This window comes from Paenibacillus nuruki (assembly GCF_001721045.1).
Taxonomy (GTDB): Bacteria; Bacillota; Bacilli; order Paenibacillales; family Paenibacillaceae; genus Saccharibacillus; species Saccharibacillus nuruki.
In genome coordinates this window covers 115343-173013 of sequence record NZ_MDER01000035.1, presented here as the reverse complement: position 1 = coordinate 173013, position 57671 = coordinate 115343, and the positions used below count along the sequence as shown (strand labels likewise).

Below are 57671 nucleotides of genomic sequence, written 5' to 3'. Positions count from 1 at the left end.
GTATGTTGCTGAATCGGGAGAGTAGTGGAGAACGCTGGCGCAAACGACGGGATGGTAAAGAAAAAGTAACCGGTGAATTGCGATATTTAACCGATATGACCGCAGAAGGCATGTTATATGGACGTGTTCTACGCAGTATTCATCCGCATGCACGTATTTTGTCATTGGATGTGTCTGAAGCCGAAGCCTATGAAGGCGTTATCGCAGTGATTACTCATCAGGATGTTCCCGGACTGAATCGATTTGGTATAGCTACCCCTGATCAACCTGCTTTATGTGAAGATACGGTTCGTTATATTGGAGATGCAATCGCAGCTGTAGCCGCAACGTCATTAGAGATTGCTGAACATGCGCTGTCTTTGATCCATGTAGAATATGAAGTGTTAGAGACGATTACCGATCCGACTAGAGCACTGGAAGAATCAGCTCCAAGACTTCATCCCCAAGGCAATGTTCTTCATCGTACGCAAGTGAAGCGTGGAAGTACAGATACAGCTTTAGCGGATTGTGCGTATGTGGTGCATCAAGTCTACAGTACACCCAGACAAATGCATGCGTATATGGAAACAGAAGGCGGTTTATTTGTCCCTGAAAGCGATGGTCGTCTGACGGTCTATGCTCCAACGCAACATGGTTATAAAGATCGGATGCAAATTGCGCGTATTCTAGGTTGGGATGAAGAACGTATTCGTGTGATATCCAGTCCAATTGGGGGTTCATTTGGCGGTAAAGATGAATTAAATGTACAGCCGTATGGTTCATTATTAGCATTGAAAAGTGGTCGTCCGATCAAAATGCATAATTCACGTCAGGAATCGGTTCGGGCTGGACTCAAGCGTCATCCAATGAAGATTGAAATGAAAACAGGCATGGACGAACAAGGTCGCCTTATCGCTCATTATGTTCGTATTGTGGCAGATACAGGAGCATATGCGACACTGGGAGCACCTGTGCTTAATTTTGCAACAGAACACTCTATGGGGCCTTACCGTATGGAGCATGTGGATGTAGAAGGCGTATCGGTCTATACCAACAACGGACTATCTGGTGAATTTCGTGGATTTGGTGGCAATCAGGCGATATTTGCAATGGAAGGGCAAATGGATCGATTGGCTGAAATGATCCATATGGACCCGTGGGAATTCCGAATGATGAATCGTCGTCTACAACATGATCCTGGGCCATTAGAACAACGTATTTTACAGACCAATGGTCTTGAACAAGTGATGCAAGCATTGGCTGAATCCAAGCTATGGCAACGTAAGTTACAGTTAGCTAGCTCAGCAGATTCTGAATGGCATGATAACGTTGAAGTGATGAGTGGACTAAGTGAAGAGTCATCCACGTTCCAGCCTCCATGGATTAAGCGTGGGATAGGGGCGGCACTGGCTATGCATGGTGCAGGCTTAGGATATGGGATTGATGACCCCGCTGGCGGACGTCTTGCACTCAATGAACAAGGCAAGATTGAAGTTTCATTTAGCTATGAAGAATTCGGACAAGGATTAATTGCTACATTAGAGATGATGTTGATGGATCTCTTCCAGTGTGAACCTGATGATCTTAGTATCGTTATAGGAGATACGGATCGTGTACCTCATAGCGGCTCAAGTACAGCTTCCCGTTCGACGACGATGGCATGGATGGCTTTGCAACGACTGAAGACTCCTTTTCTTCAAACGATCTTAAAAATAGCTACGCAAATCACAGGTGTACCGTCGGAGCAGTTAACCACAGGGGTTAAAGGGATACGATTATTGACCGATGACCCGATTCTTTTAGAAGAATCTGAACCTGTTATCACGTATCTTGAAATTGCAGAATATATGAGTCAAGCCGGTCAACAAGAACAATTGATTTTTGATACCGAATTCGCTTATCCAACTACGCCTGATGCTGTAGTCGGTGGACATTATTTATATACGTATGCCGCTGTTGCCGCCGAAGTGGAAGTTAATACATTAACAGGACATGTGAAATTGTTAGCGAATTATCATACGGTTGCCGCCGGACCGGTCATTAATCCGATGGGATTTTTGGGACAAATTGAAGGCGGTAGTGTGATGGCATTAGGATTCACACTTACTGAAGATGCAGTGATGGATCAAGGGCATTATTTGACTAAAAATATGGATACGTATCTGATTCCTACAATCAAAGATATGCATACCTCTCTTGAAGTAGAAGCGATCGAAGATTTGCCAGAAGGAGACACCTTTGGTCCACGAGGAATAGGCGAGATAGGTTCAGTGGCGCTTGCACCAGCGATTACAGCTGCGATTCGGGATGCTGTCGGTGTATGGGTTCCTCATTTACCTGTTGCTCGTGAATTACTGATTCAACCAATCGAAACATGGCAAGAAGAAGGAGTGAGTCCACGATGAAAACAACAAATACAACCTGGCAAGCGACTGTGAATAGAGAACATCGTGAACTGCAAATCGATCCTTCGCGTCGTTTATTAGATATCATCCGTGGTGACCTCGATCTGACTGGAACCAAAGTCTCTTGTGAAATCGGTCGCTGTGGTGCTTGTATGGTCTTGATTGATGGAGAACCTGTTAATTCGTGTCTGACGATGGCTTATCAATGTGCAGGCAAAGAGATTACGACTATTGAAGGATTACATGGTGAACACGAAGATCAATTACATCCGATTCAGGAAGCTTTTTTAGAAGAAGGTGGATTTCAATGTGGATATTGTACACCCGGTATGATTATTTCAACCAAAGCTTTATTGGATCAGAATCCTCTTCCTAACGATCATGAGATCAAAGAAGGACTATGTGGTAATTTATGTCGATGCACTGGATACGGAGGAATTATGCGAGCTGTCCAAAGTGCCGCTACCAAATGCCAGCAACAAGATACCCAACTGCCGACTCAACAACAAATTATTCGTTAACGCTAACCATATCAACAATGATACTGACCCACTTCCTATCCTATAGAAGATCAATCCTTTTCTTGAAGCAGATCACTGCGAACAGGAAAAGGATTTTTGGTGTATACCCTTATATCTTTTACCCATACAAAGATAGGATATAGAAGCTACCTAGCTATTTATAAGGTAAGAATTACAAGAATCAGTGCTGTTTAAGTAAACGTATTCCTGAACTTTTGCAATCCGTTAAAATTTGGATTGGTAAGGACACCTGAATTGTTATATTATTAACAAACAGGTAAAAGGTTAGAGGTTAGCTTTCATCGAAAATAAGATGCAATAGGCTGATAAGATTGCTGAATAGTATACAGACAACGTAATAGATGAAGCATGGTCGTGTTGCATTTCTATTGCTCACATATTTTGGCTTGAAAAAAGTCAGTGTCTGCACCTAGAGTTCTCAACGATATGGACTCAATCAGCTTCTCCATTACCCGCATTATAAAAGGCAGCAAGGAGGGGAACCCTTGGAAAGCGAATATATAGATTCCATGGAACAACTGGCAGATCATTATTTTCCATCTGGAAATTGGCATATGGTTGAAGGTAAAGGCGGTATGAATAATACCACGATGTTTATCGATCACGCGTCTAGTCGTTATGTGCTAAGACGTTATGAGACACACAACGAACCTGAGAAAGTTCGTTATGAGCATGAAGTATTATCTGCACTTCCTGCTGTTTTGGTTGGGCTAAATACACCAAAGCCTGTCAAAGATACCAAAGGGCAGACAATCTATGTTACACAACCAGTCAATGAAGATGATTCTCGTAGCGCTGGCAGAATAGCAGCGTTATTTCATTATATGGATGGGCGTACACCTCAACTTAGAACAACAGAAGAGATTTTCCACTTTGGACAGGTCACCGGTCAATTATCAGCGGCATTGGCACAGATTGATATTGATCTGCATCCGGTGTATCCGCCTTATTATCGTTTAGGTCAATCGTATCCTTTGTGCAGTCCGGGTCGATTGGAAGCGTTCTGCGCTCATCCACCAGAAGATTTTAACAGTATTGCAGATATTCTTTATCGGATTGGAGAACGCCTTGGAGAGCAGTTGATGCGGATTACACGTCTGGTATCATTACCACATCAATTAATTCATGGGGATCTAAATGCATCGAATATGCTTGAATCCGCTGATGGAGAGATTACCGCTATATTGGATTTTGAATTTGTTACACGTGATCTACGGGCTATGGAGCCAGCGGTATGCTTATCAGATATGTTGCAGACTGTAGAGTGGAATGGAGCAGACGAAAAGCAATGTACTGCTTTTTTACAAGGATATGCTACTCATGTTCAGTTATCAGATCAGGAGACTGAAGTGATCCCGTTGCTTATTTTATTACGTCGTATTGATGTATTTATGCACTTTTTAAGCCGGTATTTCGAAGGGATCGATGATGCTGATGTGGTGATTGCTCAAGCCAAGCGTCTTGATGCTGGACTACAATGGTATGAAAAAAGTGGACCGCTTTTACAATTATTATGTCGTCGTATATTTAAGTAATGCATTGAGACTGGATGACTACTTCGTCCAAAGTGAACATAGAAATAACGAATGTTGAGAATACTCTCGATGTTCGTTATTTTTTTATAGCCAATGACTACAGAATAGGTCCCGATCGTAGTTGAAATAAAAAAAGGATCATAATAAATATATTTTAGTTGACTATTTTTATAGATTTGATGCTACAATAGGAAACAAATAAGAGTCATATTTTGTAAAATGTTAACGTGAACAATATTGATGCAATCATTTAATCGAAAACATAATCATCATATATAAATCAGGATGGAGGCGTATCATGTCGATCGGAAAATATATTGCACCTTTGCGGTTAGAAATGAATAGTCAGGATGAGCGTCGTAAGATCGAAACTATTCGCCAGCTTCCGATTAAAATATTGCAGATAGGCGGAGGTAACTTTTTAAGAGGATTTTTTGATTGGATGATCTATGAAAGTATTAATCAAGGGAAATACCATGGCAGTATTGCGCTCACTCCGCCTACACCGAATGGAGCTATCAAATTAAAACAATTAGCAGAGCAAGATGGGCTGTATACATTGATTACACGGGGATTGCAACAGGGAGAAGTGATTGAAGAAAAGTCTATTATTCCTGTGTTCAAAACGTTTATCGACCCTTATACTGAATGGGAACAATTTCTACAATTAGCAGAATTGGAGTCTTTGGATATCATTATCTCGAATACGACAGAAGCAGGATTAGCCTATGAACCGATCCACTATACAGAAGGAGAACCGTTACTTAATTATCCTGCACGATTAACCGTATTTTTGTATCGCAGATTTCAACATTTTGCAGGGAGTTTGGAACACGGGTTGTTAATTTTACCTTGCGAATTAATAGAACATAATGGTGATCTACTCAAGCAATATGTACTTCGTTATGCGACAGAATTTGGATTGGGTGCTGATTTTGTGACATGGATCGAGCAGTCCCAGCGTTTTCTCAACAATCTGGTGGATCGAATTGTACCCGGTATGCCACCTGAAGAAGAATATCAACGTCTGGCGAATCAATATGGTTACGAAGATCCATTTATCAATACAGCAGAACCTTATCATCTATGGGCGATTCAAGGGGAGCCAGAATTGGACAAGCGTTTACCATTGGCACAGATTGGACTGAATGTGCACTGGGTGAAAGACCTTCAACCTTTTCAAGAACGTAAAGTACGTATTCTTAACGGAGCACATACTTTAATGACTCCTGTAGGATTATGGTATAGCAAAGTCACTGTGCGTGATGTGATGGAAGATACAAAGCTTAGCGATTGGGTGATGTCTACGATCACTAAAGAAGTGATTCCAGCATTAACATTAGATGAAAAAGAACTACATGCTTATGCAACAGCAACATTCGAGCGTTTCCGTAATCCGTATCTGGAACATCGTCTGCAAGATATTGCACTCAACAGTCTAAGCAAATTTAAGACTCGAATCTTACCAACATTGAAAGCGTATTCAGAAAAATATAACCAGTTGCCTGCTGAGATCGTGTACTCCTTTGCAGCTTTGATTTTATTGTATCGGACACAATCAGTGGAAGATGGACAACGGTATCAGACGAAGATTCCATCAGGCACACTGATTACTATAAAAGATAATGAACGCTATCTACAGCGCCTTGCAGAACACTGGCAACAACCACAATTAGCAAATGTTGTTACGTCTATTCTGGCAGATCAACAGATCTGGGATGAAGATTTGACTGAAATTGAAGGATTAGCGAAAGCCATCGTATCGAATATCCAGTTATTGGAGGAAGCACAGCTATGAATACTATAATCAAAGATTGCATCACTATCCAAAAGCAAGATGATGTCGTGATTGCGCTTCGAGATGTGTCTCCCGGTGAACTCATTATGCTGGAAAATGGAACCATCCTGTCTGTTAGCGATCCTGTTCCACGTGGTCACAAAATAGCAGTACATGAGATTGCTCCTGATCAAGATGTGATGAAATACGGATTTTCAATCGGCAAAGCCAAAGAGCGAATTCAGCCGGGACAATGGATTCATACGCATAATCTACGTACAGGTCTATCAGGAACATTAGATTATCGTTATGAACCTACACCGACATGGATGCCTACAATTGTTCCTGAACATTTACAGACATTTGAAGGATATGTACGTGAGAATGGCGAAGTCGGTATTCGTAATGAAATCTGGATTATTAATACTGTAGGTTGTATTAACAAAGTCTGTGAAGCGCTCGCTCGTATTGCTCATGCAGATATGCAAGGACGGGTTGAAGGGGTCTATCATTTTCCGCATCCATTTGGTTGTTCCCAATTAGGTGATGATCTGGAATACACGAAGCAATTATTAGCTTCACTTGTACTTCATCCCAATGCAGCGGGTGTGCTAGTTATCGGACTAGGTTGTGAAAATAATCAGATTGAACAATTTGCCGAAGCAATCCCATCAGAATATGCGCACAAAGTCCGTTATCTCAAAGCACAAGAAGAAGATGACGAGATGGAAGTAGGATTAAATTTACTGGAAGAACTGGTTATGCAGGCAGAGCAAGTACAGCGCAAACCAGTTCCTTTATCCAAATTAAAAATAGGCTTAAAATGTGGTGGCTCAGATGGTCTATCAGGCATTACAGCTAATCCGTTAGTCGGTTCTATTGCAGATCTTATTGTCTCTGCTGGAGGAACAGCAATCCTAACAGAAGTACCGGAGATGTTTGGTGCAGAGACAATATTGATGAATCGTGCGCAGACACCGCAAGTGTTTGACGAACTGGTTGAATTGATCAACGGTTTTAAGCAATACTTTGTGAATCATGGGCAAAATATTTATGAGAATCCGTCGCCGGGAAACAAAGCAGGAGGCATCACTACACTGGAAGAAAAGTCTCTGGGTTGTACGCAAAAAGGTGGACATTCTCAAGTCATGGATGTACTCAGATACGGTATGCGTGTACAACAATCTGGACTAAATATTATCGAAGCACCCGGTAATGATCTGGTATCTGTCACAGCCCTATCTGCGGCAGGGGCACACATTGTGTTATTTACGACAGGAAGAGGAACGCCATTTGGTGGACCTGTACCTACACTCAAAATCGCTACACAATCAGATCTGGCTTATCGAAAAAAACATTGGATTGATTATAATGCAGGGCAACTATTAGAAGGTAAAACGATGGAAGAAGTATCTCTAGATCTATTAACATCGATTGTAGATATTGCTTCAGGACGGCAACAAACGAACAGTGAAAAACATGGTTTCCGCGAAATAGCTATTTTTAAAGATGGCGTTATTTTATAAGCAAATGACGGTTTAAATATAGATATAGCCTAGAAATACGAACGAAAAAAAGCGATACGTAAATGTAATTAAATACATTTTACGTATCGCTTCATTCGTGGTAAAATAAGGATGTTAATCGATTATCATGTCATATATTACCAATTGAGATTAATATTACACTGAAATGGATTTAACTGCTATAGGAAGCACTAAGAATAACAGAACCACGCGCAGGAATTTCGATAGAAGAACCTGTGTGATGAGGATCTAGCAAATTAGTCGTTTGTAGATCGTGTAGTTCTACTGTAGCAGCTTCCGCATTATGGTTGAGCAAGAAAATGAATTGTTCGCCGTTTTTAACACGTCGCCCAGCTTCAACACCTGCTGGAGTATCAAGCACAGGTTGAATGCCTTTGTGATCGGCAATAAATTTCATGAGACCGTCAATAAAAGCTTCTTCTCCATCAGAAGCGATATACCATGCTTCACCTTTACCATACGTATTACGGGTAAGTACAGGCATTCCTTTGTAAAAGTCATCACCATAGTGGGCAAGAACTTCGGCACCTTCGGTATGAAGCAGATCGCAGAGCATGCCGCATTCATAATCGCCGTTAAGATCACCTAAAGGAGTATCCATTACGATTTGGTTACGCATCGTAGGAAGCAGAGCATCTGTTTCTTCTACCCAGATACCAAGCAACTTACGTAGTTCGCCAGGATAACCACCCAGAGCAACCAAATCAGTCTCGCCTACAATGCCGCTAAAGAATGTCGTGACAAATGTGCCACCATTTTGCGTAAATTGTTCTAATTTATCAGCTAGACCTGGTTTGACCATATAAAGAACAGGCGCGATAACTAATTCGTAGGCGCTAAGATCAGAATCTACACCCACTACATCGACCTGAACATTACGATCATAAAAGGCTTTGTAGTATTTATGTATCTGATCTACATATTTGAGCGCAATCGTAGGACCGCTTGATTTTTCGATGGCCCACCAGTTGTCCCAATCAAACAGTATAGCAACTTTGGATTCAATACGCGAATCAAGTAATGTGTCACCCAAAGTCTGTAATTCGCTTCCAAGTGCTGCGGTTTCACGGAATACACGTGTATTGGAATGTCCAACATGTTCAATGACAGCACCATGGAATTTCTCACATGCGCCTGCTGAACGACGAAGTTGGAAAAACATAATCGTATCTGCACCATGAGCGACAGCTTGGTAACTCCATAAGCGCATCACACCCGGGCGTTTAAGTGAATTGTAAGCTTGCCAGTTCTGTTGACTAGGTGTCTGTTCCATCAGCATAAATGGATCACCATTTTTGATACCGCGCATCAGATCATGAGCTAAAGCGGTATAACTAACCGGTGTGTCCAATCCTGGATAGTTATCCCATGAGATAATGTCCATCTGTTTCGCCCATTTAAAATAATCTAAAGGTTTGAAAAAGCCCATAAGGTTCGTAGTAATTAATGCTTCTGGAACAATAGTTTTAATCGCATCATATTCCAATTGATAACACTCTAGCATGCTGTCCGAGTTGAAACGGGAATAGTCAAGAGACATACCTTGGAAGTTCGTATTATCGTCTCCCCATTCTTCGCTCAAATTACTTGGCAGCACAATTTCATCCCAGTCATAAAAAGTATGACCCCAGAATGAAGTGTTCCATGCGGTATTCAGTGCATCTAATGTCTCATAGCGCTTTTTGAGCCATACACGGAAAGCACGTTCACAATTGTCACAATAACAATCGCCACCGTATTCGTTAGAGACATGCCATACTACAATTGCAGGATGATCTTTATAACGTTCGGCAAGTCGACTAGCAATTTCTGTGGAGTATTTACGATACGTCGGGCTATTAGGGCAAGAGTTATGACGACCGCCGAATTTACGCTTACGACCATCTTTATCCGTACGAAGAACATCAGGATATTTTTTCGCCATCCATGCCGGATGTGCAGCAGTACTGGTTGCAAGACAAGTATAGATACCGCTTTCATAAAGGCTATCGATCAATTGGTCTAACCATTCAAATTGATAATGAACTTCATCGGGCTGATTACGTGCCCAAGAGAATACATTGACTGTAGCAATATCGATTCCAGCTTGTTTGAATAGTTGTAGATCTTCTTGGTGTGTCTGTTGATCCCATTGTTCAGGATTATAATCGCCACCGTAAAAAATTTTGGGAAGTTTACTGCTAATCATGACTGTCACTCCTTGTATAAGAATAACTCTATAGTAAAGCAACTCGTTCCCTTATAGAATATAATAAAATGTGCTTAGTGTATAATAATATGGAGATTGGAAGTGAAAAATATGTATGTAACTATACCGGATCGTCGCTTTTTTACAGAGCTTAGAGACTTGCAGTTACCTATTCATATGGAGAGTATCGGGTACAACGCCGATCAGGAATCTATTGATCGTCCAGATGGCTATCCTTGTTATCATTGGATTCAAGCTGTTAATGGAGAAGGCGAACTTTATTTTGGTGGAACCAGCTATACAGTCAAAGCAGGATCAGGTGTATTATTGGCACCCAGAGATGCTCATGGGTATCGTCCGATCAGCGGGGTATGGGAGACCGCGTATTTAACATTTGGAGGACCTCAGTCTCTCGCTATCGTATCGACGCTTGGATTATCACATTCGGCTTATTATGAATGGGATCGTGGATGTGAATTAGAGACATTTACCAGTGGACTACTGGGTCAGATTCGTAGTGATCGTGACTTATCAGGGCTAGATACCAGCTCGGATCTATACCGCTTTTTAACATTGCTCAAAAAGCATGGTCGTGTGAATAATCTGCCTTCGTTATCCCATACAGTAGAACGATTGAAGCCACTGATGTCCTTTATGGAATCCCATTATGACGATCCTAATATTGGTCTTGAAGATATGGCAGATCAAGTCGGTGTAAGTGCGAGACATTTGAATACTTTATTCCGCCAGACATTTGGAATGACGGCGTATGCTTATTTTATTTTACTTCGTATTCGTAAAGCCAAAGAATTGATGACACTGTATCCTCGCATGACGATTAAAGAAGTAGCAGGTCAAGTTGGATTTAGAGATTCCAGTCATTTTGTAGCTACATTCCGTCGATTAGAAGATGTTACACCGGAACAATTCCGTAATTTGTATTGAATAATACATTAGATTATCAATGAATCATGAAGCGGATAGGTCCGATCTGCTTCAATTATTGAGTTGATTTTATTAAGCGCTTACAATATATTGATAACCAGTGATAGTTTAGAAAGGGGATCAAAATGTGAGTGTAGAAAAGATATGGATCGATGGAAAAGAAGATACAGCTACCACAGAAGAAAGAGCTTATTTAGTACCATTTATTGTAGAGCATTCGGATAAAGTGGTCATTGTATTGCCCGGCGGAGGATATGAACATCGGGCAGACCATGAAGGTGCGCCTGTTGCAGAGTGGCTCAATCAAAATGGTATTTCTGCTTTTGTACTTCATTATCGTTTATCACCCAAACAGCAACGTATTCCATTAGAAGATGGTCAACGTGCTATTTGTTATGTACGCGCACATGCCGCGCATTATGGCATTCATCCGTCCAAAATCGCGATATTAGGATTTTCCGCAGGGGGTCATTTAGCAGCGATGACAGGTACTGTGTACGAAGAACAATCGGTGACGGTAGCAGGAGTTACTCAATCGATTAGTTCGAGACCGGATGCTATGATTTTGTGCTATCCGGTTATTACGATGGAGCACTATGGACATGAGGGTTCTCGATTATCTTTATTGGGAGCAGAAGCATCTCCTGAACAGATTCGTGCTCATAGTGCAGAGCAATGTGTTACAGCACAGACACCGCCTGCTTTTATCTGGCATAATACAGATGATGATGTTGTACCCGTCCAAAATAGCTTGCAGATAGCAATGGCTTTAGAGCAACATCATGTTCCATTTGAATTACATATTTATGAGAGCGGTGGACATGGACAGGGACTTGCTTTGGAGCACCCAGTTATGGGAAACTGGACCAAGCAATGTATGATTTGGCTTCATCGTCAAGGATGGTAATCACTGTACTTGTAGATGACCCTATTTTTGTCAGTCTAGAGGAGATGGATAGAGATGAAAATTGAAAAAAATAGCACCTTATTGATGATTGGTGACTCGGTTACTGATTGTGGACGTGGACGACCTGTAGGACAATACTGGGAGATCGGTGACGGTTATGTTTCTTTAGTCGATTCTCTTTTGCAAACGGTCTATCCTGATTATAATATTCGTGTACTCAATACAGGTACAAGTGGAGATCAGGTCAAACATCTCAAAGCTCGCTGGGAAGAAGATGTGTTCAAACACAATCCAGATTGGGTATCTATTATGATCGGGATCAATGATGTATGGCGGCAGTTCAGCCATCCACTTGAAACGGATTGGCATGTATACTTAGAAGAATATGAACAGACATTGCGTGAACTGGTACAGCAGACATTGCCTAAAGTCAAAGGGTTAATCTTAATGACACCTTATTACTTATCAACGACTACTGAAGATCCTATGCGTGCGACGATGGATATTTACGGAGAAGCTGTGAAACGTATTGCACAAGAAACAGGGGCGATCGTTGTAGATACTCAAGCGGCTTTTGACGCATTGTCTGCTTATGTGTATCCAGCTTCATTATCGAATGGATGGGATCATGTTCATCCGAATCAAAATGGACATTTAGTGCTTGCTCGTTCATTTTTGCAAGCTGTTCAATATGATTGGAGCCGTTCTACACCATAATTGAAAAGCAAGGAGGGTTACGTATCAAAACATATACAGCAAATATCGTTATCGATGCCAAAGCCAAATTAGGTGAAGGACCCAGCTGGGATCAACAATCTCAATGCTTACTCTGGGTGGATATTGAAGGTTATCAATTGCATATGTATTATCCTTCTACCCATGAAGATCGTACTATAGATATTGGAGAGCATGTTAGCGCAGTAGTTCCGTATCTAGAAAATGAAGTGATTGTCGCACTAATCAGTGGGCTATATCGCTTAAACCTGACCACAGGCGAGAAATTCATAATTCACGACCCTGAAGAAGGCAGACCGGGTAACCGATTCAATGATGGTAAATGCGATCCAGCAGGGCGTTTCCTTGCAGGAACAATGAGTTTGAATGGAGAATCCGAGCAAGGTGCTTTTTATAGCTTAAATACCGAAGGTAATGTTTCTTTGCTAATAGATGAAGTTTCTACATCGAATGGATTAGCATGGAGCGCAGATCATAGTACGTTGTATTATATTGATACGCCAACACTTGAAATTGTGTCTTTTGATTATGATATCAATGAAGGTACCATTTCGAATAAACAAGTCGTTGCTACGGTAGACGAAAGTGAAGGATATCCGGATGGAATGACGATCGATGCAGAAGGTATGTTGTGGGTCGCTCGCTGGGGAGGCCAACGTGTCTCACGTATTGATCCAACCAGTGGCAAAGTGATTGCAGAAGTCTCCTTGCCTGTTAACTGTGTCACGTCTTGTACTTTTGGTGGTGAGCATTTGGATGAGCTTTATATCACAACAGCGCAAGATGATGATAGTGCAGATCAACCGTTAGCAGGTGGTTTGTTTATGGTTAAGCCAGGAGTGAAAGGGATGCCAACCGCTTACTTTAATCAAGGGAAGCGTGCAGTAAATCTTGAGCAATCTGTGACTTCAAAAGAATAGAAGATATCTTATACAATAGAGCACAAATATAACGTAAAACAGAGCAAAAAGCTTCAATCGGTCTAGATTGAAGCTTTTTGCTCTGTTCCCAAGTCTGCTGATAACAGACAAGGCTACATATTCGGCATCATAAAAGATAAGAAAAGTGATCTTATACAGAATTACGCGCGAATATCTAGTGATCCTCCCAAATTCGGGTGAGGTGCTTGTTTAAGCATTTCTGCCATTTGTTGACCTTGTTGCTCAGCCATGTCTTTAGATAACGAAAGTACTTTGATACCAACAGCTTGCGAAAGCGAACTTTGGCTCATTGCCGTGGATAATGAAGCGATATCCATGATAGGACCTCCTTTCGTTGCCTGTATTGGAAATGAAGGCATACCTAATCTATATCGGACAATCCCTATAAAATATAAATCCAAACAAAATAAAATTAATCTTATTTTCAGCTAATCATCAGATTAATTTCATATCAAGCGTTTAATATACAGACATACCCCTTTTGAAATAAATATAGATATAGACCCTGTCGATAATCGATGGGGTTATTTTTTTGTGATTTTATGTTAGGTATTTGTTAACTTTATGTAAAATGTAATCGCAGATAAAGACAATGATTAAATATTACTCACAATTTATGTTTGTTAAATTTACATAAACCTATTTTAAAAATCACAAATTGCAGTTAAAATAATCTCATATCCTATATTATTTAAATAAAAAATGGAAGGAAGTTGATGTATGAAAAAGATTTTGTTTACAGCTATGACGTTTATGATGTTAGTAACGGTGTCATTTTTAGTGCAAGGTGAGGGCAAAATACATAATACGATATATGCAGCAGCAGCCTATGATTACACACTTACTTTTCCAACCAGTCGTTACCCTGAGACAGCCGATCATATCAAAGACGCAATTGCAGATGGACATTCTGAAGTCTGTACGATTGATCGGGATGGCGCAGATCAAAGACGTGAAGATTCATTAAAAGGAGTACCTACCAAATCCGGTTATGATCGTGATGAGTGGCCGATGGCGATGTGTCTTGAAGGCGGTACAGGAGCTGATATCCGTTATGTCACACCTTCAGACAACCGCGGAGCAGGATCATGGGTGGGTAACCAATTGACTAAATATCCGGATGGAACCAAAGTGAAATTTATATTGCAATAATGAACTTTATAGCTCGTAGTTCAATCGATTTTAAAATACAGAAGGTCCCTACATTCCCTGTAGGGGCTTTTTGATATATACATCATATATCTATATCTAGCATGCTAATCTAAGCTGAGGATACATTCCTTTTGAACCATAGACATGATATGATACGATAGCTTTGTACATCGTAGAACTGACATATGAAGCCAAATAGATGGTGATACGAAATATCATAAAGACAGGTGAACACAAGATGAGAGTCATATCAGGCAGTGCCAAAGGGCGTCCATTAAAAGCTGTACCCGGTAATGGAACACGTCCGACAACAGATAAAGTAAAAGAATCGATTTTTAGTATTATTGGACCTTATTTTGATGGTGGAAAAGTATTAGATCTTTTTGCAGGTACAGGCGGTCTGGGGATCGAAGCACTCAGTCGTGGTATCCAGCAAGGGGTATTTATAGATTTGGAACATAAAAGTATAGAAGTGATTCGTGGTAATCTACAGGTGGCTGGCTTGACCGAACAAGCTGAAGTGTACCGTAATGAAGCAGGACGTGCATTGAAAGTATTAGCCAAACGTGAAGCCTTATTTGATCTTGTATTTCTTGATCCTCCTTACAAAATGAAAAATGGGATCGAACTGATGAACGAAATGCATGAACGAGGATTGTTAGCTCCAGTAGCAACGATTGTTCTAGAGTATGAATCAGGACATGATTATCCAGAAGAACTAGAACATTTCGTGTGTATTCGTCATGTGGTTTATGGAGAAACAGCGATTAATGTATACGAATATGAACCACAACAACAGGGAGGACAATCATCCAATGAGTGAACATGGAACCAAATCACATCTAGCGGTTTATCCAGGGAGCTTTGACCCTGTAACGATGGGGCATATGGATATTATTCATCGTGCGGCCAAGCAGTTCGATCATCTGGTGGTAGCTGTTTTGAATAATATGAGCAAAAAGCCCCTATTTAGCGTGGAAGAACGGGTTGAATTGTTAAAAGAAGTCACCGCAGACTTGCCAAATGTAACCATTGAAAGTTTTCGCGATCTGTTAGCGAATTACATACGTGAACGCCAAGCGCAGGTGATTGTGCGTGGTATTCGTTCAGTGACTGATTTTGAGTATGAATTACAAATGGCTTCGATCAATCGTGAACTGAATCCAGATGCAGAGACTATTTTTATGATGACCAATCCGAAATATTCTTATTTAAGCTCGAGCGTGGTTAAAGAAATCGCTCGTTTTAATGGCAACGTATCTGAATTTGTACCGCCTATTATAGAAAAACATTTAAAACAAAAGTTCAGTGAAGGTCCGGATAGCGAGTAGTTAGATCGCAAATATGGAATTGAGGACATAAGCGTGGGATAATAAGAGTAGCCGCCAAGTGAGGCTGTAAAAGAATCAAAGGAGAGAAAAACATGCCTGGCCGATTATTAAAATCCCCGATGAGCCGCAAACAATCTTTTTTGTATATTATTTGTGTTGTTATTCTGGTCTATGTACTGGTATATATGCCAACTCCTTATATGATCAATGGACCTGGTAGTGCCGATGAATTGAAGCCAATTGTAAGTGTGGCTGGTGGCCAGAAGGATGAAAAAGGAACATTTATGCTAACCACCATATCGGTCACTTACGCCAATACAGCAATGTTGATCGCTTCTTTATTTGATTCCAATGAAGAAATTGTTCGCAAAACGATTCAAAGTAATCGTGCTGAATATGAAGCAGAACAATTGTATTATATGAGCAGTTCACAATCGTATGCGATCGCTGCTGCTTACAAAAAAGCAGGTATTCCTTACGGCGTGGAACCTCAGTATGTATTTGTGGTTAGTGTACCGGATGCTCGTACTTCTATTCATGCCGGGGACAAATTTATTTCTATAGATCAGCAACCGATTACATCGTTTAAACAACTGGAACAAGTATTACAAAGCAAAAAAAATGGCGATCAAGTGCAAGTGGTGCTTGAACGTACAGGTACTCAGATTACTCTGCCTGTAAGCTTAACTCAATTTAAAGATAGCAACGGACAAGAACGTGTCGGATTTGGCGTATCGATCGGTGAAGTCCAAAAAATCGCGCCTAAAGATGCGGATCATGAAGTTCATTTTGCCAATACTAATATTGGTGGGCCTTCGGCTGGATTGATGTTTACATTAGAAATCTATAATCAATTAACGTCAGGAGACTTAACCCGAGGACATCGTATTGCAGGTACAGGAACGATTAATCCTCAAGGTCAAGTTGGAGAAATTGGTGGTGTTCAGCACAAAGTGGTCGCAGCTCAGCAAGCAGGAGCAACTATTTTCTTAGTGCCTAAAGGCAATTATGCCGATGCCAAAGCACAATTAGCCAAAATGAAATCTTCGATGCAACTGATCTCGGTAAGTACGTTAGATGATGCACTTAACGCATTGAATACATTATCAACTTCGTAATGGTTTTGTTTATTTTGAAATCATTATATTCTAATCGGAGAGCGTCTATAATCCGAATATAAAGTAGAAGATTGCTGTACAGCAAAACAAGAAGCTTGAATAGCAGAAGCACGAATATCTAGCTCCATATGAACATGATCGGTATCTGTCGGTTTGGTAATCACCGGTAGAGAAGCGGTCTTTTTCATTTGTCGTAATAATTCTCTGCCTGTGTCTGTAAAGCCAAGTACACGAATATAACCGGGACCTTGTTCCAACTGTTCGATGTTCAATACCGACTTCGTATGACCTAATAATAGATGTGCAATAAGCCGTTGTAGACGTGTATAAGTATAACGTTTGGTTTTGAGTGCTGTCATCAGATCAGTAATACTGTAATTTTGTAAAGTAGGTAATATTTTTTTGAAACGATATTCCAACCCTTCACTCATATCATAATACTGTGCAAGTTGTTGTGGTGAATGCGTGGTAATCTGCTGAAATAAAGATTGCCATAATTGATCAAGCTTTACAGGGCCACGACCTGCGGCTATTTCGCGCTCAATAATAGACATCGTACTTGCGGGCAGATACGGTGTTGCTTGCTGAACATCGCTAAATAGAAGCCTGCGTACTGCTGTAGCGCTTGCAATCTGTTCATGAGTCGGTTGAAGATCATGATATTGCGATTGTTCTCGCTGGATTGTCTCCGGCAGTATAGAACTATTTAACCGATTCAGCGCAATCATATATTGAAGTCCAAGTGTATTATTAGGTTGATCTAACAAAGATGTGGCTTGATCTGGTATACTATAGAGACTGGCTACTGCTTGACCAAGGGCCGCAGGGTAGCTTATCCCTTCTTTAAGATGATTCTGGATAAGTAGACGCAGTTCAGGTGATTCGTTCGTTAGCAGGTCTGCTAACGCTTTTAATGGGGACAGAGAACCAGACTCACTACCGAACACTAATGAATCTACAAGACCCGTCGCTTCAAGAAGTGAAACTGCGCCATAAGCGAACCACTCAGCAGGTTGTACAGTATAAGCAGAAGGTAACTCGATAACCAGATCACATCCAGCATGTAGTGCCATTTCAGTACGTGCCCATTTGCTAAAAATAGCCGGTTCGCCACGTTGTGTGAAGCCACCACTCATCACAGCAACGATAGCATCACATTCTGTTTTTTCGCGTGTCCGTTGTAAATGAAGTAGATGTCCATAGTGAAGTGGATTATATTCGACGATTATTCCTGCGACTTTCATAGATAGGCTCCTTTTTAAAACTCAAGCATTGATATTGAATATAGGTATCAGTATAAACGAAAATAGGTGTTAACCAAAATACCTTAACAAATATTCATTGACAAAGCTTGCGTATAATCGGTATAATAATTTTTGTTTGTTTGGAGTGATAATGATGCAATTTCAATTTAGAAAATTGGCGCAAAGCGATCAACCGATAGAGTTTCATGACACGCTTGACATGAGTTCCATTTTAAAGGAACATAGCGATGTTCTGTCTTATACACCTCTCCAAGTAGATGTGAAAGCGGCGCAAAGAGTCAATGAAGTGGTTGATGTACAAGGAACACTGAAACTTGACTTACAGATGGCGTGTGTACGTTGTCTGAAGCCTGTGGATTTGAACTTACAGTTCGAGATTCAGGAAGAATTCAAGCATGGTGAAGAACCAGAAGATGTAGCTGAAGATAATGATACACTGTATGTGAATACAGATACTGTTGATTTAGCTCCATATATGGAACAAGCTGCTGTACTTGAACTTCCGCCTGGAGTATTATGCAGTGAAGACTGCAAAGGTCTTTGCCCGACATGCGGAGTCAACCTGAACGAGCAGGATTGCGGTTGTGACAACACACCTATCGATCCGAGAATGGCAGGACTCAAAGATTTCTTTAAGTGATTTAATGATCATGTAATATGTTCATTGGATAAGATTGATTAGATGAAGGAGGTGGGAACAATGGCAGTACCTCAACGGAGAACTTCCAAAACACGTCGTGACAAACGTCGTACACATTTTAAATTGGCAGTACCTGGTTTGGTGAAATGCGAGCAATGCGGAGAAATGAAATTGGCTCACCGCGTTTGCAAAGTATGCGGAACATACAAATCAAGAGAGATTATCAAACAATAGTCTTTCACAAAGGTAGTACTTCATCATTTGGTGAAGTACTATTTTTTTGTATATTTATAATTTGGTATATCAAACACAATGTTCACAGAAAAATCGTGTTTAGCGGATAACCTAGACCAGACACTTTCTTTTTAGTTCAATATGCTTTATACTACATTCTTAGTACCAGGTTCTAAAAATGAACGGCAACATGAAATTAAACTAAAACCGAATAGGTTTACATATATTTTTGAATACAGTAGTACCCGGATAGAACTTTTCAAGTTGTATCTTTAATTTTAAAATCTGTGTGCGATTTGCGTAACACGAAGGAGGTGCGTAGCCATCGAACGTTTGCCCAAACGGCAGCGCCAACAACGGCTCGTGAAGATTATCGAAGAGAATCCGTTTGTGACTGATCAAGAATTAACCAGACAATTAAAAGTCAGTATTCAGACGATTCGTCTAGATCGAATGGAACTTGGAATACCGGAGTTGCGTGAGCGAATGAAATTGATGGCTGAGCGCTCCTACGATCAGGTAAAATCACTTCCTCTAGATGAAGTGATCGGAGATGTTGTTGATCTGCAACTCGACAAAAGTGGAATCTCTATTTTTGAGATTCGTGAAGAACATATATTTTCTCGTACACAGATTGCACGTGGACATCACATTTTTGCACAGGCGAATTCATTAGCGGTCGCTGTGATCAATGATGCGATTGCTTTGACAGCATCGGCAGATATCAGATTTGTCCGCTCGGTTCATCTGGGTGAGAAGTGTATTGCCAAAGCATATGTGCAGTCTAATCCTGCACGTAAAGGAAAAGCCAAAGTAGAAGTACTGACGTATGTTGGTGAAGAAATGGTATTCCAAGGAAACTTTACAATCTATCGTTCAGATGGTGAAGAACAGCATGAAGGAGGAGTAGATCATGATAATCGCCATTGATGCGATGGGCGGAGATCACGCTCCAGACAGCAATGTATTAGGTGGACTCGAAGCCGCTAAAGAATGGAAAGATACCGAGATCATTTTAGTTGGAGACGAGACTCGTATTCGAGCACTACTGACAGAGATTCCATCCAACTTAAAAATAGTACACACGACTGAAATTATTGAAGCAGAAGATGAGCCGGTCAAAGCTGTTCGTCGTAAAAAAGACGCTTCAATGGTTGTAGCAGGTCGCATGGTTAAAGAAGGCAATGCTCAAGCGATGATCTCAGCAGGGAATACAGGCGCACTGATGACAACAGGCTTACTCGTTGTTGGTCGTATCAAAGGCATTGAGCGCCCTGCGCTGGCGCCTATGATTCCAACGATTGACGATGGCGGAACACTTGCGCTTGATCTTGGAGCTAATATGGATGCAAAACCAGAACATCTAGCACAGTATGCACTGATGGGTAGCATTTATAGAGACAAAGTTCATGGTATTACTAACCCGCGTGTAGGATTATTGAATGTAGGTACAGAAGCAAACAAAGGCAATGAATTAACCAAAGAAGCTTACCCGTTACTAGAAGCATTGCCTATTAATTTTGTAGGAAATGTAGAAGCACGCGATGTACTTAATGGAGTCTGTGATGTGTTGGTCTGCGATGGTTTTGCAGGCAACATTATGTTAAAGTCACTTGAGGGTACAGCATCAGCGATGTTTTCACTGCTCAAACAACAATTTAGCAAATCGCTCAAGACCAAGATTGGGGCCGCATTATTAATGCCCGAACTTCGCAGTCTCAAAGGCAAGCTAGATTACAAAGAGCATGGAGGTGCTCCTTTACTTGGATTGAACGGACTTGTTCTCAAAAGTCATGGTTCATCTGACGCTGGAGCCATTAAGCATGCTGTTCGTCAGGCAAGAATAGCGATCAGCAATCAGTTGGTTGAAAATATATCTAAAGAAGTTATACAATAAGCATCTTGCGTCATGTTTTATCCATCCCCACCGTAATGACGTGGAACGAAAACGATGAGGAAATTAGTGGGAAGAGAGTGACACCAATGATTAATGTTTTACCTATCGGTATTATCGGAACAGGAAAATATGTTCCTGAAAAAATATTAACAAATGCAGATCTTGAAAAAATGGTTGAAACGAATGACGAATGGATTGTCAGTCGTACAGGTATTCGTGAGCGTCATATTGCAGCTCCAGAGCAAGCAACTTCTGATTTAGCTTATGAAGCAGCACTCAAAGCATTGGAATCAGCAGGTATGGATGCAACAGAATTGGATTTAATTGTAGTAGCTACGATTACACCAGATACATTTTTCCCTTCAACCGCTTGTATTTTGCAAGATAAATTAGGTGCAAAAAATGCGGCGGCTTTCGATTTATCAGCAGCGTGTTCTGGATTTGTCTATTCACTAGCATCTGCAACAAGTATGTTGCAAATGGGTTTATATAAAAATGCTTTGGTTATTGGAGCAGATACGTTATCACGTATTACAGACTATACTGATCGTAACACTTGTGTGTTGTTCGGTGATGGTGCTGGAGCAGTAATTATCGGTGAAGTGGGCGAAGGTCGTGGATTTAAATCATTCGATCTTGGTGCTGAAGGTTCTGGTGGCGAATTATTAACAATGCCAGCAGGCGGTTCAAGATTGCCAGCTTCCGCAGAAACGCTAAGCAACAATCAACATTATATTCGTATGGGTGGACGTGAAGTCTTCAAATTTGCCGTTCGTGTGATGGGTTCAGCAACAGATGAAGTTCTTCGCAAAGCAGGAATGACTAAAGATGATATCGATATTTTGATTCCTCACCAAGCGAATATCCGTATTATTCAATCCGCAATGAACCGTCTAGAGTTGTCAGAAGATCGAGTGATGATCAATGTTGATCGATATGCGAATACTTCTGCGGCATCTATTCCACTAGCATTAGTAGAAGCTGTGGAACAAGGACGAATCAAAGAAGGCGATCGTGTCGTTATGGTTGGTTTTGGCGGCGGTCTAACTTGGGGCGCATCTGTATTAGTATGGTAATCCAACGAATTTGATTGGTAACAGATAATAGGGAGGAGATGATTCCTATGGGTAAAATAGCATTTGTATTTCCAGGTCAAGGTGCTCAAAAAGTAGGTATGGCAAAAGACGTTTACGATGCATTACCTCAAGCAGCAGAGTTGTTCAAAACAGCTGATGAAGTATTAGGTTTTAGCATCAGTGAACTTGCTTTTGAAGGACCTGAAGAGCAATTGAAACAAACAGCGAATACACAGCCTGCTTTGTTAACGGCAAGTATCGCTTTGTTTGAAGCTTTAAAATCTAAAAATATTACACCTGATTATGTAGCAGGTCATAGTCTTGGAGAATATAGTGCTCTTGTAGCCGCTAATGCTTTGGATTTTGATCAAGCTGTAGCGATTGTACGTGCACGTGGTCAATATATGGAGCAAGCTGTCCCATCCGGTCAAGGAGCTATGGCTGCTGTACTTGGAGCAGAACGTGAACCTTTAGCGGCATTGTGTGCTGAGATTTCTGCTACAGGACATGCAGTAGAACTGGCTAATGTGAACTGTCCGGGACAGATTGTAGTATCAGGTTCGGTGGAAGGCGTAAATACTGTAGCAGCAAGAGTGAAAGAAATCGGTGGCAAACGTGCGATTATGCTTGAAGTGAGTGGGCCTTTCCATTCTTCTTTGATGAAATCAGCAGCAGATCAATTATCTGAGCGTTTACAAACGGTATCTTTCCGTGATGCGACTGTACCAGTTGTGGCGAACGTAACAGCTAAAACAGTGACTCAGGGAAGCGATATTCAAGCGTTACTGGTAGAACAGGTATACTCTCCTGTATTATGGGAAGATAGTGTTCGTTTTCTGATTCATGAAGGTGTAGATACTTTTATCGAAATTGGCCCTGGTAATGTATTAACAGGATTAATTAAAAAAATAGATAAAAATGTACGCTTGATTAATATAAGCAGTCTGGAAAGTATAGAAGCACTTCAAGTGGAAGTTTAATCTTCCCTCCAGAAGCCGGATCAGATGATTCATTTGAAAAGGAGATGCGTATGTTATGAGTAAGCCACTTCAAGGACAAGCTGCTTTGGTTACAGGAGCTTCACGAGGCATAGGTCGTAGTATTGCGATTGCACTAGCAGAAGCTGGAGCAGATATCGCAGTTAACTATGCGGGTAGTGAAGATGCTGCTAACGAAACCGTACGTCTGATCGAAGAGTTAGGCGTCAAAGCTTTTGCTGTTCGTGCTAATGTAGGAATAGCTACAGAAGCCGAAGCTATGGTCAAACAAGTTAACGAAACTTTTGGTAAAATCGACATTTTGATTAATAATGCAGGAATTACCCGTGATAACCTGATCATGCGAATGAAAGAAGACGAATTTGATCAAGTCATTGAGACGAACCTCAAAGGTGTGTTTAATTGCCTCAAAGCGGTTACACGTCCGATGATGAAACAACGTTACGGTCGTATTATTAATATTTCTTCTGTAGTAGGTGTACTGGGTAACCCTGGACAAGCCAACTATGTCGCAGCCAAAGCAGGTGTAATTGGTTTAACCAAAGCATCCGCAAAAGAATTAGCTTCACGTGGCATCACAGTGAATTGTGTGGCGCCCGGATTTATTGCAACAGATATGACGGATGAACTGAGTGAAGAACTGCGTAACAAAATGCTAGAAGGTATTCCGCTTGCACGTCTCGGTCAACCCGAAGAAATTGCATCGGTTGTTTCTTTCTTAGTATCACCAGCAGCTTCTTACATGACAGGACAGACGCTTCATGTGGATGGCGGTATGTACATGTAAAAGAAGTACAACATCTCTTTTAGGGATATGTGGCTTTTTACGTGTGATTTTCGTATAATACTTTGGAAGAGGAGGTGAAACGGATGTCTGATGTTTTGGATCGTGTAAAACGCATCGTTATTGACCGTTTGGGAGCTGACGAAGCTGAAATTAAATTGGAATCATCTTTTAAAGATGATCTTGGCGCAGATTCGCTTGATGTAGTGGAACTTGTTATGGAATTGGAAGATGAGTTTGACTTGGAAATTTCTGACGAAGATGCGGAGAAAATTACGACCGTAGGTGAAGTTGTAACTTACATACAATCTCATACCTAAGGCTTAACTAAAGTCCCGTTACCTGCTTGTTAGCGGGCCGGGACTTCTCCTCATTTTGGCGTCTTTTGGATGGAACACAAAATATACACATGCAGTCGATATAGAGGTGAATGTGTTTGAAGCATAGAGTAGTAATTACAGGCTTGGGAGTTATGACTTCCCTTGGTAAAGACAAAGATACATTTTGGAATAATATCATTACCGGTCAATCCGGTGTAAGTACCATTGAAAGTTTTGATGTCAGTGGTTATCCTACGCAAATTGCTGCTGAAGTGAAAGACTTCAATGCAGAAGATTATATGGAACGTAAAGAAGCTCGCAAAATGGACCGTTTTGTTCAATTTGCAGAAGCAGCAACGGTTGAAGCTTTGAAAGACAGTAAGCTTAATATTGCAGAAGATACAGATCCTGAGCGTGTTGGGGTTATTATCGGATCAGGTATTGGTGGTCTGGGTACATTTGAAGATCAGCATGCTATTTTGATGCAAAAAGGACCAAAGCGAGTAAGTCCATTCTTTATTCCTATGATGATTGCGAATATGGCTTCTGGTCATGTATCTATTCTTCACGGCGCTAAAGGACCTAACTTGGCTCCTGTCAGTGCGTGTGCAAGTGGTAGTCATGCCATAGGAGATTCATTCAAATTTATCCGTGATGGTGAAGCAGACGTTATGATTACCGGTGGTGCTGAAGCAACGATTCGTCCTTCGGGATTGGGTGGTTTCTGTGCGATGCGTGCGATGTCTACACGTAACGATGATGCAACAACCGCAAGTCGTCCGTTTGATACCGGTCGTGATGGATTTGTAATGGGTGAAGGTTCAGGAATTATGATTCTTGAATCACTGGAACATGCTCAAAAACGTGGAGCTCATATTTACGCTGAAGTGATTGGTTATGGACTAAGCGCAGATGCTCACCATATGACAGAGCCTGATCCTGATGGTCCAGCTCGTTGTATGAAAATGGCGATTCGTAGTGCAGGTATTGCACCGGAAGATATTGATTATATCAATGCTCACGGTACATCGACTCCTGTAGGCGATAAGTCTGAAACCAAAGCAATCAAATTAGCATTAGGCGATCATGCGTATAACATCGCTGTAAGTTCGACCAAGTCGATGACAGGTCACCTTTTAGGAGCAGCTGGTGGTATTGAAGCTGTAATCTGTGCACTATCTTTAGAAAATCAGATTATCGCTCCTACGATCAATTTGCATAATCAAGATCCTGAATGTGATTTAGACTATGTGCCGAATGAAGCGCGCAAAGCAGATTTGAATGTAGTAATGTCCAACTCTTTTGGATTTGGGGGGCATAATGCCTCAGTCATCCTGAAGAAATTTGAAGTGTAAGGAGTCAGTTTCTTGAACGGAGATGTGAAACAGCTACAACAGCAAATTCAAATCCAATTTCAAAACCGTCAATTGCTCAAACAGGCGTTCACACATGCTTCGTATGTGAACGAACATCGTTTTAGTCAACATCAAGACAATGAACGTTTGGAATTTTTGGGTGATGCGGTTTTGGAATTGACAGTGTCGGAGTACCTGTACAATGCATATCCTGAGCGTCCTGAAGGTGAACTTACGAAGTTGCGTGCAGCGATTGTATGCGAGCCTTCGTTGGTGAAGTTTGCGGAAGCGCTCGACTTTGGCAGATACGTTTTGCTTGGCAAGGGAGAAGAATTGACAGGCGGACGTCAGCGTCCAGCACTGCTCGCTGATGTTTTTGAATCTTTTATTGGAGCATTATATCTGGACCAAGGCTTAGAAGCTGTGAAGTCTTTTCTAAACGCACATGTATTCTCAGGCATTTCTCCAGGTGGGCAGTTCCAGATGATGGACTTCAAGACCGAGCTTCAGGAGTTAACTCAGCATCACAATATGGGAGTACTGGAGTATCGTATTATTGAAGAGAAAGGCCCTGCACATGAGCGGGAGTTTGTCTCGGAAGTATGTATGGGAGAAGAGAGTTTAGGTCAGGGAGCCGGGCGTTCTAAAAAAGAAGCAGAGCAACGGGCAGCTGCCGCGGCATTGAATCGGTTGAAGTTGAAATAAACCGTTCTCTTTTCTGACAATTACAGGACAAACAAAGAGCAAAGAGCAGTCACAGCCAGCTTGCGTGAATCAAGAGGCATCGACCGCTTTTTGCTCTTTTTCCATTGATGAAGCAGCAGGTAATTATGCTACAATAGCAGTAGAGGTGAACAACGAACTATGTTCCTGAAAAGAATAGAATTAGCAGGATTTAAATCTTTTGCGGATAAGACAGAAATGGAATTTGTGAAAGGTATTACCGCCGTTGTCGGACCAAACGGTAGCGGTAAAAGCAATATATCTGACGGGATCCGCTGGGTGCTTGGTGAGCAAAGTGCCAAGTCTCTTCGTGGTGGCAAAATGGAAGATATTATTTTTGCAGGTAGTGATAGTCGGAAGGCAGTAAGTTATTCAGAAGTGTCGCTTACACTTGATAATGAAGATCAGACGCTACCACTCGATTTTGGCGAAGTTACGATTACGCGCCGTGTACACCGTAGTGGAGATAGCGAATATTTGATCAACAAACAATCTTGTCGTCTAAAAGATATTACTGAGCTGTTTATGGATACAGGGATAGGGAAAGAAGCTTATTCGATTATCGGGCAAGGACGTATCGAAGAAATACTAAGTACTCGTTCGGAAGATCGTCGGGGTATTTTTGAAGAAGCATCTGGAATTGTGAAATACAAGTCTCGTAAAAAAGATGCGGTTCGTAAATTAGATGATACCGAGCAGAATTTGTTACGTATCTATGATCTTGTACATGAATTAGAAGATCAGATTGAACCCCTAAAAGAACAATCTACCAAAGCGATTCATTTCAAAGAACTCAAAGAAGAGCTTAAACATAAAGAAATATCGCTCTATGTTCATGGTATCGAACGGATTCATACCGCATGGAGTACAGCAAGTGCCAAAATGGCTGAACTGGAAAAAGTACAGCAAAAGTTAGCAAGTGTTGTATCCGGTCATGATGAGAAGCTTGAAAGTGAACGTGGTGCTCTTCGTGAAGCAGAAGAAGCTGTAGAGCAACTACAAGGATTACTGCTTCAATATAGCGAGCAGACGGAGAAATCAGAAGGTCTGGGTGAATTACTCAAAGAACGCCGTCTAAATTTAGAGCAAAATCAAAAGCAATTAGGTGTAGCTTTGGAACGTAGTGAAGAACGTACCAGTCAGCGTACAGGAGAAAGCCAACAATTACAGACCAAGTTCGCTACCTTAACGAAGCAATTGCAAGAGCTACAACAAAATATCACTCAAGAAGAAAATAGCCTGATCCAGATTAATGGTGGTATCGGACAACATCAGGAAGAAAGCTTGAAAGGCGAATTGCTAGAACTGATGAATACGATGGCACAAGCTCGTAATGAAATTCGGTACGCAGATCAGCAGACCGAGAATACACAACGCCGTATGGTACGAGCAGAAAGTGAATCTGGTAAATGGAAAGCCGAGAAAAAACGTCTCGAAGATAGCAAAGCTGCTTCTGCCCTACAGACTGATAAGTTAGCCAAAGAAATTGCTAAAGTGCGTGTTGATTATATTCAACATAGTGAGCAATTGCATAAGTTACAGAAGTCTGGCGAAGAAATGCAGACAGCTATTCGCAAATGGGAGCAACGTCGTGAAGCATTAGTGTCTCGCCGGGATACGATGCAGGAAATGCAAGAAGACTTTGAAGGCTTTATGCTGGGCGTTAAAGAAGTGCTCAAAGCTTCACGCAACTCACAACTGCACGGAGTACATGGGGCTGTAGCCGAACTCATCACCGTGCCTGAGAAATTAGAACTGGCAATGGAAACGGCGCTGGGTGCTTCAGTACAGCATGTGGTGATGGAAAATGAAGAAGTATCGCGTAAAGCGATAGCATTTTTGAAGCAACGTCAATTAGGTAGAGCTACATTTTTACCTCTTGATGTTATTCGTCCACGCAAAATGCAGGATAATGACAAACGACTTGCTGAAAGTGCAGAAGGTTTTGTCGGGATTGGTGCTGAACTGGTCGGCTATGATGAGCGTTATGCATCGATAGTCGGTAGTCTGATCGGCAGTGTAGTCATTGCAGAGACATTAGAGCAAGCCAACCGTATCGCAGGCAAATTAGGATACCGTTACCGGATCGTGACGCTTGAGGGCGATGTTGTCAACGCAGGTGGATCGATGACCGGGGGTAGTCAGCACAAAAAGAATAATAATTTACTTGGACGTAAACGCCAATTGGATCAGTTGGGAAATGAGATCACTGAAAGCGAGTCTCAAGTGAAACGTCTGCAAAAAGAAATTATTGATGTGCAGAAGCGTCTGCAAGATCATGAACATCGACTGGATCAATTGCGAGCGGATGGGGATCGTAAGCGTACAGAAGAACAACAGGTCGCAAGCGAACTCAAACAAATCGAGCATGAGTTACGTCATGTGAATGAACAATATGAATTGTATGGACAAGAGACAAGTAGCTATACTGAAGAACTTGCAGGGATTGCCAAAGCTCGTAAAGATGCAGAACAGAAACTAATTGAATTGCAAAAGCAAGAGCAAGCGATTCAAGATAGTATCCAAAATGCAGAAAAAATGCGTAAATCGAATGAGTCTGCTAAAGAACAGTTGCAAGAAAAAGTAACTGATCTCAAAATTCGTGAAGGTAAACTGAGTCAAGAAATCTTCTCGCTAGAAGAACAATTATCCCGTTCACAGGAAGAATCACAAGATTATGGTCAAGAGTTGGAGAGCAATCGAGAACAACTGGCTGTTATTCTTAAAGATTTGGAAAAAAATGAGCGTGAACAAACGAAGCAACGTACTGATTTGGAACGTCTACGCCGTAAACGTACAGAAACCAGTGAACAACTTGAATTGAAACGTGCAGAACGAATACGACTTCAACAAAAGTTAGAACTGGAAGAAAACGAAACACGCGAACAGCGTAACGAACTCAAAACTGTTGAAGATGAATTGCGCAAAATAGAAATTCAAGTCAATCGCTTGGATGTAGAACTTGAAAATATTTTAGCCAAATTGCGTGAAGATTACGAACTCACTTACGAAATGGCAAAAAGAGATTATGAATTACCAGAAGATATTGAAGTGGCTGAAAAAGAAGTGCGTCATCTGAAATCCAAAATCATGGATCTGGGTGAAGTAAATCTAGGAGCGATCGAAGAATATCAACGTGTGAATGAACGTTATGAATTTTTGACGCTTCAACAAAACGATCTAGTCGAAGCCAAAACAACACTATATCAAGTCATTCGCGAAATGGATGAAGAAATGTCCAAACGCTTCAAAGTCACATTTGATGCGATTCGTGGTCAATTTGGTACGGTATTTAGTAAGTTGTTTGGTGGAGGTCGTGCAGACTTGGTATTGATCGATCCTGAACGCATGCTTGAAACAGGAATTGATATTGTCGCCCAACCACCGGGTAAAAAGTTGCAAAATCTACAATTGCTTTCTGGTGGCGAACGAGCATTAACAGCGATGGCATTGTTATTTGCCATTTTACAAGTTAAACCTGTACCGTTCTGTGTACTCGATGAAGTAGAAGCGGCACTGGATGAAGCGAACGTAGTGCGGTTTGCACAGTATCTAAGAGAGTTTTCAGGATTAACACAGTTTATCGTAGTGACTCATCGCAAAGGCACTATGGAAGAAGCTGATGTGCTATATGGAGTCACGATGGAAGAAGGCGGCGTCTCGAAGCTGGTTTCTGTTAAATTGGACGATGAAGAAGCAGATATCGCTTAATCTATTTACATTTTGATAGGCTTATTATGGACTATATATAATTGATCATCTGGAGGAATCTCATGAGCTTTTTTAAAAAGTTAAAAGACAGCATTTCTACAAAAACAGAAACAGTAACTAAACAGTTCCGCGATGGTTTGGAAAAAACACGTAAAGGGTTTGTTGAAAAAGTATCAGACCTTGTAATTCGTCGCAAAAAAATTGATGAAGAGTTCTATGAAGAATTAGAAGAAATTCTTATCGGCGCTGATGTAGGCGTAAATACAGTGATGGAGCTTATTGATGATCTTCGTGAAGAAGTTCGTATTCGCCGAATCGAAGATGCTGCTGAACTACAACCTGTATTATCTGAGAAGTTAACGGGCTTACTTCGTGGAAACGAAAATACAGGCTTAAATATGCAACAAGGTGGCATTACAGTTATTTTATTTGTAGGTGTCAATGGTGTAGGTAAAACAACAACAATTGGTAAAATGGCACACCGTTTCAAACAAGAAGGTAAAAAAGTGTTGCTTGCCGCAGGAGATACATTCCGAGCAGGAGCTATTGAGCAATTAGAAGTATGGGGCCAACGTGCAGGCGTAGAAGTGATTAAGCAACAATCAGGCTCTGACCCAGCAGCAGTGATGTATGATGCTGTACGCGCAGCTAAGCAGCGTGGAGCAGACGTATTGTTATGCGACACCGCAGGACGTTTACAGAATAAAAGCAATCTAATGGATGAGTTGAACAAAATCTTCCGTGTAATTCAACGTGAAATTCCAGATGCTCCGCACGAAGTACTGATGGTACTTGATGCGACAACAGGTCAAAATGCACTAAGCCAAGCCAAACTATTCGGTGAGAAAAGTGGCGTAACGGGACTGGTATTGACCAAATTAGATGGAACCGCTAAAGGTGGAATCGTGGTAGCCATTCGTCAAGAATTAGACTTACCGGTTAAATTTGTAGGTCTAGGCGAGAAGATTGATGACTTACAGCCGTTTGATAGTGAACAGTTTGTTCATGCTTTATTTGCAGGATTGATTCAAGAAGAGGAAGAAGCTGAAAAGACGGATTCCAAAGAGTAGGGCCAGATTGCCAAAGTAGCATCTTCATACAGAACTGAGTTATAATAGCAGTAGAAATCAAACGGAAATGAGATAACTCTTATCCGATTTCTACTGCTTTTTATTTTCGTTATCAGATACGATCTAGAGTTACTTACATAACATTTAAGCATCAAGTAGATCATATAGCATAGGGATAAGATTGGATCGAAGAAAGGAAGTGACTTATGGCTCTCACACATACGTATAGCCGTAAAGAAGAAGTAGCAAATGCAGTAACTCATGGTATAGGAGCTGCTCTTAGTATTGCTGCATTAGTTATTTTAATTGTTTTTGCTGTACTTAAAGGTACACCATGGCATGTAGTAAGCTTTACGATTTATGGAGTCAGCATGCTGTTGTTGTATACCAGTTCCACCTTAGTACATGGATTCAGAGATGGCAAAGCCAAAGATTTATTTGAAATTTTTGATCATTCAGCCATTTATCTATTTATTGCAGGGACATATACACCTTTGATGTTAATTGTTGTTAAAGGGGCACTGGGTTGGAGTATATTTGGAATCGTATGGGGCATCGCCATTTTAGGATGTGCGTTTAAAGCATACTTCGTCAAACGTTTTCTATTTATGTCGACGATTTTCTATATCTTAATGGGATGGTTAATTGTTATCGCATGGGAACCATTGACAACGAATATGGCAAGCGGTGGCATTATTTTACTTGCTATTGGTGGATTAATGTATACGCTGGGTACGATCTTTTACGTTTGGCGTGGATTTCCTTTTCATCATGCGGTTTGGCATCTGTTTGTACTCGCAGGTAGCATTTTGCATTTCTTTATGATTTTATTTTATGTGTTGCCGATTCATTTGTAATAGATAAATAGACGTAAAAAGTTCATATTTTGGGCTTAAATGATCGATATTTGAAGCTCATTTATAAAAGTAATAAGATGTTAAGTAATTATGCTTGACATCTTATTTTATTTTTTGCTATGATATAGAACGTTGATGAGGTGTAAAGTGTTTTTCCTTGACGGAGGGAGTGCCCCATATGAGTCAAGAGAATCGGCTCGATAAAACGACCCGAATTAATTCATTATTTGATTTCTACGAGCTTCTACTTACAGACAAACAGCAGATGTTCCTTAAATACTATTTTCATGATGATTACTCTCTAGGAGAGATCGCCGCAGAGTTCAGTATTAGTCGACAAGCGGTGTATGAGCATATTAAACGTGCAGAGCAAGTATTAGAAATGTACGAAGAAAAGCTTGGTCTGATGGAAAAGCATTATCGCCGTGTGCGTGATTTAGAAGAGCTCAAATCGACATTGTCTTCAAGTGGAGTGACACATGAATATCAATCGCAAATGATGGATATTGTAGAGCGCTTGGAAGCCAACGATTAATTCATATATACTTATACATGTAAAGAAGTACGATATAGATATACAGACCATATATTATTTAACGTGAAATAAACGGAGGTGAAGACACATGGCATTTGAAAGCTTAACAACACGACTGCAAAACGTATTTAGCAAACTTCGTGGTAAAGGTAAAGTATCTGAAGAAGATGTAAACGAAGCAATGCGCGAAGTGCGGTTAGCGTTACTTGAAGCAGACGTTAATTTCAAAGTCGTAAAAGAATTCATTTCCAAAGTGAAAGAAAAAGCGGTCGGTAAAGATGTGATGGAAAGCTTCACACCAGGCATGGTTATTATCGACATTGTTAATAAAGAGCTTACCGAGTTGATGGGTGGAACACAGTCCAAACTTGCCAAAGCAGCGAAGTCACCAACCGTTATTATGATGGTCGGTTTGCAAGGTGCTGGTAAAACAACAACCTCTGGTAAACTAGCCAAAATGCTTCAAAAGCAAAATCATCGTCCTTTACTGGTTGCAGGCGATATTTATCGTCCGGCAGCGATCAAACAGTTGCAAGTACTGGGAGAGCAAATCAATACACCGGTATTTACAATGGGAGATCAGACAAGTCCAGTTGAGATTGCTCGTCAAGCTTTGCAAGAAGCCAAAAATAACAATAATGATTACGTGATTATTGATACAGCAGGTCGCTTGCATATTGATGAAGAATTGATGGACGAATTGCGCCAGATTCATGAATTAGTGAATCCGGATGAAGTTCTGTTAGTTGTAGATGCGATGACAGGTCAGGATGCAGTCAATGTAGCCGAGAACTTTAACACTCAATTGCAATTAACAGGTGTAGTCTTAACTAAGCTTGATGGAGATACTCGTGGTGGTGCAGCATTGTCTGTCAAAGCCGTAACGGGTTGTCCGATCAAATTCACCACTCTTGGTGAAAAGCTAGATGCAATGGAAGCTTTCCATCCGGAGCGTATGGCTTCACGTATTCTAGGTATGGGTGATATGTTATCCTTGATCGAAAAAGCTCAAATGAATATCGATGAAGATAAGGCAAAAGAAATGGAACGCAAAATGCGTAATGCCGAATTTACATTCGAAGATTTCTTAGAGCAAATGGATCAAGTGAAAAAGCTTGGACCGCTTGATCAGATTATGGACATGATTCCGGGTATGGGAAAAATGAAAAACCAAAATCTTCAAGTTGATGATAAGCAAGTTGGACGTATTGAAGCAATTGTTCAGTCGATGACTGTTCAGGAGAAACAACATCCAGAGGTAATCAATCATAGTCGTCGTAAACGGATTGCTACAGGTAGCGGAACTTCTGTTGCAGAAGTAAACCGTCTGATCAAGCAGTTCGATGAAATGCGCCGTATGATGAAGCAGTTCTCGGATATGATGGATCCTAAGGGCGGCGGCAAGAACAATAAAATGATGAAACAAATGCAAAAAATGGGTGGCAAGGGAATGAAGTTTCCTTTCCGTTAAACCTAGGAAATGCAATGTATATATTATTGAACTAATTTGAAGGAGGTGAATTTTCGTGGCAGTACGTATTCGTCTAAAACGCATCGGTGCTCATAAAGCGCCTTTCTATCGTATCGTGGTTTCCGATTCTCGGTCCCCTCGTGATGGCCGTTTCATCGAAGAAATCGGTACTTATAATCCAGTTGCAGAACCTTCTGTAACTAAGATTGATGAGGAAAAAGCTCTTCAATGGCTTCAACAAGGAGCACAAGCTTCTGATACCGTTCGCAACTTGCTTAGCAAAGCGGGCGTTATGAAAAAGTTTCATGAGCTTAAACAGCAAAAATAATTGCTGATTCGGAGGAGTATCTATGGAACAATTAGTAATGGTTATTGCTAAAGCTCTCGTGGATCATCCCGATGATGTAAAAGTGAACGTTGTGGAAAAAGAGAACTTGATCGTATACGAACTTAGCGTCCATCCGGACGATGCTGGTAAAGTGATCGGCAAGCAAGGACGTATCGCCAAGGCTCTCCGCACGGTCGTTACATCAGCAGCAGTCAAGACTAATAAACGGGTGACCGTTGATATAATGTCTTAAAAATATACGAAAGAGGGTTAGGATGATGTCCTAGCCCTTTTTCGTACATTTTCAATCAAAATACGATCAAATATAGATTACAGGTTAGAGGAGAATAACATGACTGAACAATTTTTAACTGTAGGTAAAGTAGCAAATACACATGGTATCCGCGGAGAACTCAAAATATATCCGAATACCGATTTTGCTGAAGTTCGTTTTGCTGAAGGCAAAAAACTCTGGATGATTAATGAAGAAAACGGGAATAAACTTGAAGTTGAAATCGTAAGTTCTCGTTTGCAAAAAAATATGTATGTGGTTCGTTTTAAAGGATTTGGCAATATTAATGAAGTAGAGAAATATAAAGGTTGGACATTAAAAGTTTCTAAAGATGATATCATCGAGCTAGAAGAAGATGAATTTTATTTTCATGAAATTCTAGATTGTGAAGTCTTTACAGAAGAAGGCACCAAAATTGGTAAGATTGTAGATATTTTAAAACCGGGTGCTAATGATGTATGGGTCGTTCGTCCAGATAAAGGCGAAGAAGTATTGATTCCTTATATTCATGATGTGGTGCTTGATATTAATGTTGAAGAGAAAAAGGTACTGATTCATGTGATGGAAGGTCTTTTGGAATGATGAAGATCGATGTGCTAACCTTATTTCCGGAAATGTTTACCGGTGTATTTGGTTCTAGCATTCTGGGTAAAGCCGCAGCCAAAGGTATTGTAGAATTAAATGCGATTAATTTTCGTACGTATTCTAAAAGTAAACATGGTACGGTAGACGATACACCTTATGGTGGAGGCGGGGGAATGGTGCTCAAGCCTGAGCCTATTTTTGATGCTGTGGAAGATTTGGCGCCTGCATCAACATCTGTATCTCCACGTATTATTTTGATGTGTCCACAGGGGGAGCCTTTTACCCAACGCAAAGCTGAAGAATTGGCTGAGGAAGAACATTTGATATTTATCTGCGGTCATTATGAAGGATATGATGAACGTATTCGAGAGCATCTGGTAACCGATGAGATATCAATAGGTGATTATGTGCTTACTGGCGGTGAAATACCGGCTATGGCGGCTGTAGACAGCATTGTACGCCTTTTACCAGGAGTATTAGGGAATGCCAACAGTGCGGTAACCGATTCGTTTAGCACAGGCTTGCTAGAATATCCACATTATACACGTCCAGTTGAATATAGAGGGATGAAAGTACCTGATATTTTATTATCCGGTCATCATGCTAATGTAGAAAAGTGGCGCCGTGAACAATCATTACTTCGTACATTGGAACGTCGTCCAGAATTGTTAGAACAAGCTGATTTGACAACCAAAGAACGCCAATGGCTTAACAATCAGCGTAGTTAACTGAATATACCTAAGAATTTCGCTGTATGAAGATCTGTAGAGGTCGATTATGGGGAAATTCTTTTTTGTATCTCTAGGTACATATTGGAATTGGATAAGCCCAAAGAATAGGAGTTTGGACACCATGAATGATTTGCAACAGGAATATGTGCAATGGTTGGATCGATTAAGTAGTGACTTGCGTAGTCAGGGATATGCTTCAGTTTTAAATAAAGAATTTGTAGAACAGGATGCTACGATTGTGATCAATCGTTTGCTACCGGAATTTGCCTATCTTATGTATATCGAAGTCGAATCGTACAAAAAGTATTTTATCGCTGATTACAGTGGACGTAATACAGTCGTGAAATTAATTGATCGTAGTATCGATCACAAAAAGACAGCAAGAATCCGAGCGTTAGAAAATAGTCGATTAACAGATCATCTTACTTTTGAAGAAGAAATCAATCGCTTGAAAAGTCTACAACATCTACTAGAACAAAGTGATTTTGAATAGTTAACCATATAGATAATGAATCAAAGATGATCTAAAGTGGATATATCTTTTAACTTTTTTTGAAAAAGTATTGTTATTCTATAAGGATCTATGATAATATTAGACTGTTGTGTGAATCTGATGGTCCTCTACGATCAATGATGAGGAATTATTCCCTGAGACGTATGAACATCTGTGTGGAAGGAGGAAGTTATTAATGAATATCATTCAAGAAATTACTCAAGATCAACTTCGTAAAGATATCCCTAATTTCCGTGCAGGCGACACTTTAAAAGTGCATGTTAAGGTAATCGAGGGTACTCGCGAACGTGTTCAGTTGTTCGAGGGAGTTGTAATCAAACGCCAAGGTGGCGGCATCGGTGAAACTTTTACAGTACGTAAAATTTCTTACGGTGTAGGTGTGGAAAGAACTTTCCCAGTAAATTCACCTAAAATCGATAAACTAGAAGTAGCTCGTCGTGGTAAAGTTCGCCGTGCGAAATTGTACTATCTTCGTGAGCTTCGCGGTAAAGCAGCTAGAATTAAAGAATTGCGTCGTTAATCCTTTTGGATACGCGATTGAGAAGGGCTTGGTGAAACAAGCCCTTTTCGTTATTTTTACGCTGTTATTTAAGATAATGATTCACATCCGATTCCGCCGGACAGCCTTTATACACGGCTGTAGACGGGATTTTTGTATTTCTTGACGAATAGAATCCTTCAAAATTTGGTTTTTACAAAATTGTGTGTAAAATAGATAGAGTGAAATCGTATAGGTACTTGGTATACGTAGCATAAGGATTAGTCCTAGTATGTTAGTCGGTACATATACAAAGCGCCAATTAAACCAGGAAAGAAGGCATGGCCTATGGAGCAAGACACAAAACCATCTAACAATGAAGTACATGCAGCAAATACGACAGAAGTACAAGAACCTCTCAACACAGGTAATCCAGATTCAGGAACGATACAACCTGAGAAGAAAAAGAAAAGCGAAACGAAAGAGTGGATTAAAGCGATTGTGGTTGCTTTGTTACTTGTTGTCGTTATCCGCTGGTTCTTGTTTGAACCGTTTATTGTAGACGGTCCATCCATGCAACCGAATTTTCATACGGGTGAACGTGTGATCGTGAACAAAATTCTATACGATATTCGTACTCCGCAACCTGGAGAAGTAGTTGTACTGAAAGTTCCTTCACAAAATCGTGACTTTATCAAACGTGTTATCGCTGTTGCTGGAGACACTGTTAAAGTTGAAGGTGATAAAGTTACTGTCAATGGTAAAGAAATCAGTGAGCCTTATATCCAATCGGCATTGGATAATGCACATGCACAAGGTAGCGATTATAATATTAACAATTTCCCAACAGAGAATTTCCCGGATGGAACTGTACCTGCGGGTCATGTATTCGTAATGGGAGATAATCGTTCCAACAGTCAAGACAGTCGTATGATCGGTTATATACCGCTTGGAGATATTATTGGACGTGCAGATGTTATTTTCTGGCCGTTTAGTGATGCGAAGTGGGTTGAACAATAAAGCTGCCTAACATATACGGACAGCTAATTTAAAGAAGTAAGGGGGAAAACCGATGGCTATTCAATGGTTTCCCGGACATATGACAAGAGCACGTCGCCAGATCGAGGCAAAGCTTAAATTAATCGATATGGTTATTGAACTCGTGGATGCACGTCTGCCACTCTCCAGTCGTAATCCAATGATTGATGAGATTTTGCAGGGCAAACCGAGAATGATTATTTTGAACAAATCCGATTTGGCTGATCCCAAAGTGACAGCAGAATGGGTTGAATATTTTAAAGAAGAAGGACATGCTGTTCTTCCTTTAGACTCTGCAAGTGGACAAGGGATCAAAGAGATCGCTGAACGTTCTAAAGTCTTGTTGAAAGACAAGCGTGACAAACGTGCTGCTAAAGGCATGAATCAACGTCCTATGCGCGGATTGATTGTAGGGATTCCAAACGTAGGTAAATCGACTTTGATCAACCGTCTTGCAGGAAAGAGTATTGCCTTGACTGGTGACCGTCCAGGTGTAACCAAAGGGCAACAGTGGATCAAAGTCGGTACAGAAATGGAACTGTTAGATACACCGGGTATTTTATGGCCTAAATTTGAAGATCAAATTATCGGTTATAAGCTAGCAGTAACAGGCGCTATTCGTGAAGAAATTCTGAACGTAGAAGATGTAGCTTATTTCGGAATGAAATACATCTGCAAGCACTATTGGGATAATATCGCTGAACGTTTTGAATTATCTGAACAACCACAAGATTTCGAAAACCCGAATGAAATCGTAGAAATTATGGAAGAAATCGGTCGTAAACGTGGTTGCTTAATGAGTGGTGGACGCATTGATTTAGAAAAAGCGTCTAAAGTTATTTTGCGTGAGTTGCGTGCAGGTAAAATGGGACGAATCTCCATGGAGACTCCTTAAGTATTGGAGGAATCATCATGTCAGAATTGTTAAAATATGAACGTGAATGTATTACAGAAGGATATCACCATATTGCAGGTGTAGATGAAGTAGGACGAGGTTGTCTATTTGGAGATGTGATTGCGGCAGCTGTAATTATACCTGAAGGTGTAATCATTGAAGGCGTGAATGACTCCAAAAAGCTGTCTGAGAAAAAGCGTGAGCAACTCTATGATCAGATTATGGAGCAAGCACTCGCTGTAGGTGTTGGTTATGTAGACGCAGCAACGATTGATAAGATCAATATCAAGCAAGCTGCCAGGCTAGCGATGAAGATCGCTTTGCAACAATTAAGCGTATCTCCTGATTACATTCTCGTGGATGCTGAAAAGGTAGATCTTGATATTCCGCAACGCTCGATTATCAAAGGTGATGCGAATAGTCACAGTATTGCGGCTGCGTCGATTATTGCCAAAGTCACTCGTGATCGTCTGTGTGTGGGTGAATGGGAAGAACAATATCCAGGCTATGGTATTGCTGGTCATAAAGGATACGCGACCAAAGTTCATCGTGCTCAGATTATTGCGCAGGGGATTACACCATTACATCGCAAAAGCTTTTTGGGCAATTTATTACTCGAACAACCCACTTTATTTTAGATATCAAGGTATTGAATTCTAAGATAGAATGATTTATTATGCATCTATATTACTTTATGTGAAGATATCAATAGATATGCTATGGGAAGAACCCGCATCTTACAATAAAGAGCGGGTTCTTTTTTGTACAGCCATATCCTCATGATTAGACACTTTTTAACCGATAAATAAGATAACCAAAAGGACGAATCGTAAATCAAAATATACATAAGCATCGACTACAAATGGTCTTCATAATGTTGAAGTTATTTATAGTCTACTTGTTAGTGATACAAAAATAGAGATCATGATGAACTAGAAACGATGATAGGAGGGATGACTATGAATATTGGATCGCTATTCCGTGGGCTTATAGGTGATAGCAAGCCAGGTGAAGCACGGCAAATGGAGTTGAAAGAAGGTCAAGTTGTCCGCGGAGTGGTGACAAGCGTATCGGAAGATGGGCAAGAAGCAGTTGTCCAGATTCAAGGTGTTAAAGTTAGAGCCAAATTAGAGACTCCTTTGCAACAAGGAGCAACTACATTATTACAAGTACAAGCTCCTGATTCAGACGGGTTACCTGTTTTAAAACCTGTAACAGGCAATCCATCGAATCCTTTATCTAATGCGTCGATGGGAGAAGTATTAGAATCTTTTAATTTACCAGATACCAAAGAAAATCGTGAAATGATTACTCAGATGAGAGCGTCGGGTATAACGCTTAATGCCGATAACGTCAAAAATATACAATCAACACTGTCTCAAAAGCCAGCTGGTGTACCTGTAGGTGAATGGGTACAATCTGCGGCTGTAGCGATTCAGCGGGGTCTACCTGTGACAGCACAGAGTGTGAGCGGTCTACAGCAAGCGATATTTGGACCTCCTCTTCATGATCTGTTAAGCAATCTGGATAATCTGGTTCGTGCTACCGTGACACAAGTACAAGAAAATGCATCGAATCTAGGTAAAGGTACAACTAGCGATCAAGCGCCAGAGAATGTAGCATCGAATCCATCGACACCTAATCAGGCAGTTCAAGGAAATGCTAATCCAGCACAAAATAATAATCCCACATCTGTGTTACTGGGTAAATTACAAACGGTACTGGATCAATTGGGAAGTATCGTTGCACAATCTGCCAATCCAGATACAGATGTTAATAGTGGCAAAATGACTTTACCATCTGTACCTAATCCAAATGGTCCTCAATCGCCAACAGCACCTGTGACCACAACAGCCAATAATCCAACACAGCAAGCACAAGGGACAACGACAAATGCTTCTACAACGATTAGTCCGTCAAACACTGCGGAGGATGCTCCATCAGTTCTGGCTAATTCTACAAATACAGCAGCAACAGGTAGTCCCAAAGCTCAAGCAACAGAACCGTGGTTGGGTCGTGTGTTGAAATTGCTTGGAGCAGAGCATGAACAACAAGTAGCACGTGCAAGTGTAAATAATACAGCCCCCGAAGCTGTAGCTACACGCTCTGAGCAGACAACCATATCTTTGGGAGCTAATGGACTTGCGCAAGCATCAACAGACCCTGCAACGGCTCGTAATGCTAATCCAGCTCTTCAGTCTAATATGAATATGGTTAATGGTATGCCAAATCCTACATTAGAAGAACTATTGCCTGCACCTACAGCTCGTGTTGCTAATCCGAATGGATTCCAACAAATCGCAACAAATCCAGATCAGATAGCTCCAGATGCCGAATTGCAAAACACCATGAATCCGAAGCAAGTGACTGCCAATGCACAGGCGCAAGCAGCAATTAATGCGCAGAATACACTAACAGAAGCAGATCCTTTACTGAATCCTGCACTTCTAAATAACCGTAATAGTGTAGATGCGACGAATCCAGCTCATATTGCACAACAAATGGCTTCGAATACGGATGATGCTGTTAGCAAAGTTCAAGATACATTAAAAGGAATCTTACTTCAATTGACAGCCGCAGATGATGTTCCTCCAGCGTTGAAAGAAGCCGCACAACAGCTAGTTCAGCAATTAACAGGTCAGCAATTATTGCTAAATACAGATCGTACTGCTCCTTTTGCACAGGTCACGATGTTTGTTCCATTTAAAGGTCCAGATGGACAGGAAACAGCTTCTGTACAGATTCAATCTCGCCGTGGCCCTAAAGGAGAATTAGACGCTTCTAATTGCCGTCTATGGTTTGACCTAGATATGCATTCATTAGGACCCACTCTTGTCGATGTACATGTCGTAGACAAAATCGTTACTCTTAAAGTGCATAATGATCTGGAACAACTCGCACCTCTTGTTGAAAGTAAACGTGAAGAAATGGCTACAGCGATGAGTGCATTAGGTTATCAATTGTTATCTCTTAAAGTAGATGCCATGCCTGTTCGATCCAGTGCTACTAATGAAAACAGTACAGGTATGTCAGATCATGATCTTTTACAACGTTATGCACCGCCTGATTACAAAGGGGTGGATATGAAAATATGAATAAACCCAAAGACGATATGGCAATGAGAGCCAAAAGAGCCGTTGCTCTTAAATACGATCCAAATCAAAATTCAGCTCCAATAGTAGTAGCCAAAGGTAAAGGAAGAATTGCCGAAAGTATTCTGGAAAAAGCGCAAGAAGCAGGAGTAGCTGTGCAACAAGATGCGGCGTTAGTTGAAGTATTGTCGAAGCTTGATCTTGATCAACAAATTCCGGGTGAATTGTTTGAACTGGTTGCTGAAGTGCTTAGCTTTATTTATCGTGCAGATAAGAATTTGAATCGAGGCGGTCATGATTGGTGAAAACAGATGATCGCAAATACAAAGGACGTATTGCCGAAGATACCGCTGCTTATTATTTAGAACAACAAGGCTATCAGATTGGTTATCGCAACTGGAGCTGTCGTAGTGGTGAGTTGGATATTATTGCTTTTTACGAAGGCACGATTGTGATTGTAGAAGTGCGAAGTCGTACAAGTGATGTATATGGCACGCCCGCTGAATCTGTCGACTGGCGCAAACAAAAACAAATTCGGGAAACCGCAGAAGTCTATGCGCATCACAAAGGGCAGTCACATTTTCCTTTTCGCTATGATGTGATAACGATTCAGATGAATCATTCTTATCAAGTGGTAGAGTTGGAGCATATTGTAGCTGCTTTTGTATAATGAGTTGTAAATAAAATCTATTGAAAATAGAGGAAGCACCCTTTTTCAATAAACCGGTAGTTCTATCCGCACTGTAATCAGTTGCGAGATTAACAAGGTTTTTGGAGAAAGGGTGTTTTTTTATTATGTATGGTAAATTATTTAGTGCTTGTTTACATGGAATCAATGGAGTTATGGTGGAAGTCGAGACAGACTTATCGAATGGTCTACCCATGGTTGCGATTATTGGATTACCCGATTCAGCGATTCGAGAATCGATCGAAAGAGTGCGTTCTGCGATTAAAAATTGCGGATTTACTTTTCCTAATCAACGAGTGACGATCAATCTGGCACCCGCAGATTTACGCAAAGAAGGTTCAGCCTTTGATCTTGCGATTGCGATGGGTATTTTGACAACAAGTGATCAGATTGTTTTGCCGGATCAAGATCAAATCTTGTTAATTGGAGAATTAGCATTAGATGGGACTTTGCGACCTGTTCCGGGGGTGTTGTCTATGGTCGATACCGCTCGTCAGCATGGGTTAAAAGCAGTATTGGTTCCTCAAGAAAATGCAACAGAAGCTGCGCTAGTAGAAGGGATAGAAGTATATGCTATTCATCATCTAAATGATTTGTTTGCTGGTTCACAACATGATTCCGATACGAAAGCAAATCAGCGTGTATCGCAAGATCATATTGAATCTTTCCGCATGTCTTTACCCGATCAGCCTGAGATTAAAGTAAAGCAAATTCATGCTCATTCTTCTCCCAATGAACAGAAACTCGCTACAGCGATAGATGATTCGATGAATAAATCGAAAAAGAAATCAGATCCACGCAAAATGGTCATTCTGTCCCCATTACGTGTACAAAAGGTCAAAAAAGAACATATCCAGCATCCCACGTCATCGATGCAAGAAGATTATGGAGATGTATTCGGACAGCAACATGTGAAGCGAGCATTAATGATTGCTGCCGCAGGAATGCATAATATCTTATTATTAGGTCCTCCCGGTACAGGAAAGACGATGTTGATTAAACGTCTACCTACTATTTTGCCTGTCTTAACTGATGCTGAAGCACTGGAAGTGACTAAAATTTTTAGTGTATCAGGACGATTCAAAGACTCTAATGCTGGCTTAATCTCTGTGCGTCCTTTTCGCGCCCCTCATCACAGTACAACAGTTACAGGATTGATTGGAGGGGGAAGTATACCTAAGCCGGGAGAAGTCAGCCTGGCGCATCAAGGAATATTATTTTTAGATGAATTGCCAGAGTTTCCAAGATCGGTATTAGAAGTATTACGACAGCCGCTTGAAGATCATCAAGTAACAATCAGTAGAGCACGAGCTGTATTTTCATTTCCCGCTAATTTCTTATTAGCAGGTTCGATGAATTCTTGTCCTTGTGGATATCTAGGGAGTACACATGCTGCTCATCCTTGCACATGTAGTCATAGCCAGATTGCTCGCTATCGTTCCAAGATCTCAGGTCCATTATTGGATCGAATAGATCTACAAATAGAAGTGCCTCGTCCTACCGAACAAGATTGGCAACGAGCCAAAGAAGGAACAGAAGATACAGGCTATGATTCGGCAAGTATGCGTGCTATCGTAGAGCAAGCACACCAGATTCAATTGAATCGCTATCAGCATTTGGATATTCATTGGAATAGTGAATTATCAGGTAAATGGTTACGTGAATATACCTTCTTATCTGATTCTGCTAATCAACTATTAGAAACAGCTTTTGAACAATTAGGAATGAGTATGCGAGCGAGAGATCGAATTTTGAAATTAGCTCGAACGATTGCTGATCTGGAAAATATGGAGCAGATTGAAGCGGTTCATATTGCAGAAGCGATTCAATATCGTCAATTAGACCTGAGTAATCCGATGCATGGATAAGTAGTAACATATATTAATGTAAAATAGATAAAAAAAGTGAACAGGAGGAATGACTTATCTCATTCCTTCTGTTCACTTTCTTGCTAATTGGGATAAGACAGTCTATTTAACTTAAGTAATAGATAGCATTTAAATATTGTAAAATAGATCGTGACTCTTCTATAGAAGTACGTAGTGCAATATAGCCATCTGGACGAATCAATAGTAGTTCTTCATTTGATATATTGTAAATTCGATAAGCATTTCCTGCTTTATCAATGATATGATCTGTTCTCTCTGTGTGTGATGGAAGTATAGAATATAAGCGAAGCTGGTCATGAGTAAGGTTTTCCAATATAGAAGAATCGGTATGATTTACAAAAGCTAAAACTGTCCAGTGTGTACCACGTAGCAGATCAAAAATAGTTCCGGAAAATTTTTCACTTTGCAGAATATCAGCATTAGGAGCACGATCTCCAGGTAGTAAAAGAGGAGTGTTTTTTCCAGTAAATGAACGAGTAAGAGAACTGGAGCGATAGGAAATAGAAAGCCCGCTTGTTAGATCATCGGATATTGTACTTAGAGATTGAGATAATGACCCACTTTCAGTTACTGTTGCAGTAACTGCTTTTATTTTCTTAGAACTATCTTGAAGAACAGCTTGAGCAATTGGACGGCGCTCCTCATCATACGTATGGAGTAAATGAGTATCAGCTCCTTGAAGTACAGCGGCTAGTTTCCATCCAAGATTATACGCATCTTGCATCCCTGTATTCATACCCTGACCTCCTGCTGGAGAATGAACATGTGCCGCATCACCAGCAAGGAAAACTCTATGGCTATGATAACATTCAACCATTCGCACATTGATTCGGTAAATAGAAAGCCAGGATGCATGAGTGAGCTTAACACGCCCAGTACCAGCTCGTTGATCCAACATAGTCTGATACAATTCTAAAGATGGTTCTGCTGGGTTTTGAATTTCTGCTGAAATAGTGGCTTGCAGTTGCCAAATATTCGATTTGGGTAGTGGAGTTATCCCTAACATTCCTTCTGAAGATGTCCAAATATGAATACGATCACGATCCAGACCTTCTAATTGTATATCTCCCAGATACCACCGCTCATCATCGTATGTCTCGCCAACTAATGGCAATTGAATAAACTTGCGAATATTACTTTTACCTCCATCTGCACCGACTACATAACGAGCATGAATTTGCTCTTCGCCTTGCGATGTCTTGACAGTTACTGTTACTCCATCCAAATCTTGAACAAGCTTTACAGCTTCTATCCCTAACTCGACTTGACCTCCAAGAATAACATAGCAATCACGTAATGCTTTTTCTACATCAAATTGAGCAATCCAGACTGGATGACGATAGGGTGTCTCAAACTTGCTGCTAGCGGCAACAGTAATAGATGGCTTATCTATACTTTTACCATCAGCAGTATAATAACGAACAGGCAAATCGACAACACCTGTATCTAAAATGTAGTCAATAGCTTCCAAATCATCAACGACCTCAAGGGAACGAGGTTGAATAGCTTTGGATCGAGATGCTACGTTATATACAGTGTTTTTATCAATAATGCGGTGGCTAATATTTCGACGGGCAAGATCGCAAGCAAGTGTAAGTCCTGTAGGTCCAGCTCCAACAATAAGCACATCAATAGAAGAAAAGATCGTTTCCATGTATAGAATCCTCCTTGGGATATAGCAGATAATGAATTATACTATACCGTGCAGTGTAATAAGTAAAGTGGAACTTTAATCAATTTTTGATAATATACTTATAAGGGGGGAATTTGAGAATGAATACGATAGAAAATAAAAAAGTTCGTAAAGGTTCTTTAGATAAACGAACTAAAATTATTGCAGCAGCACGAGAACTTTTTCTATCTGAGGGATTTAACCAATCCAGTGTTGATGCTGTTGCTCATAGAGCAGGAGTTTCTAAACGGACAGTGTATGATTATTATGGGGATAAACAACACTTATTACTTACGGTTATGGAAGAAACCAGTGCAACGGTTCTAAATATGATTGAACAAGGAATTTCAGATCATCTTTTGGAATTTGATGATTTGGAGCAAGCTCTTATTTTATTTTGTGAACAAATAGTTGTCTTTGCCAATGGTTCGTCTGATTATAAAGCTTTGATCCGTCTAGCTATGGTAGAGGTTGCTAATTTGCCAGAATCTTTTTATGAAGATATGGATCGTGCAACAGAAGAAGGCATTATCAAGAGGTTTATAGCGTTTGGAGAAAATAAATTACTGAATATCCCTGATCCTCATATGGCTACCAAGCACTTTGCTGCACTAACGATTCTGCTGGTATTTAATCAACCGAACCCTAAGGATTTGGATCAAAAGCAAGTGAAGCATATCATTACTGAAGGCGTACGCGTTTTTCTTCGCGCTTATGCACCGATGATGTAATGATGTCATAAAAAAGAGAAGTGGCTATTATAGCTACTTCTCTTTTTTAAGCTTTTGTGATGTCTAGCATAAATACATCAAATGTATAATCACTAAAGTATTTTTTATTGAGATATTGTCTGAAGTAACCACCAGACATCAATTGTGGATCACGAACATCTGTGATAATAATTTCGATATCTTTGTCAGCTACACTATGTAACATCGCTTGAACTTCTATATTTAGCTGTTCTTCACTCATAGCAATAATGTACTGATTCAACTTTTCAGCAACAGCCGCATAATATTGTTGTTGTAACTGCGATTTTTGTTCTTTTTCTAATTTCAATGTGTGCTGGCGCTCTAGCTCCATATCAAGCTCCGTTTTCTTTTTGCGATAATCATTTTTCAGCGCAGCGACTGTATAAGCTGGAATATCATGTACACGTCCACTCAGTACATCGATTTTGACGATATCTAGAATTTCAGTGATATAGTCTTTTTCGTACGCTTTTAAAATCGTTTGGATCGTTATCGTCGTTAATCCAAATTCTTTTTTCAAACGATCGCTTAAACGATGAGCTGTATGGGTTTGTACTGAGGATACCGCTTCAGTAGCTGGAAGAATCGTGACATTTTGTTTGGCTTTTGTTTTGATCGTAAATACAATTTCATCTACTTTACGACCGCTTTTACGTTCCACATAACTGAATTCGATATCTGTACTTTTGTTGATTTCTTGTTGTGCTTTGGTGATCACACGCTTTTTAAAGTCGGAGTAAACGGGATATTGATCTTCGATACCTAGTAGTTCTTTTAAACGTTGAACTTTGAGAGTACGCTGACCTAGTTTCTCATATTGTTTTAAAAGCTCATAGATGCGCATAGAATAAGCACTTTTAAGCTTTAGAATATCGTTTAGACGAAATGAAGTGAATTTTTCCTTCAATTGAAGAAGATAAGGTTTTAACTTGGGCGAAAATTCGACTTCAATTATGCCCTCATTCGGAAAGTATTCCGCAGATGCCAACCAGTTTACTTGTAAGTTTTCATTTATGTAAAAAGGATGGGACATTAGATTTAGTGTGTATTCTTTTACTTGTGCATAAATATTTTTATTTTTCACACCTGCTAATTTGGCAAATTCACTAATCTTAAATCGGTAACGTTGAAATTCTTGATCTTCCGGTGAAATGATGCTGATCAGTACATAAATAATGCGTAGTTCAACTACACTCATTTTTAAAGGCATTTCAATAAGATCATTAGACTTTGTAACCAGATTATTTTTCTTCATATGTTATATAACCTCCAAGACGTTCCTTCATTATAATAGATAATCTATGATAAAAGTAGCTTAAGCAGCACAATATCTTACTTTGAGTTGTTTATCTTATTTTACATATCTTGTTTTTATTGTTTTAAATATTTTACTTGTTTAGAGTCGATGATATCTGTTGATAATCCTAGCTTGCCAGCCTTAATATCGGACAAAAATAGGGTGAATTATGGACAGTTTTAGGGTCATTTGTAGACGGAAATAGGGCAGAAGTCAGACAGATTTAGGTTCAAACTATAGACAACTTTAGGGTAAAGTGCGACAAAAATAGGACGAAGTATAGACAATTGTAGGGTATACTATGGACAAAATTAGGGTGTCAATCAGCCATAATCACAGTGATTATTAGCGTTATTTTGAAATGAAATGCGACAAAAATAGGGTCATTGATCAAAAGTATTATTTATTATGGACAAAAATAGGGCAAATAAATAGGAACCCAAGTATTGACCCTATTTTTGTCCATAGTAAAGCAAAATATGTACTGATTTTGCTCAATATAGGTAACAGATAGACAATAACTCAATATTCACCCTATATATGTCCGATTTCATCAAAGATTAAAGCGATAGTGAATAGTTACTGAAGTCTTTTATAAAGAGTTCATGATTGTAGTATAGATCTAAGGATACTAGACTTTATTGAATCAGTACTCAGATGAATTGCTATAAATACGCAAAAATTAATGTTAAAATATAGAATATGAATACAAAAAGACAGGAGGGGCAATGATGCAGAATAAAGCAGATCGTCTAAAAGGCGCTAAAATTCCGCAAACGCCTATATTAGAGCAAGATTTACAACGTCGCTTACCTCCGGGACAGACACTTACTGAAAGTTTTCCGATTTTGCATGAAGGTAGTGTACCTGAATATGATATGAATTTTTGGAATTTGCGTATTTTTGGCGAAGTTGAAGAAGAGCAATTATTTACATTTGAAGATTTGCAAAAGTTACCAGTCACTCGTACTGTCAGTGATATTCATTGTGTGACTCGCTGGTCTAAATTTGATACAGCATGGGAAGGCGTCAAATTTGCTGATCTAATGAAGGTATTGAAAGTCAAATCAGAAGCAAAATATGTAATGATTCATGCAGATCCTGATTATGAAACCAATGTAGCTTTGAAAGATCTGATGGACGAAGATGTATTATTAGCTTGGAATTATGATGATCAACCGATTACTGCTAAGCATGGTGGGCCATTACGGATGGTTGTTCCGAAATTTTATTTTTGGAAAAGTGCCAAATGGGTGCGTGGTATTGAATTTATGAAAGAAGACCGACGTGGATTCTGGGAAGATCATGGCTTTCATAATGTAGCTGATCCTTTCCAAGAACAACGTTTTTCTTCCGACGAATATGAAATGCCAGAAGATGAATGGAAATATTGTGAAGCTGACTAATATTTAGGAGCTGATAAATATGGTTATAGTATGGTATTTGTTATTTATGGTATTGCTTTCTGCCCCAGGAATTTGGTATCACATAGCGATTGGTAAACGTATAGCGCATGAAGAAAAAAAAGCAGGTCGAGATCTGACGTATGAGATCAATCCTTTTACAGGTGGAAGAGAGTAATTATCCAAATAATGGTGAGCAGCAAAACAGAGCACTCTTAGAATGCTGGTAATAATAAATACAGCAAAAAGAACCGTTTTTTATAAACGGTTCTTTTTGTTTAGCTCATTTAATATTATAGTCTGTTTTTAAACAGTATAATAAAGATTTTGGATCAAATACTCAAAAGGAACTAGGTTCAAGAAGCTGAATCTAACTTACAAGCTATCTACAGCTTTTTGAAGTTTAGCGTCTAACATTCCTTTTTCTTTGCTACCTTTGTTTAAAGAAGGCTCAAACCAATATACCACTACAGCGTTACCTTTAGTGTAAGTGGATTTGTTAAGCAAATCGTAAGGGGTTTTGCTTGTTTGAGTTTTCAAATCTTCCAACCCTTTTTTAGCATCGTCAGCTGATTTGAAGCTATAAATAGAAACAGTTTCCTGTTTATTCAAGTCTTTATCTGTTACATAACGAGTAGCTTTTACATCATTCAATACCCAGCTGTTTTGCTCATCTGGAGCAGAGATCAAATCGATCTTTTGCGCTTTGATGGCACTTGCTACTTTCTCAGCAGAAACATCTGTTGCAGTGCTATCAGTAGTAGCATCTGTAGTTGTTTTGTCTGTGCTTTCTGTAGCAGGGTCTGTCGTAGTTGCGTCTTCAGTTGTAGCCATTTCGTTGTCAGTTACAGCTGCACCTTCATCTGTTGTTGCTGTAGAATCAGTGGCTGTAGATTCATTAGTTGTTGTTGGGGTTGTCGTGCTAGCTGGTGTTTCTGTGTTGCCATTAGAACAGCCGGCGGTCGCAGCTACGACGGTGAGTGCAAGTAGAAAAGTACTGATTTTGAGTTTCATAAATTGGACCTCCTGTGTGTTAAGTTCATCTGTAAGGCGATGAATCTTTTGAATATGAAAAATAAATAACGTTTTTCACTATAACATACATACACACAACAGTCGATTTTGACACGAATCTTACATTTTGTAAGAACCGTGAATCCATAATCATAATTAGAAAATATCAGTCATAGCAACGTTTTGGAATGTTTGTAATAATATCATATTTTCTGAAAATAAATCAAAATAGAACAAAAATGTTTTATTTGCATAGAAAAAAGAAGCAGTTAGGGGACTGCTTCTTTTGTAATATTCTCAAAATCGATATTCTAAACTCTATATTAAGGGGGTAGAGTTAGAAAGGGTTTATAGGGATAAAGTACAAGTTGGACAATCTAATATTAGATAACGTTTAGTTCTACAGCGATATTACCACGTGTTGCGCGAGAGTAAGGACATACGTTATGAGCTTCTTCTACTAACTTCATAGCTACATCACGCTCTACACCTTTAACCAAAACATCCATTTTAACAGCAAGCGCAAATCCGCCATCTTCAGCTTTACCGAAGCTTACAGTAGCATTTACTTCTGTACCTTCGTGTTTGATTTTTTGCATACGAGCAACCATATTTAGAGCACTATCAAAACAAGCAGAATATCCTGCTGCAAATAATTGTTCAGGGTTAGTACCAGCACCGCCAGCGCCGCCCATTTCTTTTGGTGTTGCAATATCTAAACGAAGTTCAGGGCTAGAAGATTCAACATAACCTGCACGACCTCCAACTGCTTTTACTGTAGTTTCATACATTTTTTGTTGGATAGTTAACATGAATAACTCCACCTTTTTATATAATTTATTTTACAAAATTAAATTTAACACAATTAATATGAAAAGTAAAATATTTTTCGCTATCTTTATGTAAATCAGTAGATTTTATGATATAATCATATCTATAAAGTAGATTTCGCACACTCTTGTTAGTCGTTCATTTTTTTGTATTTGGGTAAAATATTAGTTAAAGAAAAATATCTTTTATAATAATTATAGGTAGGTGATATAGCATGACTACAGATTCTAATGAGTATCCACATCCGCAGTTAAAGCTTGAAAATCAACTTTGTTTTGCTATTTATGCTTCTTCTCGCGAAATGACTAAAATGTATCAACCGCTATTGGATCGCTTGGGAGTGACTTATTCTCAATATCTCGTAATGATCGTGTTATGGGAGCAACAAGAGTGTACAGTTAAAGAATTAGGAAATGCTTTGTATTTGGATTCAGGTACATTGACTCCTTTGCTTAAGCGTTTAGAAGCCGCTGGCTTGATTATTCGTAAACGTTCTACAGAGGACGAGCGTAAAGTGCATATTACATTGACTGAAGCAGGCCAGCAGTTGCAGGAACAAGCAGTTAATATTCCACAAGATGTTATGGATGGAACATGTATGAATACGAAGAAACTCGAAGAATTGCTAGGCGAATTTAAACAGTTGCTTCATAATGTACACCAAACAAATATCGAAATGGCGAATAACAAGTCTTAATGTATACAAAATACAGGTATCTTGTGTAACACCGTATCGGTTGAAATAGAGCCCTTTTATCGAATTTTGGTAAAAGGGCTTTTGTTTTTTTACTTTGATAGCGTATACATGATATATTAAGTAAGAGCTAGCTTACTCAAGATAACTTCCAGTAAATGGAGTAAATTGGCGAAATTTTTAAGGAAAGCGTTTTAAAAACATGTTACAATATTGAAGGTTATTGATTTGCCGGGGGCTCTTGCCGGAATGCATTCATGTTGATAGGAGGATTTATTGAATGAATATCCATGAATATCAGGGAAAACAAGTACTTAAACAGTACGGAGTAGTTGTACCGGAAGGTAAAGTTGCTTTCACGGTAGAAGAAGCTGTAGAAGCAGCTCAATCACTGGGCAGCCCAGTGTGTGTGGTCAAAGCTCAAATTCATGCTGGTGGTCGTGGTAAAGCTGGCGGAGTTAAAGTAGCTAAAAGTCTGGACGAAGTACGTACTTATGCTCAAGAGATTTTGGGTAAAGTGCTTGTAACACATCAGACAGGTCCTGAAGGAAAAGAAGTTAAACGACTTCTAATCGAAGAAGGCTGTGATATTCAAAAAGAATATTACATAGGTGTTGTTATCGACCGTGCTACAGGTAGAGTCGTGATCATGGCATCTGAAGAAGGCGGCACTGAAATTGAAGAAGTCGCTGAGAAAACACCTGAAAAGATTTTCCGTGAAACCGTAGACCCGGCTATTGGTCTACAAATGTTCCAAGCTCGTAAACTAGCATACGCAATCAATATTCCGACAAAACAAGTGAACAAAGCAGCTAAATTTATGACTGCATTGTATACTGCTTTTATCGAAAAAGATTGCTCTATCGCAGAAATCAACCCGCTAGTTGTTACTGGTGACGGTGAAGTTATTGCTTTGGATGCAAAATTGAATTTTGATTCGAATGCGATCTTTAGACATCCTGATATTCTTGAACTTCGTGATCTGGATGAAGAAGATGCAAAAGAAATTGAAGCTTCCAAATACGATCTAAGTTATATCGCTCTTGATGGTAATATCGGTTGCATGGTTAATGGTGCAGGTCTGGCTATGGCTACGATGGATATTATCAAATATTATGGCGGCGAACCGGCTAACTTCCTTGACGTAGGGGGCGGTGCAACAACGGAGAAAGTAACAGAAGCATTCAAAATTATTTTGTCCGATAGTAGTGTAAAAGGTATTTTCATTAATATATTTGGTGGTATTATGCGTTGTGATGTTATCGCTAACGGCGTAGTTGAAGCTGCCAAACAAATCGGTCTGGATCGTCCTTTAGTTGTAAGACTTGAAGGTACGAACGTAGATTTAGGTAAACAAATTCTCGCCGAATCAGGGCTAAACATCGTTGCCGCGGATTCTATGGCGGACGGAGCACAGAAGATCGTAGCTCTCGTATAAAATCCAGGACCTAAATTAAGTGATAGGAGCTGTGTCTAAACAATGAGTATTTTGGTAGATAAGCATACAAAAGTCATCACTCAGGGTATTACCGGGGCAACAGGACTCTTTCATACTAAGGGTGCGCTAGATTACGGTACTCAAATGGTTGGTGGCGTAACACCTGGTAAAGGTGGAACTGATGTTGAGATTACACTGGAAGATGGCAAAACAGTTAAATTGCCAGTCTTTAATACGGTTGTAGAAGCTAAGGAAAAAACAGGCGCTACAGCAAGTGTTATCTATGTACCTCCTGCATTTGCAGCTGATTCTATTCTTGAAGCAATCGATGCTGAACTAGATCTGGTTATCTGTATTACAGAAGGTATTCCAGTGTTGGATATGGTTAAAGTATCCCGTTATCTAGAAGGCAAAAAAACAGTCTTAATCGGACCTAACTGCCCGGGTGTTATTACACCAGGCGAATGTAAAATTGGTATTATGCCAGGTTATATTCACAAGCCAGGTTATGTAGGTGTTGTATCACGTAGTGGTACATTAACGTATGAAGCTGTTCATCAATTGTCTACTCGTGGAATCGGTCAATCATCTGCTGTAGGTATCGGTGGAGATCCAGTTAAAGGTTCAGAATTTATTGATATTCTGAAAATGTTTAACGAAGATCCGAATACTCGCGCAGTCATTATGATTGGTGAGATCGGTGGTACAGCAGAAGAAGAAGCGGCAGAGTGGATTGAAGCGAATATGACGAAGCCTGTAGTAGGCTTTATCGGCGGCGCTACAGCTCCTCCGGGCAAACGTATGGGACATGCAGGCGCAATCATTTCCGGTGGTAAAGGTACTGCTGCTGAAAAAATTGCTAAGCTAGAATCTTGCGGTATTAAAGTAGCACCTACTCCTTCTGAAATGGGTTCAACATTAGTTGAAGTTTTAGAAGAAAAAGGTCTTTTAAGTGAGTGTACTACGCACTAAAAAGGGACTTTAATACTCCTATATAGACTTTTTACAGTCTGTTCTTTATAATGAATGTAATTAGATAGTAACGGACGTATAAGGTAAGCAACCTTTGTATTCTCTTGAGGAGACAAAGGTTGCTTTTTTTGCGTTCATTTAGCTTTTTTTACCTCAAAATGACTTAGAATAATGGAAGAAAATACCTAAAAATGAAGTAAACGCTTGCAAAATAGTTAGGTTTACGATTAAATGGAGAAGGACGATTTGTTCCTGCTCCTGAAAAGGAGATCATTACAATGGATGATAAATGGATATGGCTTGGACTATGTGAAGCTTCTGGTATAGGTTGGAAAAGAATGAAGGATATATTGCAGAATCATGTAGATCTGCGCGAACTGCCGGAATGGGATGCCGGAAGCTGGCGTGGATTAGGCATGCCTGAGAAAGTAGCTCAATCTTTACCTGAACAGCTACAACCAGAGTATCTCCAAACCAAAATAAAGAAGTATGAGGAGCAAGGAATTCATATTATCACGATGCTTGATGAGGAGTATCCTACTTTAATGAAGGAAACTTTTCAACCGCCATGGATCTTATATGCTAAAGGACGGGTAGAACTGCTATCTAGCTTCTGTATCGGTATGGTAGGGACAAGGGTTCCGACCGCTTATGGACGGAAAGTTGGTGAGTTACTTGCTGGTGAAATGGCAGAGCGTGGTGTTACGATAGTCAGTGGAATGGCGAGAGGTATTGATAGTGTATGTCACGAAGCAGCGCTTCGAGCGAATGGACAGACTATTGCTGTTCTAGGCACAGCGATTGATACTATTTATCCTGCGGAAAATCGCTCATTGTATCATCGAATTGCTGATCAAGGACTTGTATTATCTGAGTATCCGATAGGTACCAAATCCTCACCCGGGCTATTTCCACAACGTAATCGTATTATATCAGGGCTCTCTTACGGGTCTGTGGTTGTTGAAGCTGATGCTAGAAGTGGTTCTTTGATTACCGCTGATTTTGCCATGGAACAGAATCGTGATGTTTTTGCTGTACCGGGGCCAATCACTTCTCCCAAAAGTCAGGGGACGCTTTCTCTACTGAAGCAAGGAGCCATTCTGGTTACCTCTACAGAAGATATAATGAAGGAATATGATTCAAGTTTAATCAAACGGTGTGATAATCCGTACGAAATGAAAGAAAAATCCAGTCAAATGAGTGCTTCAAAACCTCCAATTTCAGACTTTTCTGCAAAATTCGATTTGACAACAGACGAAAAAACGATATACCTTATATTGGAGCAGGGTGATGCAACGATTGATGAATTACATATTCAATCGAAGTTTGATTTTGGACTTTTGCATACCGTTCTGTTATCTTTAATCATAAAAAAACAGATCAGTCAACGCTCTGGTGCGCTATATACCTTAATATAAATAATATAAAAGATAGAAATGATGAAAGGGGGACGAACCTAATGGCAGCAGATACACTGGTTATTGTAGAATCACCGGCAAAAGCAAAAACAATCGGTAAGTACCTGGGTAGTAAATATATTGTTAAAGCATCTATGGGACATGTTCGCGATTTGCCTAAAAGCCAAATAGGTGTTGATGTAGAACATAATTTTGATCCTAGATATATTACGATTCGAGGCAAAGGTTCTATCCTCAAAGAATTAAAAGATGCCCGTAAAAAAGTGAAAAAAGTCTATCTCGCAGCCGATCCGGATCGCGAAGGTGAAGCAATAGCATGGCATTTGGCTCATGCGCTTGACGTTGGCGAAACCGAAATGTGTCGTGTTGTATTTAATGAAATCACCAAACAAGCAGTAAAAGACGCTTTCAAAACACCGCGTCAAATTAATATGGATCTTGTAAACGCTCAACAAGCACGTCGTATACTGGATCGATTAGTAGGGTACAAAATCAGTCCATTGTTATGGAAAAAAGTAAAAAAAGGTTTGTCCGCAGGTCGTGTTCAATCCGTAGCTGTTAAAATTATTATTGATCGTGAAAATGAAATCTCTGATTTCGTAGCTGAAGAGTACTGGAGTATTACAGCGAAATTAACGATTAATGATACAACGTTTGAAGCGAAGTTCAACCGCTTAAATGGCGAGAAAAAGGAACTTCATAATGAAGCCGAAGTGAAAGAAATTCTAGCGGCGATTGGAGATTCTTCTTTTGAAGTATCCAATGTCAAAGAACGTGAACGTTTGCGTCATCCATCTGCACCATTTACAACATCTTCTTTACAGCAGGAAGCCGCTCGTAAATTAAACTTCCGTGCAGCCAAAACGATGTCAGTAGCTCAACAATTATACGAAGGTATCGATCTAGGTAAAGAAGGAACCGTTGGTTTGATTACCTATATGCGTACCGATTCAACCCGTGTAGCAGCATCAGCACAAGAAGAAGTGAAAGAATTTATTTTAGAAAAATACGGTAAAGAGTTCGTTCCTGATGAACCACGCCAGTATTCTAAAAAAGCAGCAAATTCACAAGATGCGCATGAAGCGATTCGTCCAACTTCTGCAATCCGTGAACCGGATACATTGAAGCCACTAATGAGTCGTGATCAATTCCGCTTATACAAATTGATCTGGGAACGTTTTGCAGCCAGTCAAATGTCTTCAGCTGTTTTGGATACATTATCTGTTGATATCACAGCAGGTCCTACAACCTTCCGTGCAGTAGGTTCCAAAGTGCGTTTTCAAGGGTTTATGAAATTGTATGTGGAAGGTAATGATGATGGTAAAGAAGAAGGCGACAAATTCTTACCACCACTTGCTCAAGGCGATCAACTTCAAAAAGAAGAGATCGAACCCAAACAGCATTTCACTCAACCGCCTCCACGTTATACAGAAGCACGTTTAGTGAAAACGTTGGAAGAGTTAGGTATAGGGCGACCAAGTACGTATGCACCAACACTCGAAACGATTCAAAAGCGTGGTTATGTAGCGATTGAAGAAAAGAAATTTATGCCTACAGAACTGGGTGAATTGGTTATTCAGTTGATGGAAGAATTTTTCCCTGAAATATTGAA

56 protein-coding genes (1 of these 56 cut by a window edge) are annotated in these 57671 nt (G+C 40.1%); 49 read left to right on the top strand and 7 right to left on the bottom strand.

Annotated features, from left to right (window positions below):
* Positions 1-2 precede the first annotated feature (2 nt).
* From pucD to PTI45_RS10110, 5 genes are all read left to right on the top strand, one after another.
* Positions 3-2384 carry a xanthine dehydrogenase subunit D gene (pucD, locus tag PTI45_RS10130; RefSeq protein WP_069327441.1) on the top strand — a complete coding sequence of 794 codons (2382 nt, stop codon included), beginning with the start codon at positions 3-5 and terminating at the stop codon, positions 2382-2384.
* The gene (locus PTI45_RS10125; protein ID WP_069327440.1) at positions 2381-2905 is read left to right on the top strand and encodes a (2Fe-2S)-binding protein; all 525 of its coding nucleotides are present in this window, start codon (positions 2381-2383) and stop codon (positions 2903-2905) included. Before pucD ends, PTI45_RS10125 begins: the two co-directional genes overlap by 4 nt.
* Positions 2906-3411: 506 nt before the next feature.
* Complete coding sequence (locus PTI45_RS10120) at positions 3412-4461, top strand: phosphotransferase (RefSeq protein ID WP_083243450.1); 1050 nt, start codon at positions 3412-3414, stop codon at positions 4459-4461.
* 298 nt (positions 4462-4759) lie between these two features.
* Entirely contained in the window at positions 4760-6259 is a 1500-nt protein-coding gene (locus PTI45_RS10115) for a tagaturonate reductase (RefSeq protein ID WP_069327439.1), read from the top strand.
* Positions 6256-7764, top strand: a complete 1509-nt coding sequence (locus PTI45_RS10110; RefSeq protein ID WP_139129237.1) for a UxaA family hydrolase — start codon at positions 6256-6258, stop codon at positions 7762-7764. Before PTI45_RS10115 ends, PTI45_RS10110 begins: the two co-directional genes overlap by 4 nt.
* Before the next feature lie 172 nt (positions 7765-7936).
* On the opposite strand, the gene PTI45_RS10105 is transcribed toward PTI45_RS10110, so the two are convergent.
* Positions 7937-9973, bottom strand: coding sequence for a beta-galactosidase (locus tag PTI45_RS10105; protein WP_069327438.1), 2037 nt, complete (start codon positions 9971-9973; stop codon positions 7937-7939).
* A gap of 111 nt (positions 9974-10084) precedes the next feature.
* Between PTI45_RS10105 and PTI45_RS10100 the strand changes: the two genes are divergently transcribed.
* From PTI45_RS10100 to PTI45_RS10085, 4 genes are all read left to right on the top strand, one after another.
* Positions 10085-10918: an AraC family transcriptional regulator gene (locus PTI45_RS10100; RefSeq protein WP_069327437.1), complete on the top strand. Its 834-nt coding sequence runs from the start codon at positions 10085-10087 to the stop codon at positions 10916-10918.
* A 127-nt stretch (positions 10919-11045) separates the two neighbouring features.
* Positions 11046-11825 carry an alpha/beta hydrolase gene (locus tag PTI45_RS10095; RefSeq protein WP_069327436.1) on the top strand — a complete coding sequence of 260 codons (780 nt, stop codon included), beginning with the start codon at positions 11046-11048 and terminating at the stop codon, positions 11823-11825.
* A gap of 54 nt (positions 11826-11879) precedes the next feature.
* Positions 11880-12542 (top strand): SGNH/GDSL hydrolase family protein, encoded by a 663-nt coding sequence (locus PTI45_RS10090; RefSeq protein WP_069327435.1) that lies wholly within the window; start codon positions 11880-11882, stop codon positions 12540-12542.
* A gap of 23 nt (positions 12543-12565) precedes the next feature.
* Positions 12566-13480, top strand: a complete 915-nt coding sequence (locus PTI45_RS10085; protein WP_069327458.1) for an SMP-30/gluconolactonase/LRE family protein — start codon at positions 12566-12568, stop codon at positions 13478-13480.
* Between the two features lie 161 nt (positions 13481-13641).
* Here the strand turns inward: PTI45_RS10085 and PTI45_RS10080 are convergent, their stop codons facing one another.
* Positions 13642-13818: a YjfB family protein gene (locus PTI45_RS10080; protein ID WP_069327434.1), complete on the bottom strand. Its 177-nt coding sequence runs from the start codon at positions 13816-13818 to the stop codon at positions 13642-13644.
* Positions 13819-14257: 439 nt separating this feature from the next.
* On the opposite strand from PTI45_RS10080, the gene PTI45_RS10075 reads away from it, so the two are divergent.
* From PTI45_RS10075 to PTI45_RS10060, 4 genes are all read left to right on the top strand, one after another.
* Complete coding sequence (locus PTI45_RS10075) at positions 14258-14653, top strand: NucA/NucB deoxyribonuclease domain-containing protein (RefSeq protein ID WP_371748229.1); 396 nt, start codon at positions 14258-14260, stop codon at positions 14651-14653.
* A 199-nt stretch (positions 14654-14852) separates the two neighbouring features.
* The gene (gene rsmD / locus PTI45_RS10070) at positions 14853-15476 is read left to right on the top strand and encodes a 16S rRNA (guanine(966)-N(2))-methyltransferase RsmD (protein ID WP_083243448.1); all 624 of its coding nucleotides are present in this window, start codon (positions 14853-14855) and stop codon (positions 15474-15476) included.
* Positions 15469-15984, top strand: coding sequence for a pantetheine-phosphate adenylyltransferase (gene coaD, locus PTI45_RS10065; RefSeq protein WP_069327432.1), 516 nt, complete (start codon positions 15469-15471; stop codon positions 15982-15984). The genes rsmD and coaD overlap by 8 nt, the downstream gene beginning before the upstream one ends.
* Before the next feature lie 92 nt (positions 15985-16076).
* Positions 16077-17102 (top strand): YlbL family protein, encoded by a 1026-nt coding sequence (locus tag PTI45_RS10060; protein WP_069327431.1) that lies wholly within the window; start codon positions 16077-16079, stop codon positions 17100-17102.
* A 23-nt stretch (positions 17103-17125) separates the two neighbouring features.
* Here the strand turns inward: PTI45_RS10060 and PTI45_RS10055 are convergent, their stop codons facing one another.
* The gene (locus PTI45_RS10055; protein ID WP_069327430.1) at positions 17126-18346 is read right to left on the bottom strand and encodes a nucleotidyltransferase; all 1221 of its coding nucleotides are present in this window, start codon (positions 18344-18346) and stop codon (positions 17126-17128) included.
* Between the two features lie 220 nt (positions 18347-18566).
* Between PTI45_RS10055 and PTI45_RS10050 the strand changes: the two genes are divergently transcribed.
* The 28 genes from PTI45_RS10050 (at position 18567) to PTI45_RS09915 (ending at position 44547) form a co-directional block, all read left to right on the top strand.
* Complete coding sequence (locus PTI45_RS10050) at positions 18567-19007, top strand: YceD family protein (protein ID WP_241669335.1); 441 nt, start codon at positions 18567-18569, stop codon at positions 19005-19007.
* Between the two features lie 60 nt (positions 19008-19067).
* Positions 19068-19241, top strand: coding sequence for a 50S ribosomal protein L32 (gene rpmF, locus PTI45_RS10045; protein WP_069327428.1), 174 nt, complete (start codon positions 19068-19070; stop codon positions 19239-19241).
* 333 nt (positions 19242-19574) lie between these two features.
* Complete coding sequence (gene fapR, locus PTI45_RS10040; RefSeq protein ID WP_069327427.1) at positions 19575-20171, top strand: transcription factor FapR; 597 nt, start codon at positions 19575-19577, stop codon at positions 20169-20171.
* Positions 20155-21138, top strand: a complete 984-nt coding sequence (gene plsX, locus PTI45_RS10035) for a phosphate acyltransferase PlsX (RefSeq protein ID WP_069327426.1) — start codon at positions 20155-20157, stop codon at positions 21136-21138. Before fapR ends, plsX begins: the two co-directional genes overlap by 17 nt.
* 86 nt (positions 21139-21224) lie before the next feature.
* Positions 21225-22214, top strand: coding sequence for a beta-ketoacyl-ACP synthase III (locus PTI45_RS10030; protein ID WP_069327425.1), 990 nt, complete (start codon positions 21225-21227; stop codon positions 22212-22214).
* 47 nt (positions 22215-22261) lie between these two features.
* Entirely contained in the window at positions 22262-23194 is a 933-nt protein-coding gene (gene fabD, locus PTI45_RS10025; RefSeq protein ID WP_069327424.1) for an ACP S-malonyltransferase, read from the top strand.
* Between the two features lie 55 nt (positions 23195-23249).
* On the top strand, positions 23250-23999 hold the full coding sequence (gene fabG / locus PTI45_RS10020; protein WP_069327423.1) for a 3-oxoacyl-[acyl-carrier-protein] reductase: 750 nt from the start codon (positions 23250-23252) through the stop codon (positions 23997-23999).
* An 83-nt stretch (positions 24000-24082) separates the two neighbouring features.
* Positions 24083-24316 carry an acyl carrier protein gene (gene acpP, locus PTI45_RS10015; protein WP_069327422.1) on the top strand — a complete coding sequence of 78 codons (234 nt, stop codon included), beginning with the start codon at positions 24083-24085 and terminating at the stop codon, positions 24314-24316.
* A 116-nt stretch (positions 24317-24432) separates the two neighbouring features.
* Positions 24433-25671 (top strand): beta-ketoacyl-ACP synthase II, encoded by a 1239-nt coding sequence (fabF, locus tag PTI45_RS10010; RefSeq protein ID WP_161594245.1) that lies wholly within the window; start codon positions 24433-24435, stop codon positions 25669-25671.
* 12 nt (positions 25672-25683) lie between these two features.
* A complete protein-coding gene (gene rnc, locus PTI45_RS10005; RefSeq protein WP_069327420.1) occupies positions 25684-26376 on the top strand; it encodes a ribonuclease III in 693 nt (230 codons plus the stop codon).
* A gap of 159 nt (positions 26377-26535) precedes the next feature.
* Positions 26536-30105, top strand: a complete 3570-nt coding sequence (gene smc / locus PTI45_RS10000) for a chromosome segregation protein SMC (RefSeq protein WP_069327419.1) — start codon at positions 26536-26538, stop codon at positions 30103-30105.
* A 62-nt stretch (positions 30106-30167) separates the two neighbouring features.
* On the top strand, positions 30168-31175 hold the full coding sequence (gene ftsY, locus PTI45_RS09995) for a signal recognition particle-docking protein FtsY (protein WP_069327418.1): 1008 nt from the start codon (positions 30168-30170) through the stop codon (positions 31173-31175).
* A 206-nt stretch (positions 31176-31381) separates the two neighbouring features.
* Positions 31382-32032: a PAQR family membrane homeostasis protein TrhA gene (trhA, locus tag PTI45_RS09990; protein WP_069327417.1), complete on the top strand. Its 651-nt coding sequence runs from the start codon at positions 31382-31384 to the stop codon at positions 32030-32032.
* A 178-nt stretch (positions 32033-32210) separates the two neighbouring features.
* Positions 32211-32567 carry a putative DNA-binding protein gene (locus PTI45_RS09985; protein ID WP_069327416.1) on the top strand — a complete coding sequence of 119 codons (357 nt, stop codon included), beginning with the start codon at positions 32211-32213 and terminating at the stop codon, positions 32565-32567.
* A gap of 88 nt (positions 32568-32655) precedes the next feature.
* Complete coding sequence (gene ffh / locus PTI45_RS09980; protein ID WP_069327415.1) at positions 32656-34038, top strand: signal recognition particle protein; 1383 nt, start codon at positions 32656-32658, stop codon at positions 34036-34038.
* Between the two features lie 55 nt (positions 34039-34093).
* Complete coding sequence (rpsP, locus tag PTI45_RS09975; RefSeq protein WP_069327414.1) at positions 34094-34366, top strand: 30S ribosomal protein S16; 273 nt, start codon at positions 34094-34096, stop codon at positions 34364-34366.
* A gap of 22 nt (positions 34367-34388) precedes the next feature.
* Positions 34389-34619, top strand: coding sequence for a KH domain-containing protein (locus PTI45_RS09970; RefSeq protein ID WP_069327413.1), 231 nt, complete (start codon positions 34389-34391; stop codon positions 34617-34619).
* A gap of 99 nt (positions 34620-34718) precedes the next feature.
* Positions 34719-35240, top strand: coding sequence for a ribosome maturation factor RimM (gene rimM, locus PTI45_RS09965; protein ID WP_069327412.1), 522 nt, complete (start codon positions 34719-34721; stop codon positions 35238-35240).
* Positions 35240-35971, top strand: a complete 732-nt coding sequence (gene trmD, locus PTI45_RS09960; RefSeq protein WP_069327456.1) for a tRNA (guanosine(37)-N1)-methyltransferase TrmD — start codon at positions 35240-35242, stop codon at positions 35969-35971. The genes rimM and trmD overlap by 1 nt, the downstream gene beginning before the upstream one ends.
* Before the next feature lie 124 nt (positions 35972-36095).
* The gene (locus tag PTI45_RS09955) at positions 36096-36467 is read left to right on the top strand and encodes a hypothetical protein (RefSeq protein ID WP_069327411.1); all 372 of its coding nucleotides are present in this window, start codon (positions 36096-36098) and stop codon (positions 36465-36467) included.
* A 196-nt stretch (positions 36468-36663) separates the two neighbouring features.
* The gene (rplS, locus tag PTI45_RS09950) at positions 36664-37008 is read left to right on the top strand and encodes a 50S ribosomal protein L19 (RefSeq protein ID WP_069327410.1); all 345 of its coding nucleotides are present in this window, start codon (positions 36664-36666) and stop codon (positions 37006-37008) included.
* A gap of 306 nt (positions 37009-37314) precedes the next feature.
* Positions 37315-37986 carry a signal peptidase I gene (gene lepB / locus PTI45_RS09945; RefSeq protein ID WP_083243447.1) on the top strand — a complete coding sequence of 224 codons (672 nt, stop codon included), beginning with the start codon at positions 37315-37317 and terminating at the stop codon, positions 37984-37986.
* Positions 37987-38038: 52 nt separating this feature from the next.
* Positions 38039-38899 carry a ribosome biogenesis GTPase YlqF gene (gene ylqF, locus PTI45_RS09940; RefSeq protein ID WP_069327409.1) on the top strand — a complete coding sequence of 287 codons (861 nt, stop codon included), beginning with the start codon at positions 38039-38041 and terminating at the stop codon, positions 38897-38899.
* Between the two features lie 17 nt (positions 38900-38916).
* Entirely contained in the window at positions 38917-39537 is a 621-nt protein-coding gene (locus PTI45_RS09935) for a ribonuclease HII (RefSeq protein WP_069327408.1), read from the top strand.
* A gap of 321 nt (positions 39538-39858) precedes the next feature.
* Positions 39859-41994 (top strand): hypothetical protein, encoded by a 2136-nt coding sequence (locus PTI45_RS09930; RefSeq protein WP_069327407.1) that lies wholly within the window; start codon positions 39859-39861, stop codon positions 41992-41994.
* Positions 41991-42296 (top strand): EscU/YscU/HrcU family type III secretion system export apparatus switch protein, encoded by a 306-nt coding sequence (locus tag PTI45_RS09925; protein ID WP_069327406.1) that lies wholly within the window; start codon positions 41991-41993, stop codon positions 42294-42296. Before PTI45_RS09930 ends, PTI45_RS09925 begins: the two co-directional genes overlap by 4 nt.
* Positions 42293-42661, top strand: a complete 369-nt coding sequence (locus PTI45_RS09920; RefSeq protein ID WP_241669336.1) for a YraN family protein — start codon at positions 42293-42295, stop codon at positions 42659-42661. The genes PTI45_RS09925 and PTI45_RS09920 overlap by 4 nt, the downstream gene beginning before the upstream one ends.
* 125 nt (positions 42662-42786) lie before the next feature.
* Positions 42787-44547 (top strand): YifB family Mg chelatase-like AAA ATPase, encoded by a 1761-nt coding sequence (locus PTI45_RS09915; protein WP_069327404.1) that lies wholly within the window; start codon positions 42787-42789, stop codon positions 44545-44547.
* Positions 44548-44653: 106 nt separating this feature from the next.
* On the opposite strand, the gene PTI45_RS09910 is transcribed toward PTI45_RS09915, so the two are convergent.
* Positions 44654-46222, bottom strand: a complete 1569-nt coding sequence (locus PTI45_RS09910) for an FAD-dependent monooxygenase (protein ID WP_069327403.1) — start codon at positions 46220-46222, stop codon at positions 44654-44656.
* Between the two features lie 119 nt (positions 46223-46341).
* On the opposite strand from PTI45_RS09910, the gene PTI45_RS09905 reads away from it, so the two are divergent.
* Positions 46342-46971 carry a TetR/AcrR family transcriptional regulator gene (locus PTI45_RS09905; protein ID WP_069327402.1) on the top strand — a complete coding sequence of 210 codons (630 nt, stop codon included), beginning with the start codon at positions 46342-46344 and terminating at the stop codon, positions 46969-46971.
* Between the two features lie 46 nt (positions 46972-47017).
* Here PTI45_RS09905 and PTI45_RS09900 read toward each other — a convergent pair whose 3' ends face one another.
* Positions 47018-48247, bottom strand: a complete 1230-nt coding sequence (locus tag PTI45_RS09900; protein WP_069327401.1) for a replication initiation protein — start codon at positions 48245-48247, stop codon at positions 47018-47020.
* Positions 48248-49020: 773 nt separating this feature from the next.
* Between PTI45_RS09900 and PTI45_RS09895 the strand changes: the two genes are divergently transcribed.
* The gene (locus PTI45_RS09895; RefSeq protein ID WP_069327400.1) at positions 49021-49695 is read left to right on the top strand and encodes a sulfite oxidase-like oxidoreductase; all 675 of its coding nucleotides are present in this window, start codon (positions 49021-49023) and stop codon (positions 49693-49695) included.
* Positions 49696-49714: 19 nt separating this feature from the next.
* Positions 49715-49870 (top strand): hypothetical protein, encoded by a 156-nt coding sequence (locus PTI45_RS24115; protein WP_175425160.1) that lies wholly within the window; start codon positions 49715-49717, stop codon positions 49868-49870.
* Between the two features lie 197 nt (positions 49871-50067).
* Here the strand turns inward: PTI45_RS24115 and PTI45_RS09890 are convergent, their stop codons facing one another.
* Positions 50068-50706, bottom strand: coding sequence for a hypothetical protein (locus PTI45_RS09890; protein ID WP_069327399.1), 639 nt, complete (start codon positions 50704-50706; stop codon positions 50068-50070).
* A gap of 383 nt (positions 50707-51089) precedes the next feature.
* Positions 51090-51518: an organic hydroperoxide resistance protein gene (locus tag PTI45_RS09885; RefSeq protein ID WP_069327398.1), complete on the bottom strand. Its 429-nt coding sequence runs from the start codon at positions 51516-51518 to the stop codon at positions 51090-51092.
* A 233-nt stretch (positions 51519-51751) separates the two neighbouring features.
* On the opposite strand from PTI45_RS09885, the gene PTI45_RS09880 reads away from it, so the two are divergent.
* From PTI45_RS09880 to topA, 5 genes are all read left to right on the top strand, one after another.
* Positions 51752-52234 carry a MarR family winged helix-turn-helix transcriptional regulator gene (locus PTI45_RS09880; protein ID WP_069327397.1) on the top strand — a complete coding sequence of 161 codons (483 nt, stop codon included), beginning with the start codon at positions 51752-51754 and terminating at the stop codon, positions 52232-52234.
* 277 nt (positions 52235-52511) lie between these two features.
* Complete coding sequence (gene sucC / locus PTI45_RS09875) at positions 52512-53669, top strand: ADP-forming succinate--CoA ligase subunit beta (RefSeq protein ID WP_069327396.1); 1158 nt, start codon at positions 52512-52514, stop codon at positions 53667-53669.
* A gap of 42 nt (positions 53670-53711) precedes the next feature.
* On the top strand, positions 53712-54641 hold the full coding sequence (sucD, locus tag PTI45_RS09870; RefSeq protein WP_069327395.1) for a succinate--CoA ligase subunit alpha: 930 nt from the start codon (positions 53712-53714) through the stop codon (positions 54639-54641).
* A gap of 278 nt (positions 54642-54919) precedes the next feature.
* Positions 54920-56059, top strand: coding sequence for a DNA-processing protein DprA (dprA, locus tag PTI45_RS09865; protein ID WP_069327394.1), 1140 nt, complete (start codon positions 54920-54922; stop codon positions 56057-56059).
* Positions 56060-56100: 41 nt separating this feature from the next.
* On the top strand, positions 56101-57671 hold the 5' portion of the coding sequence (topA, locus tag PTI45_RS09860; protein WP_069327393.1) for a type I DNA topoisomerase. Its footprint extends 538 nt past the window's final position; the window shows 1571 of its 2109 coding nt (coding positions 1-1571); its start codon is at positions 56101-56103; its stop codon lies beyond the right edge, outside the window.

What these genes read in the sequence shown, in the direction of transcription:
- pucD (WP_069327441.1), top strand. Translation starts at nt 3, where the DNA reads ATGTTGCTGAATCGGGAGAGTAGTGGAGAACGCTGGCGCAAACGACGG.
- PTI45_RS10125 (WP_069327440.1), top strand. Translation starts at nt 2,381, where the DNA reads ATGAAAACAACAAATACAACCTGGCAAGCGACTGTGAATAGAGAACAT.
- PTI45_RS10115 (WP_069327439.1), top strand. Translation starts at nt 4,760, where the DNA reads ATGTCGATCGGAAAATATATTGCACCTTTGCGGTTAGAAATGAATAGT.
- PTI45_RS10110 (WP_139129237.1), top strand. Translation starts at nt 6,256, where the DNA reads ATGAATACTATAATCAAAGATTGCATCACTATCCAAAAGCAAGATGAT.
- PTI45_RS10105 (WP_069327438.1), bottom strand. Translation starts at nt 9,973, where the DNA reads ATGATTAGCAGTAAACTTCCCAAAATTTTTTACGGTGGCGATTATAAT.
- PTI45_RS10100 (WP_069327437.1), top strand. Translation starts at nt 10,085, where the DNA reads ATGTATGTAACTATACCGGATCGTCGCTTTTTTACAGAGCTTAGAGAC.
- PTI45_RS10090 (WP_069327435.1), top strand. Translation starts at nt 11,880, where the DNA reads ATGAAAATTGAAAAAAATAGCACCTTATTGATGATTGGTGACTCGGTT.
- PTI45_RS10080 (WP_069327434.1), bottom strand. Translation starts at nt 13,818, where the DNA reads ATGGATATCGCTTCATTATCCACGGCAATGAGCCAAAGTTCGCTTTCG.
- PTI45_RS10075 (WP_371748229.1), top strand. Translation starts at nt 14,258, where the DNA reads ATGTTAGTAACGGTGTCATTTTTAGTGCAAGGTGAGGGCAAAATACAT.
- rsmD (WP_083243448.1), top strand. Translation starts at nt 14,853, where the DNA reads ATGGTGATACGAAATATCATAAAGACAGGTGAACACAAGATGAGAGTC.
- coaD (WP_069327432.1), top strand. Translation starts at nt 15,469, where the DNA reads ATGAGTGAACATGGAACCAAATCACATCTAGCGGTTTATCCAGGGAGC.
- PTI45_RS10060 (WP_069327431.1), top strand. Translation starts at nt 16,077, where the DNA reads ATGCCTGGCCGATTATTAAAATCCCCGATGAGCCGCAAACAATCTTTT.
- PTI45_RS10055 (WP_069327430.1), bottom strand. Translation starts at nt 18,346, where the DNA reads ATGAAAGTCGCAGGAATAATCGTCGAATATAATCCACTTCACTATGGA.
- PTI45_RS10050 (WP_241669335.1), top strand. Translation starts at nt 18,567, where the DNA reads ATGAGTTCCATTTTAAAGGAACATAGCGATGTTCTGTCTTATACACCT.
- rpmF (WP_069327428.1), top strand. Translation starts at nt 19,068, where the DNA reads ATGGCAGTACCTCAACGGAGAACTTCCAAAACACGTCGTGACAAACGT.
- plsX (WP_069327426.1), top strand. Translation starts at nt 20,155, where the DNA reads ATGATAATCGCCATTGATGCGATGGGCGGAGATCACGCTCCAGACAGC.
- PTI45_RS10030 (WP_069327425.1), top strand. Translation starts at nt 21,225, where the DNA reads ATGATTAATGTTTTACCTATCGGTATTATCGGAACAGGAAAATATGTT.
- fabD (WP_069327424.1), top strand. Translation starts at nt 22,262, where the DNA reads ATGGGTAAAATAGCATTTGTATTTCCAGGTCAAGGTGCTCAAAAAGTA.
- fabG (WP_069327423.1), top strand. Translation starts at nt 23,250, where the DNA reads ATGAGTAAGCCACTTCAAGGACAAGCTGCTTTGGTTACAGGAGCTTCA.
- acpP (WP_069327422.1), top strand. Translation starts at nt 24,083, where the DNA reads ATGTCTGATGTTTTGGATCGTGTAAAACGCATCGTTATTGACCGTTTG.
- smc (WP_069327419.1), top strand. Translation starts at nt 26,536, where the DNA reads ATGTTCCTGAAAAGAATAGAATTAGCAGGATTTAAATCTTTTGCGGAT.
- ftsY (WP_069327418.1), top strand. Translation starts at nt 30,168, where the DNA reads ATGAGCTTTTTTAAAAAGTTAAAAGACAGCATTTCTACAAAAACAGAA.
- trhA (WP_069327417.1), top strand. Translation starts at nt 31,382, where the DNA reads ATGGCTCTCACACATACGTATAGCCGTAAAGAAGAAGTAGCAAATGCA.
- PTI45_RS09985 (WP_069327416.1), top strand. Translation starts at nt 32,211, where the DNA reads ATGAGTCAAGAGAATCGGCTCGATAAAACGACCCGAATTAATTCATTA.
- ffh (WP_069327415.1), top strand. Translation starts at nt 32,656, where the DNA reads ATGGCATTTGAAAGCTTAACAACACGACTGCAAAACGTATTTAGCAAA.
- PTI45_RS09970 (WP_069327413.1), top strand. Translation starts at nt 34,389, where the DNA reads ATGGAACAATTAGTAATGGTTATTGCTAAAGCTCTCGTGGATCATCCC.
- rimM (WP_069327412.1), top strand. Translation starts at nt 34,719, where the DNA reads ATGACTGAACAATTTTTAACTGTAGGTAAAGTAGCAAATACACATGGT.
- trmD (WP_069327456.1), top strand. Translation starts at nt 35,240, where the DNA reads ATGAAGATCGATGTGCTAACCTTATTTCCGGAAATGTTTACCGGTGTA.
- PTI45_RS09955 (WP_069327411.1), top strand. Translation starts at nt 36,096, where the DNA reads ATGAATGATTTGCAACAGGAATATGTGCAATGGTTGGATCGATTAAGT.
- rplS (WP_069327410.1), top strand. Translation starts at nt 36,664, where the DNA reads ATGAATATCATTCAAGAAATTACTCAAGATCAACTTCGTAAAGATATC.
- lepB (WP_083243447.1), top strand. Translation starts at nt 37,315, where the DNA reads ATGGAGCAAGACACAAAACCATCTAACAATGAAGTACATGCAGCAAAT.
- ylqF (WP_069327409.1), top strand. Translation starts at nt 38,039, where the DNA reads ATGGCTATTCAATGGTTTCCCGGACATATGACAAGAGCACGTCGCCAG.
- PTI45_RS09935 (WP_069327408.1), top strand. Translation starts at nt 38,917, where the DNA reads ATGTCAGAATTGTTAAAATATGAACGTGAATGTATTACAGAAGGATAT.
- PTI45_RS09930 (WP_069327407.1), top strand. Translation starts at nt 39,859, where the DNA reads ATGAATATTGGATCGCTATTCCGTGGGCTTATAGGTGATAGCAAGCCA.
- PTI45_RS09925 (WP_069327406.1), top strand. Translation starts at nt 41,991, where the DNA reads ATGAATAAACCCAAAGACGATATGGCAATGAGAGCCAAAAGAGCCGTT.
- PTI45_RS09915 (WP_069327404.1), top strand. Translation starts at nt 42,787, where the DNA reads ATGTATGGTAAATTATTTAGTGCTTGTTTACATGGAATCAATGGAGTT.
- PTI45_RS09910 (WP_069327403.1), bottom strand. Translation starts at nt 46,222, where the DNA reads ATGGAAACGATCTTTTCTTCTATTGATGTGCTTATTGTTGGAGCTGGA.
- PTI45_RS09905 (WP_069327402.1), top strand. Translation starts at nt 46,342, where the DNA reads ATGAATACGATAGAAAATAAAAAAGTTCGTAAAGGTTCTTTAGATAAA.
- PTI45_RS09900 (WP_069327401.1), bottom strand. Translation starts at nt 48,247, where the DNA reads ATGAAGAAAAATAATCTGGTTACAAAGTCTAATGATCTTATTGAAATG.
- PTI45_RS09895 (WP_069327400.1), top strand. Translation starts at nt 49,021, where the DNA reads ATGCAGAATAAAGCAGATCGTCTAAAAGGCGCTAAAATTCCGCAAACG.
- PTI45_RS24115 (WP_175425160.1), top strand. Translation starts at nt 49,715, where the DNA reads ATGGTTATAGTATGGTATTTGTTATTTATGGTATTGCTTTCTGCCCCA.
- PTI45_RS09890 (WP_069327399.1), bottom strand. Translation starts at nt 50,706, where the DNA reads ATGAAACTCAAAATCAGTACTTTTCTACTTGCACTCACCGTCGTAGCT.
- PTI45_RS09885 (WP_069327398.1), bottom strand. Translation starts at nt 51,518, where the DNA reads ATGTTAACTATCCAACAAAAAATGTATGAAACTACAGTAAAAGCAGTT.
- PTI45_RS09880 (WP_069327397.1), top strand. Translation starts at nt 51,752, where the DNA reads ATGACTACAGATTCTAATGAGTATCCACATCCGCAGTTAAAGCTTGAA.
- sucC (WP_069327396.1), top strand. Translation starts at nt 52,512, where the DNA reads ATGAATATCCATGAATATCAGGGAAAACAAGTACTTAAACAGTACGGA.
- sucD (WP_069327395.1), top strand. Translation starts at nt 53,712, where the DNA reads ATGAGTATTTTGGTAGATAAGCATACAAAAGTCATCACTCAGGGTATT.
- dprA (WP_069327394.1), top strand. Translation starts at nt 54,920, where the DNA reads ATGGATGATAAATGGATATGGCTTGGACTATGTGAAGCTTCTGGTATA.